Source organism: Thioalkalivibrio sp. ALgr3, from assembly GCF_000377325.1.
GTDB lineage: Bacteria > Pseudomonadota > Gammaproteobacteria > Ectothiorhodospirales > Ectothiorhodospiraceae > Thioalkalivibrio.
The window spans coordinates 1-41520 of the sequence record NZ_KB897992.1 but is presented as its reverse complement, the minus strand read 5'-3'; the positions used below and the strand labels follow the sequence as shown (position 1 = coordinate 41520).

37 protein-coding genes are annotated in these 41520 nt (G+C 63.5%); 25 read left to right on the top strand and 12 right to left on the bottom strand.

Annotation, left to right across the window (positions count from 1 at the left end; all coding sequences use genetic code 11):
• Positions 1-464: 464 nt before the first annotated feature.
• On the top strand, positions 465-1826 hold the full coding sequence (locus tag C998_RS0112060) for a phosphomannomutase/phosphoglucomutase (protein ID WP_018871128.1): 1362 nt from the start codon (positions 465-467) through the stop codon (positions 1824-1826).
• 284 nt (positions 1827-2110) lie between these two features.
• Here C998_RS0112060 and C998_RS0112055 read toward each other — a convergent pair whose 3' ends face one another.
• On the bottom strand, positions 2111-2554 hold the full coding sequence (locus C998_RS0112055; RefSeq protein WP_018871127.1) for a transposase: 444 nt from the start codon (positions 2552-2554) through the stop codon (positions 2111-2113).
• Between the two features lie 330 nt (positions 2555-2884).
• Between C998_RS0112055 and C998_RS0112050 the strand changes: the two genes are divergently transcribed.
• The 6 genes from C998_RS0112050 to C998_RS14925 all read left to right on the top strand — a co-directional run bounded on the left by C998_RS0112050 (position 2885) and on the right by C998_RS14925 (position 8839).
• Entirely contained in the window at positions 2885-3148 is a 264-nt protein-coding gene (locus C998_RS0112050) for an AbrB/MazE/SpoVT family DNA-binding domain-containing protein (RefSeq protein ID WP_026279611.1), read from the top strand.
• Entirely contained in the window at positions 3145-3525 is a 381-nt protein-coding gene (locus C998_RS0112045; RefSeq protein WP_018871125.1) for a PIN domain-containing protein, read from the top strand. Before C998_RS0112050 ends, C998_RS0112045 begins: the two co-directional genes overlap by 4 nt.
• Positions 3526-3906: 381 nt before the next feature.
• Positions 3907-5499, top strand: a complete 1593-nt coding sequence (locus C998_RS0112040) for a mannose-1-phosphate guanylyltransferase/mannose-6-phosphate isomerase (RefSeq protein ID WP_026279610.1) — start codon at positions 3907-3909, stop codon at positions 5497-5499.
• Between the two features lie 84 nt (positions 5500-5583).
• The gene (locus C998_RS0112035) at positions 5584-7212 is read left to right on the top strand and encodes an aldolase catalytic domain-containing protein (RefSeq protein ID WP_018871123.1); all 1629 of its coding nucleotides are present in this window, start codon (positions 5584-5586) and stop codon (positions 7210-7212) included.
• Between the two features lie 155 nt (positions 7213-7367).
• A complete protein-coding gene (locus C998_RS0112030; protein WP_038082057.1) occupies positions 7368-8102 on the top strand; it encodes a 3-deoxy-manno-octulosonate cytidylyltransferase in 735 nt (244 codons plus the stop codon).
• 188 nt (positions 8103-8290) lie between these two features.
• Positions 8291-8839: a hypothetical protein gene (locus C998_RS14925; protein ID WP_156001323.1), complete on the top strand. Its 549-nt coding sequence runs from the start codon at positions 8291-8293 to the stop codon at positions 8837-8839.
• A gap of 21 nt (positions 8840-8860) precedes the next feature.
• Here the strand turns inward: C998_RS14925 and C998_RS14920 are convergent, their stop codons facing one another.
• The 3 genes from C998_RS14920 to C998_RS0112015 are packed head-to-tail and all read right to left on the bottom strand — an operon-like array spanning position 8861 to position 11976.
• Positions 8861-9616, bottom strand: coding sequence for an AAA family ATPase (locus C998_RS14920; protein WP_156001320.1), 756 nt, complete (start codon positions 9614-9616; stop codon positions 8861-8863).
• Between the two features lie 3 nt (positions 9617-9619).
• Positions 9620-10732: a glycosyltransferase gene (locus tag C998_RS0112020; protein WP_018871120.1), complete on the bottom strand. Its 1113-nt coding sequence runs from the start codon at positions 10730-10732 to the stop codon at positions 9620-9622.
• Complete coding sequence (locus C998_RS0112015; RefSeq protein ID WP_018871119.1) at positions 10729-11976, bottom strand: glycosyltransferase; 1248 nt, start codon at positions 11974-11976, stop codon at positions 10729-10731. Before C998_RS0112015 ends, C998_RS0112020 begins: the two co-directional genes overlap by 4 nt.
• 128 nt (positions 11977-12104) lie before the next feature.
• On the opposite strand from C998_RS0112015, the gene C998_RS0112010 reads away from it, so the two are divergent.
• Positions 12105-13442: a flippase gene (locus tag C998_RS0112010; protein ID WP_081617449.1), complete on the top strand. Its 1338-nt coding sequence runs from the start codon at positions 12105-12107 to the stop codon at positions 13440-13442.
• On the opposite strand, the gene C998_RS0112005 is transcribed toward C998_RS0112010, so the two are convergent.
• The 5 genes from C998_RS0112005 to C998_RS0111985 all read right to left on the bottom strand — a co-directional run bounded on the left by C998_RS0112005 (position 13439) and on the right by C998_RS0111985 (position 19441).
• On the bottom strand, positions 13439-14308 hold the full coding sequence (locus C998_RS0112005; protein WP_018871117.1) for a glycosyltransferase family 2 protein: 870 nt from the start codon (positions 14306-14308) through the stop codon (positions 13439-13441). The genes C998_RS0112010 and C998_RS0112005 overlap by 4 nt on opposite strands.
• Positions 14309-14313: 5 nt before the next feature.
• Positions 14314-16332 (bottom strand): hypothetical protein, encoded by a 2019-nt coding sequence (locus C998_RS0112000; RefSeq protein WP_018871116.1) that lies wholly within the window; start codon positions 16330-16332, stop codon positions 14314-14316.
• 7 nt (positions 16333-16339) lie between these two features.
• Positions 16340-18304, bottom strand: a complete 1965-nt coding sequence (locus C998_RS0111995; RefSeq protein ID WP_018871115.1) for a lipopolysaccharide assembly protein LapB — start codon at positions 18302-18304, stop codon at positions 16340-16342.
• Positions 18305-18433: 129 nt separating this feature from the next.
• Entirely contained in the window at positions 18434-18889 is a 456-nt protein-coding gene (locus C998_RS0111990) for a pilin (protein WP_018871114.1), read from the bottom strand.
• 111 nt (positions 18890-19000) lie between these two features.
• A complete protein-coding gene (locus tag C998_RS0111985; protein WP_018871113.1) occupies positions 19001-19441 on the bottom strand; it encodes a pilin in 441 nt (146 codons plus the stop codon).
• Between the two features lie 581 nt (positions 19442-20022).
• Between C998_RS0111985 and C998_RS0111980 the strand changes: the two genes are divergently transcribed.
• The 15 genes from C998_RS0111980 (at position 20023) to C998_RS15240 (ending at position 37483) form a co-directional block, all read left to right on the top strand.
• Positions 20023-20679, top strand: a complete 657-nt coding sequence (locus C998_RS0111980) for a TIGR02281 family clan AA aspartic protease (protein ID WP_018871112.1) — start codon at positions 20023-20025, stop codon at positions 20677-20679.
• A gap of 430 nt (positions 20680-21109) precedes the next feature.
• Positions 21110-21445, top strand: coding sequence for a MarR family EPS-associated transcriptional regulator (locus C998_RS0111975; protein ID WP_018871111.1), 336 nt, complete (start codon positions 21110-21112; stop codon positions 21443-21445).
• Positions 21446-21743: 298 nt separating this feature from the next.
• Complete coding sequence (locus tag C998_RS0111970; protein WP_018871110.1) at positions 21744-22910, top strand: nucleotide sugar dehydrogenase; 1167 nt, start codon at positions 21744-21746, stop codon at positions 22908-22910.
• 345 nt (positions 22911-23255) lie between these two features.
• Positions 23256-23501: a DUF6364 family protein gene (locus tag C998_RS0111965; protein ID WP_018871109.1), complete on the top strand. Its 246-nt coding sequence runs from the start codon at positions 23256-23258 to the stop codon at positions 23499-23501.
• Entirely contained in the window at positions 23498-23899 is a 402-nt protein-coding gene (locus C998_RS0111960; RefSeq protein WP_018871108.1) for a PIN domain-containing protein, read from the top strand. Before C998_RS0111965 ends, C998_RS0111960 begins: the two co-directional genes overlap by 4 nt.
• Before the next feature lie 419 nt (positions 23900-24318).
• Positions 24319-25989: a phosphotransferase gene (locus C998_RS0111955; RefSeq protein ID WP_018871107.1), complete on the top strand. Its 1671-nt coding sequence runs from the start codon at positions 24319-24321 to the stop codon at positions 25987-25989.
• Between the two features lie 466 nt (positions 25990-26455).
• Positions 26456-28129: an aldolase catalytic domain-containing protein gene (locus tag C998_RS0111950; RefSeq protein ID WP_026279607.1), complete on the top strand. Its 1674-nt coding sequence runs from the start codon at positions 26456-26458 to the stop codon at positions 28127-28129.
• Positions 28130-28231: 102 nt separating this feature from the next.
• Complete coding sequence (locus C998_RS14915; protein WP_156001317.1) at positions 28232-29317, top strand: hypothetical protein; 1086 nt, start codon at positions 28232-28234, stop codon at positions 29315-29317.
• Positions 29318-29319: 2 nt separating this feature from the next.
• Entirely contained in the window at positions 29320-30051 is a 732-nt protein-coding gene (locus C998_RS0111945; RefSeq protein ID WP_081617448.1) for a 3-deoxy-manno-octulosonate cytidylyltransferase, read from the top strand.
• 1 nt (position 30052) lies between these two features.
• On the top strand, positions 30053-30712 hold the full coding sequence (locus C998_RS0111940; RefSeq protein WP_026279606.1) for an HAD family hydrolase: 660 nt from the start codon (positions 30053-30055) through the stop codon (positions 30710-30712).
• A 164-nt stretch (positions 30713-30876) separates the two neighbouring features.
• Positions 30877-32331, top strand: coding sequence for a hypothetical protein (locus C998_RS0111935; RefSeq protein WP_018871103.1), 1455 nt, complete (start codon positions 30877-30879; stop codon positions 32329-32331).
• A 1082-nt stretch (positions 32332-33413) separates the two neighbouring features.
• Complete coding sequence (locus C998_RS15250) at positions 33414-34790, top strand: hypothetical protein (protein WP_051076742.1); 1377 nt, start codon at positions 33414-33416, stop codon at positions 34788-34790.
• Entirely contained in the window at positions 34780-35730 is a 951-nt protein-coding gene (locus C998_RS15245; RefSeq protein WP_018871101.1) for a glycosyltransferase, read from the top strand. Before C998_RS15250 ends, C998_RS15245 begins: the two co-directional genes overlap by 11 nt.
• A complete protein-coding gene (locus C998_RS0111920) occupies positions 35717-36835 on the top strand; it encodes a hypothetical protein (RefSeq protein ID WP_018871100.1) in 1119 nt (372 codons plus the stop codon). Before C998_RS15245 ends, C998_RS0111920 begins: the two co-directional genes overlap by 14 nt.
• 45 nt (positions 36836-36880) lie before the next feature.
• Positions 36881-37483, top strand: coding sequence for a glycosyltransferase (locus C998_RS15240; protein ID WP_231364997.1), 603 nt, complete (start codon positions 36881-36883; stop codon positions 37481-37483).
• A gap of 213 nt (positions 37484-37696) precedes the next feature.
• On the opposite strand, the gene C998_RS0111910 is transcribed toward C998_RS15240, so the two are convergent.
• Both C998_RS0111910 and C998_RS0111905 read right to left on the bottom strand, forming a co-directional pair.
• Positions 37697-38131 (bottom strand): type II toxin-antitoxin system VapC family toxin, encoded by a 435-nt coding sequence (locus tag C998_RS0111910; RefSeq protein ID WP_018871098.1) that lies wholly within the window; start codon positions 38129-38131, stop codon positions 37697-37699.
• Complete coding sequence (locus C998_RS0111905; protein ID WP_018871097.1) at positions 38131-38367, bottom strand: type II toxin-antitoxin system Phd/YefM family antitoxin; 237 nt, start codon at positions 38365-38367, stop codon at positions 38131-38133. The genes C998_RS0111910 and C998_RS0111905 overlap by 1 nt, the downstream gene beginning before the upstream one ends.
• 384 nt (positions 38368-38751) lie before the next feature.
• Here C998_RS0111905 and C998_RS0111900 point away from each other — a divergent pair, with 384 nt between their 5' ends.
• Both C998_RS0111900 and C998_RS0111895 read left to right on the top strand, forming a co-directional pair.
• Positions 38752-40161 (top strand): ATP-binding protein, encoded by a 1410-nt coding sequence (locus C998_RS0111900; RefSeq protein WP_018871096.1) that lies wholly within the window; start codon positions 38752-38754, stop codon positions 40159-40161.
• Positions 40162-40222: 61 nt separating this feature from the next.
• Positions 40223-41032: a glycosyltransferase gene (locus C998_RS0111895; protein ID WP_018871095.1), complete on the top strand. Its 810-nt coding sequence runs from the start codon at positions 40223-40225 to the stop codon at positions 41030-41032.
• A 228-nt stretch (positions 41033-41260) separates the two neighbouring features.
• Here the strand turns inward: C998_RS0111895 and C998_RS0111890 are convergent.
• A partial coding sequence (locus C998_RS0111890) for an integrase core domain-containing protein (protein WP_018871094.1) occupies positions 41261-41520 on the bottom strand: 260 nt, incomplete at its 5' end.

The window sequence follows — 41520 nt, the reverse complement described above, 5'->3', positions numbered from 1 at the left end:
CCCGATCCGCTGAGCCGTTACCGATGTTGCCATCGTTCACCTCCCGAGCTAGCGTAAAACCGTCTGTCGGGGCCTCACCGAACGCTGGCTTGCCATCGATCGTCGGTCCCGAGCCGATCGATTCCTTATCGGCGCTTCAGGTGAGGGGTGGGACGAAGTCTCCTACTGTCTGTGCCGCAGGCCAGATGCCGGCCTCGTCCCTCCACCCCGACAGACCCTTTCTAGGCCTGCCGGGGGTAAACATACAAGGCCGGCCCTCCGGCCGATTCCACGTCCGGCCGATCTCCTGCGCCCGATCGGCCAGAGGCTGGCCTCCTACGGTTGCACCCGCGCCTGATCGGCCAGGGGCTGGCCTCCTACCGGGGCTGTCCGACCTGCGCGGCCCTTCCACCTTTCGGCCCCGGGCGGTAGCCTTCCTGACACGGCTCGCTGCGGGGATCGGCCTCGGGCCCGAAAGGAGGGACATGAACCTGGACTGTTTCAAGGCGTACGACATCCGCGGGCGGGTCCCGTACGAGCTCAACGAGCGGGTGGCGTACACCATCGCGCGGGCCGTTGCGGAGGAGCTGGGGCCGCAGATGGCCATCGTGGGGCGGGACGTGCGCCTCACCAGCCCGGCGCTGGCGGCGGCGGTCATCGACGGGCTCTCCGCCGGCGGCTGCAACGTGGCCGATATCGGCCTGTGCGGCACCGAGGAGGTGTACTTCGCCACTGCCTACTACCGCGCCGGGGCGGGGATCATGGTCACCGCCAGCCACAACCCCATGGACTACAACGGGCTCAAGATCGTGCGCGAGGGCGCGCGGCCGGTGAGCGCGGACACCGGGCTGGAGGCGATCCGCTGGCGGGCGGAGCAGGGCGGGTTTACCCCCCGGGTGCGCGGGCGCACCGGGCGGCTGTACCACCGCGAGGCGTACATCCGCCACCTGCTGAGCCTGGTTGAACCCGAGGTGATGCCGCCGCTGAACCTGCTGGTGAACCCCGGCAACGGCGGGGCCGGCCCGGTGCTGGACGAACTGGATGCCCACCTGCCGGTGGAGATGATCCGCGAGAATGCGGAGCCGGACGGCAACTTCCCCAACGGCATCCCCAACCCCATGCTGGAGGAAAACCGCCGTTACACCAGCGACGCGGTGCTCTCCTTCGGCGGCGACCTCGGCCTGGCCTGGGACGGCGACTTCGACCGTTGCTTCTTCTTCGACTCGCATGGCGAGTTCGTCGAGGGCTACTACATGGTTGGCCTGCTGGCCGAGGCCAGCCTGCGCGCGCAGCCGGGAGGCGGGCAGGGGAACCGGGTTGTGCACGACCCGCGCCTCACCTGGAACACCATCGAGATGGTCGAGGCCGCCGGCGGCGTACCGGTGCAGAGCAAGGCCGGCCACGCGTTCATGAAGGAGACCATGCGCCGCGAGAACGCCGTGTACGGCGGCGAGATGAGCGCCCACCACTACTTCCGCGACTTCTACTACTGCGACTCCGGCATGCTGCCCTGGCTGCGGGTGGTCGAGCTGATGGGGCGGCGCGAGCAGTCCCTGCGCGAGATGGTGCGCGAACGCATGGAGCGCTTCCCCTGCAGCGGCGAGATCAACTTCCGTGTGGACAACATGATGGACGTCATCCACCGCGTGATGGTCGCCACCGACGCACAGTCCGGCCACATCGACCGCACGGACGGCATCAGCGTCGAATTCCCCGAATGGCGCTACAACCTGCGCGGCTCCAACACCGAACCCCTGCTGCGCCTCAACGTCGAGACCCGCGGCGACCGCCACCTCCTGCGCCGCCAGGTCGAACACATCTCTGCCATCATCGAAGCCGGGGAATAACCCCGATGCCCGATCGGCCAGAGGGCTGGCCTCCCACGGGTGCCCCGGCCGGGTCGGCGGGCCCCGGCGGATCGGCGGGCACGGCCCGTAGGAGGCCGGCCCTCCGGCCGATTTTGCGTTCGGGCGACCCCCCCGCGCCGGATCGGTCAACGCCCCGATCGGCCATGGGGCTGGCCTCCTACGGGTGCCCCGGCCGGGTCGGCGGGCCCCGGCGGATCGGCGGGCACGGCCCGTAGGAGGCCGGCCCTCCGGCCGATTTCGGGCTCGCCTCCTGCAGGGCGCGGTTACAGCCATATCGCGTCCCAGTGCGGATAATCGCCCAGATTGCGGACCAGCCCGGCACGCAGCGGATTGGCTGCGATATAACGGGCGATCGGCAACAGCTCCTCCTCTCGCCGCAATGCTCGGTCATGGAACCCCGGCTGCCACACCGCATGCCCCAGACGCCTGGACGTTACGGCCTTGATGGCTCGAACCACGGTGGATAATGATTCCACCTCGCCCAGCGACATCAACCAGTGCAGATGGTCGGGCATCACCACGAAAGCGAGGGTCTCCGCGTGGTTCTCCCTGTCCGCGTAACGCAGCGTACCGATCAGGGCGCGGGCGGCCCACAGATCCCGAAAAACCGGCTTGCGGTCACGCGTGACCGTGGTCACCAGATAGATACGGCCGGGTTCGGAATATCGGCCCCGGCGAAGGGCCTCGGCATGAGGGCGGCCATCCATGGCGCGTTTCTCCAGCTTGTGTTCCCTGAGCCAGAAAGCCTATCGCGCTCCCCGCCGTCCGCCAACCTCCGGGGCTGGTCGGCCGGAGGGCCGGCCTCCTGCCCGTCCGGGGTGGGGTTTGTGGGAGGCCAGCCCCCTGGCCGATCGGGCGCAGGTGGTTGCCCGGACGTGAAATCGGCCGGAGGGCCGGCCTCCTACACGGCCGGGTGCAACCGTAGGAGGCCAGCCCCCTGGCCGATCGGGCGCGGGATGTCGGGGCCTGCGGTTGGCCGTGGTTCGTTGCGCCTTGCTGTGCCATATTGGAGCTGTATGTGGCAGAGGATGAGAGCTGTGGCACAAAACGAAAACGAGGTGCAGGTTGGCGCACAAGGCAGGGTGGTGATCCCGGCGGCACTGCGCAATACCCTGAAACTGCGCCCGGGCGACCGCCTGGTCGCGCGTCTGGTCGGGGAGAGCCTGGTGCTGGAACGGCGTGAGATCGTCGAGCAACGGCTCCGTGATCGATTCAGGCACATCCCGCGGGACGTCAGCCTTGCGGACGAACTCATTGACGATCGGCGGCGCGAAGCCGGGCATGAACATGGTGAACCATGACCACCGTGCTGGATGCTTCCGCCCTGCTGGCCTTTTTGCATGACGAGCCGGGCGGAGACAGGGTGGCGCGTGCCCTCGACGGCGGCTGCGTGTCCACCGTGAACTGGTCGGAGGTTGTCCAGAAATCCCTGCAGAGCGGGGTGGACGTCCGGGGCATGCAGCAGGAGTTCATGGATGTCGGGCTGGTGTTCGAGCCATTCACGGCGCAACAGGCCGAGCTGGCCGCACAGCTGTGGGAATCCTCCCGCCGACATGGCCTGTCAATGGCCGACCGTGCGTGCCTCGCGCTGGCCAGAGACAAGGCCCTCCCGGTCCTGACCGCCGATCGGGCATGGAGCCAGCTGGACCTGGACATCGAGGTTCGCTCGCTGCGGTAACCCCGCCAGCCGCTCGTATCCGGGGCCTGGCCGACGGGGCAAGACTGGCACCGGGCAGATCGACCGGAGGGCCGGCCTCCCACAGGGCGGGATGGGGTCGTAGGAGGCCAGCCCCCTGGCCGATCCGGCCCTGGAGACAGCCCGGACGCACAATCGGCCGGAGGGCCGGCCTCCTACAGGGAAGGGAGGGGGTAGGAGGCCAGCCCCCTGGCCGATCCGGCCCTGGAGACAGCCCGGACGTACAATCGGCCGGAGGGCCGGCCGCCCACAGGGCGGGATGGGGTCGTAGGAGGCCAGCCCCCTGGCCGATTTGGCCCCGATTCGGCCCCGATACGGCCCCGATACGGCGGTCGGAGGCCCGCACTGGGGTATGATGCCGACATGGACGATACCGTGATCCAGCCCGTGATCCTCGCCGGCGGTTCCGGGACCCGCCTGTGGCCGCTCTCGCGCGAGGCGCATCCCAAGCAGTTCCTGGCCCTGCCGCAGGCCGATGGCCCGACGCTCCTGCAGCAGACCCTCGGCCGCGTAACCAGCGCCTTCGCCGGCTCGACCACCCCCCGCGGGAGGCCGGCCCTCCGGCTGACCAGCTCCGGCGCCCGATTGGCCGGAGGGCCGGCCTCCTACCGGGCAGGGTTTGGTTGTAGGAGGCCAGCCCCCTGGCCGATGCCCCCGGAACCTGCTGCGGAGCCAGATCCGGGGCCAGCCCCACACCCCGCGCCAGGCTTCGCCCCCGCCCGGATCATCGTCGGCGCCGAACACCGCTTCCTCGCCGCCGAACAGCTCCGCAGCGCCGGATACACCGACCTGCCGCCGCTGGTGCTGGAACCCGAGGGCCGCAATACTGCCCCCGCCATCGCCCTGGCCGCGGCCTGTGAAGAAGCCGCCGGCCGCGACCCGCTGCTGCTGGTCCTGCCCGCCGACCACCACATCGCCCGCACCCGCGACTTCCACGCGGCCGTGGCCCGCGCGACCCCGCTGGCCGAAGAAGGCTACCTCGTCACCTTCGGCGTCACCCCCGAGCGCCCCGAGACCGGCTACGGCTACATCCGCCGCGGCGAGTCACTGGGTGATGCGGGCGCCCGCGTGGCCCGCTTTACCGAAAAACCCGACGCCGCCACCGCCCGGCAATACCTGGAAGAGGGCGACTACCTGTGGAACGCCGGCATCTTCCTGTTCCGCGCCTCGCGCGTACTGGCCGAACTCGAACGCCACGCCCCCGACATCCCGCGCGCCGCGCGCGCCGCCATCGCCGATGCCCGGCACGACCTCGACTTCCTCCGCCCCGACCCCGACGCCTTCCGCCAGGCCCCCGCGCGCTCCATCGACTACGCCGTGATGGAAGCCACCGAGGCCGCCGCCGTCACCCCGCTGGACGCCGGCTGGACCGACATCGGCTCCTGGGAAGCGCTGGCCGCCCTGCAGGCCCCGGACGCACAGGGCAACCACACCCGCGGCGATACCGTCCTGGAAGACTGCACCCGCAGCCTGGTGGAAGGCCACGACACCCTGGTCGCCGCCCTCGGCCTGCAGGAGACCGCCGTGATCGCCACTCCGGACGCCGTATTCGCCGCACCCCGCAACCGGCTCCCCGAACTGCGCGCCCTGGTCGAACGCCTGCGCGAACAGTCCCGCCCCGAGGTGCACCAGTACCCCACCGTGCACCGCCCCTGGGGCCACTACCGCAGCATGGAGACCGGCGAACGCTACCAGGTCAAACACCTGCACGTGCGCCCCGGCGCGCGGCTCTCCCTGCAGCGCCACCGCCACCGCGCCGAACACTGGATCGTGGTCGCCGGCACCGCCCGCGTCACGCGCGGGGAAACCGTATATGATGTGCGGGAAGACCAGTCGACCTACATCCCCCTGCACGAGATCCATTGCCTGGAGAACCCGGGCGAGGAACCGCTGGAGGTGATCGAGGTGCAGACCGGGGATTATCTTGGAGAAGACGACATCGAGCGAATCGGGTGAGTGAATGTTGAGGCGAATGATTGGCGTCGGAAATGGGGTATTGCCAAGGTTGCGCCGCTCAGAACATAGGTCGAGGACTGTCCCATGGTGAGGGAATCCGAATGCTTTCTGCTGGATTGCACCTTCCGCGACGGTGGTTACTACACCGACTGGGACTTCCCCGCCGGGTTGATTCAGGACTACCTGCGCGCAATGGCCGCGGCCGGTGTGGACATCGTCGAACTGGGCATGCGTTCGCTAAAAAACGAAGGGTTCAAGGGGGCCTGTGCCTTCACCCCCGACGACTTCCTCAGGAGTCTGGAGATCCCCGACACTCTGGCCCTGGGTGTCATGGTGAATGCCGCCGAACTGCTGCAGGACGGTCAAGTGAGCACGGCCGCCCTGGAAGCCCTGTTTCCCGAACCCGCGCAGACCTCCCCCGTCGACCTGGTTCGCATCGCGTGCCATGTGCATGAGCTGGTGCCTGCGCTCCCGGCGGCTACCTGGTTGAACGAGCGCGGCTACCGCGTCGGCTTCAACCTGATGCAGGTGGCGGATCGCAGCGAACAGGAAATCGCCGGTCTGGCCGCCGAGGCCACGCAGTGGCCGGTGGAGGTCCTGTATTTCGCGGACAGCCTGGGCAGCCTCGACCCGGAGCGCACCGCCGCCATTGTCCGGACCCTGCGCGAGAACTGGTTCGGCGCCATTGGCATGCACGCCCACGACAACATGGGGCTGGCACAAACCAACGCGCTGCGGGCCGTCGACGAGGGTGCGACCTGGGTGGATGCGACCGTGACCGGCATGGGCCGCGGGCCCGGCAACCCGCGCACCGAGCACATGGCGATCGAGATAGCCGAACGACGGGGCGAAGCGCCCAACCTGGCCCCGCTTCTGGAGCTGGTGCGGCGGAACTTCGAACCCATGAGGCAGCAGTACGGCTGGGGCACCAACCCGTATTACTACCTGGCTGGCAAGCACGGCATCCATCCGACGTACGTCCAGCACATGCTTTCGGATGCCCGGTTCGACCCGGAGGATTTGCTCGCCGTGATCGATTACCTGAAGGGCGTTGAGGCACATCAGTTTTCGCCCTGTACGCTGGAGTTTGCCCGTCACTTTTACCCCAGCGAACCTTCCGGATCTTGGGATCCAGCTGAGGAGCTTTACGCTCGTGAGGTGCTGATCCTGGGTGCGGGTCCGAGTGCGCATGCCCACCAAGATGGCCTTTCAGCATTCATTCGCTCACGAAAACCCGTGGTGATCGCCCTAAACACCCAGCAGCCCGTAGACGAATCCCTGATTGACTACCGCGCTGCCTGCCACCCGATCCGCCTATTGGCCGATGTCGAGGACCACTGCCGTCTCAGATCGCCCCTGATTACGCCCAAGACCATGCTGCCACGCCCCGTGCAGCTTGCGCTGGGCCCAAAGGAAACCCGAGACTATGGCTTGCAGATCGTGGCGGACCAGTTTGCCCCGCAGAGCAAATATGCTGTGATCCCGAGTTCCCTCGTGATCGCTTATGTGCTAGCCGTGGCTGTTCGTGCTGGACCTTCTAATATCTATTTGGCGGGATTTGATGGGTATGGTCCAGGTGATCCTAGGACGCTTGAAGTAGACCATATTCTTGCTGTGTATCAGGGGCTTTCTGGTTCGCCTCCGCTCATCTCTCTAACCCGGACGCAGTACTCGTTGGCCGCGCGTTCTCTGTTTTGTCCCTTCCACGAGTAGATGATAATTTTCTATTTCCGACCGAAAAAACTATCGGAGCCGTACTAGCTGTGCGCCATGGTCTGTATGAGATAATAAAAAGATCGAAGCGATTGTCGGTCGATTCAGCGGAAAATCCACCAAGCTGATCGGCCTGTTATTAGGTGTAATAAATCATGGAACCACTTATCGTTATTCCTGCGCGTTATTCATCAACGCGATTCCCGGGTAAGCCATTAGCAGAAATCGCCGGAAAAACATTGCTCCGACGGGTCTGGGAGCAGTGTGCCCCTGTCTTGGGGGCCGAGCGTGTCGTAGTAGCCACAGATGATGAGAGAATCCTTGAGCACTGTGTGGAATATGGCATGCGCTACGTCCTCACGCCAAGTGCCTGCGCCACCGGGACTGACCGTTTGGCGGTGGCGGCGAATAAGCTAGAATCCGATTTGTATATTAACGTCCAGGGCGATGAACCTCTTGTAGACCCTAAAGATATTGAGAAAGTTATTTGTGCTGCGAAAGAGGCACCTGGGGAGGTTGTGAATGCATATTGTGTTATCGATAATGAAGACGATTATCTGCGCAGAACCATCCCTAAGGTTGTGATGCGCCCTGATGGCCGCCTGCTATATATGAGTAGAGCCCCTATACCGGGTGAAAAAGGAGGTATGTTTGTCAAAGCCTGGAAGCAGGTCTGTATATACGCTTTCCCGCCGATCGCCTTGCGGGACTTTTCGGCTCATGGGGAAAAGTCTGAGTTGGAGGCCATCGAGGATATCGAAATTTTACGGTTTGTCGAGTTGGGCTATGAGGTGAAGATGGTTCCGGTCGGGATGAGCTCCATTGCCGTAGACACCCCGGAAGACGTTCGTCGCGTCGAGCGGGTCTTGGCAGGGCGTCTCGTAAAATAACTGGGACTCGTTTTTGAAGGTGTGGTTTTTGTTGATTTTGCATCAGGGGTGTGGTGGTTGGTGTGAAAGTGCTTGTCTTGGGTTCGAAGCCGTCGGCCCCATTGCCATTAATATCGCCGGATCACATATATTGTGCAAATGGAGCAGTAATGCGGGCCCGGTATGAAGCATATTGCGATGCTTCTCGCGTGACTTCCATTATCGCGACGGGGCAGTTGGGAGATCACCGTATCCGGCAAATGGTGATCGACGCTAGACCTGATGAGATAATTGGTAGAAAAAGCAAGCCGCTCGCGAGCGACGTTTTTTCTAAGTATCTACCAGGTGTGCACATTTGGAATATTGATACTGAGAGCCAATTCAGGCTGCAGAAGAAGTACTTTGGGGTTGCGGCTTATATCGGTTTGGTCAATTCGCCGAAAATTTCAAAAAAGGTGTTCCGTATCGGCAGATGGTTGTTCGGGCGCGGTGAGATCTTTGGTTGTAGTACTGGCCTATGGTCTGTGGTGTATGCATTGGAGGAGAATCCAGAAGCGACGGTGTATGTGTCGGGCGTAGGTTTGCAAGGCGGGAGTCATTGGTATCGGGATGGGGTTTTCAATGACGATACGGCGATGAAGGACCGGATCTTGGCGCCTCGTTTGCCAGAGAGGGAGAAGAGGCGGGTTAAGACAACGGACCCCGTGTTCTCAGAACTTGTCGGGGTGGAGTTGGTGGAGGGTTTTGTTTTGGACTGAACGAGTCAGCTTATGCGTTGGCTATAGCAGAGTCTGAAGGTCACGTTCTATGTTCTCTACGAGTGTAGGCCCTTGTATTGTGGCACCTTCGGTGGATTTGGCTATGTGGTCTGCGAGTTCGATATAGCTGGCCATGTTGGAAGTGTGATCGTGCAGGGGCTGTTTGCGGTTTTGAATTCTTTGTGTGGCCGTGTCGGTGTCGACATGGCAGTGAATGATTCTTAATGGGTTGGATGGGGCCTGGTTACGAATGGCCAGGTATTGATCGAGGTAGTTCTTGGGGTCGGGATGATGCAGTGCCAGTGCAATGCTGGCCTGGGTAATCGATTCGTCGCAGAGTACGGGTCCTGCGGGGGAGTGATACTGGCGGGTCTGAATCAACGCAACATCAAGGCAGGCGCGATAAAGTAACTGGGTGCGCCGCGCGATCTGTGTAGCGTCGCCGCGAAGCGGCCCCAGTTCGCGATGGGTGTGTTCGATCACGGGGATAAGGTCTTCACTTCGGTCTGCGAGGGCACGCCAGGCGCTGGACGGGGTAAGTTGCTCGGCGAGGATATACCGCAGTGATGGAATGGTGCAGGCGGCCGTGTACCCTAACGCGGCCAGTCGGGATTTTCGGCGGATCTCGCGGGCGAGAATCTTCGCCTTGGCCGTGGACGCGGATTCGGGACGCGGACGCAGAGTGGATGCTCGGCTGAGTTGTCGGACCAGGGTGGTCTTTCCGGATCCCGGGGCACCGATCAGTTCGATGATTGGAGGAGAGGTGTCCATGGCCATATTTTATGGGCGCGAGGCGAGCGGGTGAACAAAGTCGATGAATGAATTGGCGCGATCGTGCCACGTGTCGCGTGCCGTTGAACCGGTCCACTCCGGGGGGGTGGCGAGCGCGTTTTCGATTGCGTTGGCGAGTTCGGCCGGGGAGTCGGGCGGGTATGTCGAGACGACGCCATGGGGAGTGTGTGTTGAAGCAAACGGCCCGGTACGGGCGGCGACAACAGGCAAGTGGCACGCCAGCATCTCGTGAAGCTTCTGGGGGTAACAATAGCTTCCGAATTGGCCGGGGACGTTGCAGATGACCCCGACGTCGAGAGCGTTCAGAACCAGTGGCACCTGCGCGACGGATATGTGTCCGAGGTCGTGAACCGGGAGATTGGTGGGTGGTTGCCAGGAGTCATCACGGGGGCCGGCGACCAGCAGGCCTGTGTCTCCACGTTTTGAGCCAAGGATGGCGGCGGCACGACTCAGGATGTCGATTCCGCGGTCGGAGGTGAGTGATCCCGCCGTTCCGAACAGACGCAGATCGGTGGACAGGTCCAGTTGTGCCCGGACCTGGTTCCGGTCGATGGGGCGAAATCGGTGGCCGTCCGCGGCGTTGGGCAAATGCAGGGTTCGGTGGGCACCGTGTTGCGATGCATATCGGCTGAGATCCTGTGAAGCGCATGTTACCGCATGGGCGTTACGGATTGCCGAGTGGAGCAGACGACGGAGCCCGGGAAGCCGGGTGAGACCGAAGGCTTCGTAGTTATCTTTCAGGTCAATGACTGAAGGGATGCCGTACCGGCGGGCCGCGCGTTCGCCGGCGACCGTAATCAGCGCATCCGACCCGGTCCAGATGAGATCCGGTTCAAAGGTCCGGATCGTCGCGCGGATCGCTCGAAGATAGCGGTCGAAGCGCAGCAAGGGACCGGAGCGGATTGGCAGGACTTCCCAGCTAACTGCCGGGTCGGAGGGCGAGCCATTGTTCCCCTGGTCGGGTCTGTAATCTGCGACCAGGCCGCGGACGTCGTGGCCCTGGTGTGCGAGCTCTTCGGGGATCGCGAAGCATCGGCCATGGAGATGGGTTAGCGCGTCCAGGCCCATGTGATGGCGTTTGGTGAGGACGAGGATCTTCATCCGAGGTCCCGGTAAAGGAGTTGGAAACGCCGGGCGGTCGCTTCGCGATCATAATTCTGCAGTGCGTGGCTCCTGCCCTGGCTCGCGAGGTTTCGTACCCGTTCGGGGTCATTCATCAGGGAGTGCAGAGCGCTGGCGATCTGCTCTGGATCGCCGGGGCGGACACGCAGGCCGCTCTGGTCGTCAGGTATCGGGTCGCGGACCGCGGGCAGGTCGGACGCGATAACCGCGCATCCGCAGCCCATGGCTTCCACGACGACCAGTCCGAAACCTTCCTGGTCGCCGTCCGCGGCTTCAACGAAAGGGAAGACGGCGATGGCCGCGCGTCGGTAATACTCGGGTAGCGCGTGGTGGGGTACCGCGCCATGAAACCTTACCTGGTCGTCTATTCCGAGTTCGCGGCTCTGCGCTTCGAGTTCCGCGCGGAGGGGGCCTTCGCCAACAATGTCGAGGGTCGGGCGTTCCAGTGGTTCAAAGCGTTGGAGGGCGTCGAGGAGATGAGTGAGGCCCTTTTTCTCGACAAGGCGGCCCACAAAGATGAGGCGTCGGGGATCGCGGTCCTGAGGAGGCGAGTCGCCGGGGGTGAACCGCTCGGTCAGGTTGGTACCCATGGGTATGACCGCCGGTGAGGACTCGGGGTGCAGACGCCGTGCTTCTTCGGCCATGGCCTGGCTGACCACGCTGGTGGCGTCTACGTGTTGAAGAACCCAGCGTTTGATACGGGTCATCAGGCCGCCCTTCAAGCCAAAAAGGTCGCCCCCGTGGGAGGTGCAAAGGATCGGGATGTTCGCGCGACCGGCGAGGCGGCGAGCGATCAGCGCGGCCAGTCCCTGAGGAATGAGCCAGTGGGCATGGATGATGTCGACTTTGGGCTTGCGGCGCAGTCGGAGGGCAAGACTGACGATCTGGGCAAGAAAGAAGAAGGGAAGCTGGAGCGCCCGAACGGGTTTCTGTTTGAGCCGTTGCGTCATGCCTCCTTGATAGGCGGCGGACTGCCAGCGAGGGACCCAGTAAACGAAACGGGAGACGGGTATCTCCTCCAGTGTCTCGCGTCTGGCGGCGCCGGGGGCATGCGGGGCCAGGATCTCGACGTCGACATTGGGGCGCAGTGAGCGGGCCAGGTCGAGGATGAAGCGCGGCTCGGAGTCACCGGCCCAGCGCGGTAGCGTGGAGGCCGTCATCAGGACCCTTAAGTGGGGTGAATCCTGTTGGGAAGCATCAACCGTCATGGGCTTGGGCGTCATCCCTGGCTGCGCCGTTTCCTTGCGGCCCGGGGTGTGGTGCCCGGTCCGCAGGTCGAGGTCGGTTACGCGAGTTAGCGTACCATGGCGGGCAATTGACGGGGGCGGTAACACTGCGGGGGCAGCACGGAGTGGGCGAGGCGAAGGATCAGCAAACGGAATCGCTGCGTGATAGCTGGCGGGGCAACGGTCTTGCCGGACGGCTCTTGCGCGGCGGTGCCGGCAGCCTGTTGGCACAGATGGCCGAGGTGCTGCTGGGCCTGGTGCTGCTGGTGCTTCTTGCGCGCGGTCTTGGAGCCGAAGGGCTGGGTGTGTATGCCTTTGTTCTGGCCTTGATGACGCTGCTTTCCGTGCCTACGCGCATGGGGTTGCCGCCGTTGATTGTGCGGGAGACAGCCAGGGGACAGGTGTCCGGCGCATGGGGGCCAGTCCGTGGGCTCTGGCGCTGGGCGCACGGCGTGGCTATGGGGCTATCGGTTCTAGTTGCCCTCGGGCTGGGGGCCGTTCTGGTGGTTGCCGGAGTTGAAGACGAGACGCTCCGTTCAACGTTGCTCTGGGGCGTGTTGCTGGTCCCGCTGCTGGCCCTGCTCGGTATCCGCGCTGCGGCGTTGCGTGGGCTGCGGCATGTGCTGGCGGGGATCCTTCCCGGGCAGGTGATTCGGCCGGGTCTGGCGGTCGTGTTCATCGGGCTTTTGCTGTGGGTGCCAGCTGTGACGCTTACGCCGGATCTGGCGATGGCGATGATGGTCTTGGCCGCTGTGCTGGCCTTTGCGCTGGGGGCGTTGTGGCTTTATCGCGTGCGGCCGAGGGAGATGACGCGGGCGGCGCCCGAGTATGACGCAAGGGCCTGGTTTGCGGCCGCCTGGCCCATGGCGCTGACCCAAGGGTTTCAACAGATCAATCGTTACGCGGACGTGATCCTGCTGGGGATCCTGGCGGCATCGGTGGAAGTGGGCGTGTATCGCACGGCGGCGCAGGGGGCTCTGCTGGTTGCCCTGGGGTTGAAGGCTTTGGATATGGTGGTCGCGCCTTACATCACGCGACTTTACAACAAGGGGGAGTTCCATAAGCTGCAAAAGATGGCGAGGCGAACCGCGCAGGCCGCGCTGGCGTTTGCGGTGCCGGCGGTGTTGGCGTTCGCGCTGATCGGCGAATGGTTACTGGTGACGGTCTTCGGACCGGAATTCGAGGCAGCATGGCTGCCGCTGCTGATCCTGGGGGTGGGGCAGGTTGCGAATGCCGCGTTTGGCACGAATGGAAAACTGCTGAACATGACTGGCCACCAGCATGACCTCACTCGAGTGGTGGCGGTGGCGGCGGGGCTGAACGTGGTGCTGAACCTGGCGCTGATCCCGCTATTTGGTGTGGCGGGCGCGGCGGTGGCCACCAGCGTGAGTCTGGTGGTGTGGAACGTGTGGCTGTGGTTCGTGGTGCGGCAGCGGCTTGGGATTAGCTGTTCGGCGTTTTAGTCGCCTTCGGAGTGTGCATCCTTGTACATCAGCTGGGTAATCTGCTCGGATACCAGGCCGATCAGGAAGATGGTGACGCCGGCGGTGAGCATGAAGATGGTGGCCAGTGAGAGCCGCCCCTGGGTAAGAAAGGTGAACGCGTAGTAGCCCACGCCCAGCAAGCCGTGCAGGAACGCCACGGGCACGAACAGCTTGAGTGGCGAATAGAGCGTGCCGATCTTGAAGATGATCAGCAGGAAGCGGATGCCGTCCTGGATGGGGCGGATATGGCTCTGGCCGATGCGTTTGGCGGCGTGGATGGGCACGTAGCAGACCGGGTACCCGGCGCGGAAGAACGCCATGGTGATGGTGGTCGGGTAGGAAAAGCCGTTGGGCAGCAGGTGCAGGAACTCGCGGAACAGCCGCGCGCGTACCGCGCGAAAGCCGGAGGTCAGGTCGTCGATGCGCTGCCCCGTCATGAAGCTGGCCAGGCGGTTGTAGAAGCGGTTGGCCAGGCCGCGGCCCACGTTGGCCTGCGAGCCGCGCTGGCGCGCCCCTACCGCCATGTCGTAGCCGTTGTCCAGGCGCTCCAGCAGGCGCGGGATATCCGCCGGGTCGTGCTGGCCGTCGGCGTCCATGAACACCAGGATCTCGCCATGCGCCGAACGCGCTCCGCGCTTGATTGCGGCGCCGTTGCCCATGCTGTAAGGCTGGGTGACCACCCGGGCGCCAGCCTCGCGGGCTACCTGTTCGGTTTGGTCGGTGGAGCCGTCGTTCACCACCAGCACCTCGGCCTGCGGGAACTGTTCCACCAGCGCCGAGATCACCGGGCCGATGGCGGCCGCTTCGTTTTTTGCCGGGAGGATGATGCTCAGCTGCGGATCCATGCGCTTTACTCCGGGGTGTCTCGATCGGGCGCCGGAGTCGGTATCGGGTGGCCCGGGTCGAGCAGGTCTTCGTGGATGGTCGAACGCAGGTGCTCGCGTTCGCGCTCATAATACCCGGTCCGTTGGGTGTAGCGTGCGCGCAGGCCGTCGATGAAGGTACCCCGCTCGCGCGTCTCCAGGGACGTGGTCTCCAGGAACGTGAGGGCATCTTCAAGATGGCCGGCGCTGGCGATGCGTGCGGTCACGGCCAGTACCCGGCCGGGCCGCGGTTCCTCGCCCAGGGATCGGCGGTAGGCGGCCACTGCGGGCTCGACTTCGCCCTTGCCGAGCAGTACGTGCCCGCGCCAAAGCTCCAGCGAGGAACCCAGCCCGGGGCGGTTGCGGGCCCGGTCATCGGCCTCCAGTCGGTCGATGATGGCCAGCATCTCCTCGGGTTCGTCCAGCCCGGGGCACTGTCCGCCATGCAGGTATTCCAGAAGCGAGTCGACGTGCGAGCGCTGCACCGAACGGACGGCGCTCATGGACCCCAGGACCTCCAGGGTCGCCTCCAGCGGTTCATGCGGATCGCGGCCGCGTTCGCAGGCCATGCCCACCGCACGGATCCGCCATGGGATCCCGTGCGGGTCGAGTTCGATGGCGCGCCGGATCAGCCGTTCTTCCTCCTCATAGTGGCCGGTTTCGCGCCAGAAATCGGCGAGGTAGTGCTGGGCACGCGCCGAATCGTCCCGGACCTCGGCCCAGGCGCGGGCCTGTTCGAAGGGCTGCCCCCACAGATCGGCCCGCAGCGTGGTCACCAGGGCCAGCGCGGCCACGACCAGCAGGGGCACCAGCGTGCGGGTGAGGGCATCCGGCCGTTTCCAGCGCAGCCAGGCCAGCGCCAGCGGCAGGCCGAGCAGAGCGGCGGCGAGGTGGTTGCGGTGCTCGAAGTAGAGCTCCAGCTGGATGAAGCTGGATTCCAGCAGATGCGCGGCCAGGAAGAACAGGATGGCCGCCGCCAGCGCGGGGAAGCGCAAGCGCCACACAATGGCCAGCGCGGCCAGGGCAATCCAGGCCGCCCAGGCCAGTGCCGTGGTCCAGGGGCTGAACAGCCCGGTAGAGACCGTAATGTGGTCCTGGAACACCCCGCCCGTGACCGGTCGGGGCAGGGCCAGGTGGCCCACGTAATCCCAAAGGATCCGCCCCTGAGTAAGCAGTCGCTCCAGTGCCGTAAAGCCGCGGGTGCCCGGGTCGTCGCTCAGCAGGGCCCCGGCGCGGGTGGCCAGATAGGCGAGCAGCAGTGCGATCGGAACCCCCAGCACGATCCGCCGCCACCAGATAAACCCGCGGGTCGGCTGCAGGCTATGCCGACGCGCATGGGCCGCCAGGATGGTCCCTTCCAGCACCAGCGCCAGCAGCGGCAGCAGGGCCCCGTTTTCCTTGGAGAGGACCGCCAGCAGGCCGAACCCGCCGATACCGCCGGCCATGCCGAGCACCGTGGCGGGCTGCACCTCCGGCGGGTGTGCCAGCCGCGTGCGCACGTACAGCCACAGCCCGGCCAGCACGAACAGCGTGGCGAGCTGCGCCATCCGCTGCACCACGTAAAGCGTGGTGGAGACCCATAGCGGGTGCAACAGCCACAGCGCCATGGCCAGCAGGGCGACCAGCACGGCGGTGCGGGCGTCCGCGTCCAGCGCCCGTGCCAGCCGGTTCAGCAGGCCGAACAGCACCACGCCGATCGCCAGGTGGATGAGGACGTTGGTGTGCTTGAACGGCTCCGGGTCCGCCGGCCAGTTGCGCGCATCGATCAGGAACGAGGCCATTGCCACCGGCCGGCCGGTGGGGCCGGCAAAGCCCGAGAGCACGTACAACCAGAACGCCTGCAGGTTGTCGATGGTGCCGTAAAAGCCCAGCACAGCCAGGTTGGTCAGGTCATCAAAAATGAAATCGCCCGACAGGCCCGGGCGGTAGACCAGCCAGGCGACTACCAGTAGCACGAGCATGGCCAGCCATGTTTGCAGCCGGCACACCAACATGGAGCTCTTCATCGCCTTTTCAGACTCCATTCGCTGGTTCCTCATGCGGCACGCTCATGGCCTGCCCTCGCAGGGATTGGATCAGCGGGTGGTAGCGCGCGTGACGGTCGGTTTCTGCTGCGCGGTCCAGGCTGGCAAGCGCATGCGTATTTCGGTGGAGGGCGAGCTGCACCTGTGCCAGCTGTATCCACGCAATATGGTCGTTGGGACGTGACCGGGCCATGGTCTTGTAGACATCTAGCGCGCCATCCAGATCGCGTTCGATATTGGCAAGGAAGTCGCCATAGACCTGGGCTACCTGACCTCGGGGCTGGAGTTTATATGCCAGCCGGAGTGTTTTGCCGAGCTCCTCGACGTCCAGCTGGATCAGGCTATCCCTGTGCCCGCGTACCAGTGACCGTAGTGCGCCCCGGTCCTGTGGTGTCAGGGGGCTGGTGCGGATGTGCTCCCGCATCCCTGACCACCATTGTGGCCGTACATGCAGCCCGTGCCGGTTGTGTTCAAAGATCAATGCTTGATAGGCCAGAAGTCCTCGCGGCTCTAGACTGGCCGCGCGCTCGAATTGCTGCATCGCAAGGGAGAAACGGGGATCTCCGGGAGTGCCCCCCGTAACAATCAGCATGTGACCGAGTTCGTAAGAAGCCCGGGGGGACTGGTCCTGACGCGTCGCTTCGAAGTACGCGAGTTGTATCGGATCACTCCATTCACTGGCGCGGAGGAAGGTCAGGAAGCTGTAGAGGACGATGAATCCGATCACGGCGGCCTTGCGAGCAAAGGCCAGCGAGTCGCCCTGGCGCCCGGACAGCAATACCCCGAACACCGCCATGATCAGGCCGGCCGACGCCATGTGGTTGCGGTGCTCGTACACCAGCTCCAGGCCGATGACGGTAGAAACCAGCAGGTGCGGGATGAAGAAGAACAGTACCCCGAAGGTGATGAGCGGGTAGCGGCGCCACAGCGCGAAGGCCCCCGCGACCAGTCCGAGCAGGCCAAGCGTCGCCGGCAGGGTGGTCCAGGGCTCGTTCCAGCCCCGCGCAAGCGGGAAGGCATCGTGATACAGCGTAAGCGCGCCGGGGTCGGGTGCCACGATGTTGCGCATGTAGAACCACATCGCGTGGGCCTGGGTCCACAGGCGTTCCCACAGGTCAAAAGGTCGGTGGGGGAATTCCGGATTGATCGGCAGCACGGTGGCCAGCCCGGCCACGCCGGGCAGTACAAGGACCAGGCCGAACAGCCAGTAAAGACCGCGCCGGATAGCGGTGCCGGCCGGGCCGAAGCCGAACAGCAGCCATTCGGCCAGCAGCGCGAACACCGGGAGCATCACCCCGCTTTCCTTGCTGAGGACGGCCAGGGCCGTTCCGAGGCCCACTCCTCCCAGCACCAGCGCCCATCCGCTGCGAAGCCGGCCGCGTTCGATATGCAGGCGCCCAAGGATGTAGGCAATGAGGCCGGCGAGCATGAAGAGTGTGGCCAGGGCCTCCATGCGCTGGACGACGTACAGCACGCCGGTGAGATTGATGGGGGCCAGGGCCCAGGCAGCGGCCACGGCGACGGCAAACAGCGGAAGAGGCACGACCAGGCCCAGGCCATGGCCGCGCCGGTCCGTAAGGCGCTGCTCGAGGCGGCGCGTAACCAGCAGCGCCAGGGCAAACACGAGCAGCGTGTTGATCAGGTGGATCACCACGTTGGTGATCTTCATCGGGAACGGGTCCAGACCGAAGAAATGACGTTCCAGGGCAAAACTGCCCATGGCGATGGGTCGGTTCAGACGGCCGGAATCGGAGGAAAACGCGGCGCGGGAGAACTCCTCGATCGTCAGGGCCTCCATCTCCAGAACATCGTTGTCCAGGATGTTGGGCATGTCGTCGAAGACATAACCGCCGGTAGTGCCGGGTGCGTAGACCAGCGCGACCAGTGTCAGCAGCGCAATCAGCAGAGTCGTGGTCAGGCGGGTCTCGTTGAAACTGCGAAGGCCTTGGGTCACTGTGACCTCGTCCTGGCTAGCGTCGCGGGTGGGGATTGGAGGAAAAAGAACACCCCGCCGGAGCGGGGTGTTCAGTTCCGGGGTCAGCCAATGGCTGGCTGTCCGCCGGACAGGTCGATCCTATCAGGATCAGTTGCGGCAATCGGCCGGCAGGTACTGGGAGGAGATCGAGGTGGAACTAGATTCACCGCAGACCCAGTCGACCGACCCGCCCCTGGTCACAGCAGAGAAGGCCAGCACGTTGCTACCACCTTCACTGATATTGTTGTGAGCGTTGCCGCCGAAGGTCACCAAAATCTTGCCAGGTTCCGATCCAGCGTCGACCGAATCAACGTAGCCACCCTCAATGCTGCCCGGCTCCGCCAGACCATAAGAGCTATGGGAGCCGGCGAAAGAACCGCGGGAGCTGTAGTACTCGCTGACGGCCGTGCGGGCGCCGGCGGCCAGAGACATGCCTTCCGAGACCTGGGCGCGGATGGTGTAGTCCTGGTAGGCCGGCAGGGCGATGGCCGCGAGGATACCGATGATCGCGACCACGATCATGAGTTCGATGAGGGTGAAACCCTTCTGGACTTGCTTGCGCATGGTGTTGCTCCTTGCTTTGGGGAGTTGGTCAGGGTCCTGCTAAACCCTGCCTGAAAGTATGCAATCGTAATGCCAGGTATTGCAATACGCCGGGCAGGGAAATTTCGGAGGTCAGTCTTCGCGGCAGCCCGACGGGAGGAGGCGAGTGGGCACATCGTCGCGTCCGCTGCACCGCCAGACGACGCCGGAGGTTGCGGTGGAGGCGGAGAACACCATGTAGCCGCCTGCCACGCGCGCGCTGGCGTCGTTGCCGATTAGCGCGCGGATGGTGCCGTCGTCATGGACCTCGATGGATTCGGTGTAACTTCCATTGTAGCTAGCAGGGCTCATAAGCCCTGCCGCGGCGTTGTCGGGCGGGAAGGCTCCCCGTTCGTTGTAGAACTCTTCCACGGCATTCCGCGCCGGACCCACGAGCGAAACGCTTTCGGCGAGCTGTGCCCGCACCTGGTAGTCCGCGTAGGCAAACAGCGCGAGGCTCGCGAGGATGCCGATGATCGCGACCACGATCATGAGTTCGATCAGGGTGAAGCCCTTCTGGATGAGTTGTCGCATGGTGCTGCTCCTTTGTTTTTTGTGCGGGCAATCACATTCCGTGCCAACTCATTCACCCCGAGTGTGACGGCGATTGTCAGTCTCGGGTGACGAAATTGGTCACCTCGAGTGACAACCTTGGTCAGTTTGCGGGTATTCCCGAGTGTGCCCATCGGGATTGTCGCCCCGGCTCGTAATCGCTCTTGTATGTCCCCGCTCCCCCGCCAATAATCCTTCCTCCCCCACGCAGGAGCGCAGCCCCTGCGCGTGCTGGTGTCCCCGGCGCAATCCACCGTCGACACGAGCAGCGCAGTCCCCTGCGCGTGGGGGTGCTGGACATGCCCGATCGGCCAGAGGGCTGGCCTCCTACGGGCCCGGCACCCTGTGGGAGGCCAGCCCTCTGGCCGATCGGAGTCTGGATGCGCCCCATCGCGCAGGGGCCTGCTTGCAGGCGAACAGCCGGAGCCCGGGGCGCACGCACGTCCGGTTCGCGGCCCCCGCCACACCGGTCTGTGGGAGCCTGCTCGCAGGCGAAACGCCAAGGTTGTATACAAAGAACAATGATTAAATTCCGGGAAACACGCTACGTCGCCCGCTTCGCCATGCTCGCCGCCGCCCTCGTGCTCCCCGGCGCTGCCGCCGCCGACGTCACCGTCCACGCGGTATTCGATGGGCAAGCGGTGATCTCCGTGGACGGCGAGCGGGCCGTGGTGGCCGAGGGCGAGAGCGGTCCCGGCGGGGTTCGGGTGCTGCAGGCGGGCGGCGGACGCGTACAGGTGGAGTTCGCGGGGGAGACCCGCTGGCTGGAGCGCGGGGCGGGGGAACCCGCTTCCACAGGGGCTGGCGATGCGGATTCGGCCGATGGTGAAGCCGCGGGCCGTGAGAGAGAGGCCGCCGACCCCGGGATCACCGTGTACCCCGATTCTCGCGGGGTGCACAGCCTGACCGTGGGCGTGAACGGCCGGGCCATCACCATGGAGGTGGACCGCGAGGCCGAGTCGGTGATGCTTCGCGAGCGCGATGCCGAACGCGCCGGGGTGGATGCCGACGCCGGCAATACCGTGCACCTGCGTACCGAGCGCGGCCGCGTGAACGCCCGCCGCGTCACGCTGGATGAAGTGCGGGTGGGCGGCATCCGCCGCAGTGGCGTGAGCGCGGTGATCGTGCCGGACGATCACATCCACCGGGCGCGCCTGGGGCGGACCTTCCTCGATCGGGTGGAGGTGGAGCCCAGCGGTGATGCGCTGATCCTGCGGTAGGGGGTGCCCCGGTTCGCCTGCGAGCAGGCTCCCACAGGCCGATGTGGGGGTGCGTGGGAGCGGCCTCGGCCGCGAACCGGACGTGCGTGCGCCTCGGGCTCAACCTGTTCGCCTGCGAGCAGGCTCCCACAGGCGGGTGGCGGGTGCGTAGGAGCGGCCTCGGCCGCGAACGGACGGGCGTTTGCCTCGGGCCCAACCTGTTCGCCTGCAAGTAGGCTCCCACAGGCCGGTGGGGAGGCTGTTCGCGTGCGGGCACACTCCCACGATGGGCGATGTGTCCTTGCCGGTCCACGGGGGGTATGATCCAATACGGCCCGTTCGTTCAGGGGGTGAACGGCGCCGGCCGTGCGCCGCCGTGCGGATGCATCCGCGTGTTCGCGGGTCGCCCCTCCCGGTGCCGACGTGCCGAAAGCCCCTCGAAGGCGGTGAATTGCAGCGAGACGAGATCCAGTACCGCATTCTGAAGATCCTTCAGGACCATCCCGAGCTGAGCCAGCGCGAACTGGCGGAACGGCTGGGGGTGTCGGTGGGCAGTGCGCATTATTCCCTGAGGGCGCTCATCGACAAGGGCTGGGTCAAGGCGGGCAACTTTGCCCGCAGTGAGAACAAGACCCGCTACCTGTACAAGCTTACCCCTCATGGCGTGGCGGAAAAGGCCCGGCTGGCCCGTGCGTTCCTCAAGCGCAAGCGCGAGGAGCATGCCGCCATTCAGGCGGAGATCGCGGCGCTGGAGGAAGAGCTGAGGCAGAGCCGGGAGGAGGGGTGATCGGCCGGAGGGCCGGCCTCCTACGGGGTGCCGGGTTGTCGTAGGAGCGCAGCCCCCTGCGCGATTGGGGTGTGCCCCGGGGGCGATCGGCCGGAGGGCCGGCCTCCTACGGTGTTGTAGGAGCGCAGCCCTCTGCGCGATGGGCGTGTCCCGGGCCCGATCGGCCGGAGGGCCGGCCTCCTACCGTGTTGTAGGAGCGCAGCCCTCTGCGCGATGGGGCGTGTCCCGGGCCCGATCGGCCAGGGGGCTGGCCTCCTACGGGGGCGGGAAATCAAAACAGACCAGGAAGGATGACGGAATGAAGATTGCGGTGGCCGGAACCGGTTATGTGGGCCTGTCGAATGCCGTGCTGCTGGCGCAGCACCACGAGGTGGTGGCGCTGGACGTGGTGCCGGAGAAGGTCGAGAAGATCAACCGGGGCGAATCGCCGATCATCGATGCCGAGATCGAGGAGTTCCTGGGCAACGGCTCCCTGAACCTGACCGCGACCCTGGATCCGCAGCAGGCGTACCAGGGCGCGGAGTTCATCATCATCGCCACGCCCACCGACTACGACCCGCAGACCAACTACTTCAACACCTGCTCGGTCGAATCCGTCATCCGCGATGTGCTGGCCATCAACCCGCATGCCACGATGGTCATCAAGTCCACCGTGCCCGTGGGCTACACCCGCGAGATCAAGGCGCAGATGGAGACCGACAACGTCGTGTTCTCGCCCGAGTTCCTACGCGAGGGGCAGGCCCTGCACGACAACCTGCACCCGTCGCGGATCATCGTCGGTGAACAGTCCGATCGCGCCGAAACCTTCGCCAACCTGCTGGCCGAAGGCGCCGTGGACGACGACATCCCCATGCTGTTCACCAACTCCACCGAGGCCGAGGCGATCAAGCTGTTCGCCAACACCTACCTGGCCATGCGCGTGGCGTATTTCAACGAGCTGGACACCTACGCCGAGACCCACGGCCTGGATACCCGGCAGATCATCGACGGCGTGTGCCTGGACCCGCGCATTGGCAGCCACTACAACAACCCGTCGTTCGGCTACGGCGGCTACTGCCTGCCGAAGGACACCAAGCAGCTGCTGGCCAACTACGACGAGGTGCCCAACAACATCGTCAAGGCGATCGTCGACGCCAACCGCACGCGCAAGGACTTCGTGGCCGATGCCGTGATCGCCCGCAACCCGAAGGTGGTCGGCATCTACCGCCTGGTGATGAAGAGCGGGTCCGACAACTTCCGCGCCTCCGCCATCCAGGGCGTGATGAAGCGCATCAAGGCCAAGGGCATCGAGGTGATCGTGTACGAGCCCGAGCTCCCGGACGACGAGTTCTACCGCTCCCGCGTCATCCGCGACCTCGAACAGTTCAAGCGCGAGGCCGACGTAATCGTCGCCAACCGCATCACCGACGACATCCGCGACCAGACCCACAAGATCTACACCCGCGACCTCTTCAACAGCGACTGATCGGTTCCCACGCCCGCCGCCCTTGCAGGAGGCCAGCCCCCTGGCCGATCGGGCCTGTTCAGACCCCCATCGGCCGGAGGGCCGGCCTCCTACGATGGGCCCGGACATCCTGTAGGAGCGCAGCCCTCTGCGCGACAGGAAGCCGAACAAAGCCCCATCGGCCAGGGGGGGCTGGCCTCCTACGGGGGCTGTGGCGCCAAACCACGTCTTTATCATCCCGGTCGCGGCGAAGCGACAAGCCGGGATCTTTGGCGAAAGAGCAAGCGTTCGGGTTCGTCCTGGCTGTGAATGAACCCGTGCCGTACAATTCCTTCAAATTTGCCATACATGCCGGGAGGTGATCGTATGGAACAGGAAACCACCAAGGTGACCGTGCGCCTGCCCAAACAGGATGTAGAGTTCGCGAAGGCCTATGCCAGGGCACACGGGATGAGCATGACCGAGGTGATTGACCGCCATCTGCGCCACCTCCGAGCGCTCGAGCAGCATACGCCAAGCGCCGAGCTGGAAGCCATTACCGGCCTGATCCCCCCTGATGTGGATGCCGAGAAGGCTTATCACGACCACCTGCGCGACAAGCATTCATCGTGATCATGCTCGATCTGAACGTCCTGCTGGATGTTCTGCAAAAGCGCGAGCCGCACTATCGTGTTTCGGCGGCAGTCCTGGAGCAAGTGCTACAGGGCGAAGAAGCAGGTGCCCTCAGCGCACATGCGGCGACCACGGTGCACTACCTGGTCGCACGGTATGCGGATCGCACGTCTGCGGATCGGGCATTGAGCTGGCTGCTCCAGCATTTGCACGTATCCGCGGTGGAACGCACAGAACTCGAACGAGCCCGGTCGCTCGGTTGGGCGGATTTCGAAGATGCCGTGGTGGCAGCCACTGCCGAGCGCACGGGCTGCGCCTGCATCATCACGCGCAACGTCAAGGATTTCGCCGGATCGCCTGTGCCCGCGCTGACGCCGCAGGAGTTTCTGCTCCGCTAACCAACGTTGTATGGGGTTTCTGCCTGCCAAAATCGGCCAGAGGGCTGGCCTCCTGCGGGAGGCGAGACGACAATGGATGATGCAATGGAATTGATTACCCCATACGGCGGTACGCTCCGCGATCGGGCCTGGCCGGTGCCACATCGCCGAGAGGGCTCGGCCACCGCAAACGCAGGAGGCCAGCCCCTGGCCGATCGGGCCTGGCCGGCGCCCCACCGCCGAGAGGGCTCGGCCACCGCAAATGTAGGAGGCCAGCCCCTGGCCGATCGGGCCTGGCCGGTGCCCCACCGCCGAGAGGGCTCGGCCACCGCAAATGTAGGAGGCCAGCCCCTGGCCGATCGGGCCTGGCCGGCGCCCCATCGCCGAGGGGGCTCGGCTCCTACGGGGCTCGAAGCCACGGTAGCCAAGGGTTCAACCCCTTGATCCGCGCCATCCTCGACAGCCTGAAATGGAGCAGCCGCCTGGGCGCCAAGTTCTTCTGGGCGGCGCCAGCGGCGACCAGCGGGGTGGTGTTCTTCACCCTGGTGTCGCAGCTCTCCATGCTGCTGGCCTTCTTCCTCCCGCTGAAGGTCATCATCCTGCTGGGTTCGGACGGCATACCCCGCTACTTCCCACCGGCGTTCGAGCAGTTCGACCGCGACGCACTGATCGTTTCGCTGAGCGCCGCCACGATCGCGTTCTACGGCCTGTATCTGCTGGCCGAACGCATCGTGGAGTTCGGCGGCGAGCGAGGGTCGAAAACCCTCCTCGCACGCAGCCGCAAGATGGTCCTGTTCGAGAACCAGGACGAACTGGCTGCCCGCGCCTACAAACGCCATGCCGAGGTGATCGCGGGCAGCGTGTTCCTGCTGCTGGCGCTGGGCATTCTGTTCTGGCTCTACCAAAGCGTGGCGCTTCTGGCCACGGGGTACGTTGTTGCGGTAGGCGCGGTACTGTTTGCTGCGCTTGCCATGCATGAAGGCCTGCGGACATGCATCCAGGACAACCTCAACGGCTGGATGGGCGTTCTCGCGGGCATCGGCTTCATGCTGGCGTTCGGTTACCTGGTGGTCGACTTCCTGTTCCTCGATCCGCCCGGCCTGATCCCGGCGATCATCGCGCTGCTGCTCGCCCGCCAGGGGTTCAACCGCCTGTCAAGCCTGGTGACCGGGCTCGTGAAACAGCACGACCAGAAGGCAAAGCTGGATGCATTGTTCTTCCATTCCAGCGTCTTCATGCCCGGCCAGGGCCAGGACACCAACAAAGAGACCATCTGGACGCTCCTGGCTCCGGAAGCCCGCCAGCAATGGGTACCCGAGCTCATCGCCGAGATGTACGGCGAGCCCGCCCCCGAGGACCTGGACATCCAGTGGTGGCAAACGGATGTAGCCAACGTGGGGGTGCTGCATTGCCGCACCCCGGGAAAGCCGAGCATCTTCGTCAAGCTGTTTGCCCCCAAACGCAGCGCCTACGCCCTGCACGAGGCGACCCTGCTGGCCGACCCGCCCAACGGCCTTCCCAGCCCGCAATGGATCGGCGCCACACAGGTGCGCGGCTTCCATTGCCACGTACTGCAGGCAGCAGAAGAACTCCCGGCCAGGCAGGGCGACACCGCCAAGGGCGTCGAAGAGATCCGCCACACCCTGCTGCAGGTCGCCCTGCCGCAATCCCTGTTGACCCGTTACCAGCGATCGCGGCCCATGCTTTGGCAGCGCCTGAACGACATCATGCTGGAACGCCTCCGGATCGCCGCCAACGATTCACAATCCCTCAATGCCCTCAGCCAGCTGCGCGCTCGCCTGCAGGACTGGCGCGACCAACTCGACGCACTGCCCCTGGCGATCACCACGCGGGACGTTCGGCCCGGCAATATCGTAATGACGCAAACAGGTGGGCCCATGCTCCTTCACTGGGGAAACTGGGCGATCGAACCGGCCGGGGCCGGGTGGCCGACAAAACCTGAACATTTGCAGGCGCTTGGGGAAGACTCCAACGGGCCTGTACTTGCGGCTTTGAGCCACGAGCTGGAGCTTTTGTTCGAGCGCCAGCGCTTCAGCTGCGCCCTCAAGCTGGTCCCTCGCATTGTGGGATCCCTCGGCGCCAGACACTGAGCGTTCGGGCACCAAGGGGGCGTGGGAATGAGCGGGAGTCCTTCAATGGTCGCGGCCTGGCCGTACTCGAGCAGCGCCGGGTACGGTATCTCCCGGCCCGCGTGCTCGGTCATCGGGCCCGTCTGCAGGCTTTGGGCATTGGCGCCGGAGCTGCTGGAGTGTCTGGAGGCGCAGTTCCTCCAGAATGTGGCCACAGAAGTGCTTCTGGTCGACAATGGCGTCATATGCTTATCCGCCGAAACGTCTGCCTGCCAGCATAGCGAAGGGAAGAGTGGAGAGGGGCGGCGAGTGAATGGATTCAATCGGTGGCTTGCAGTCCCGAGGTCGAGACACGCTGTATGCGTCAGCGCTACATGCAGGCTGCTGAAGCGGGTTAAGCCGATCCAGCAAGCGCTTGACCGCCTTGAGTCAGAATGGGCAGATGTTCCTGATTAGGCGTGACATCGCATTTTTGAGAGAAAGAGATATGTTTAGTGATCTGAAGGTTCTTGACTGCACATTGCGGGATGGTGGCTATTACAACGGGTGGTGTTTCTCCGATGTACTCGTTGAGCGCTACCTGTCCGTAATGGGAAAAGCAGGTGTCGACATTGTTGAGATCGGATTCCGATCCCACAAAGTGGACGACTTCTACGGGCCCTATGCGTTTAGTAGCGATCAATGGTTGTCATCCCTCCCGTTGCCCGAGGGCGTGACTCTCGGTGTCATGTGCAACGCGAAGGAGCTTCTTGAAACGGGAGACCCGGAGCACGTCGTGCATGAGTGGTTTGCACCCAAGAACGAGTCACCCGTCAGCTTGGTGCGGATCGCCGCGCATTTCAATGAGGTAGAAGGTTGCGCCCCGGCGATTCGCGAGTTATCGCGCCTCGGGTATCAAGTGGGCCTTAACCTGATGCAGGCCACCGGGCGCCCGCGGGAAGAGCTCGAAACGAAAGCAGCGTTTGCCGCCACGCTGCCGCTGGATGTTCTCTACTTTGCCGATTCTTTCGGGAACATGGAGCCCGTCGATATCGAGGGGATGATGGAGGCTCTACGCAGCCAGTGGGGTGGTGCGTTGGGCGTCCATACGCATGACAACATGGGCAATGCGCTGGCCAATACGATGCGTGCCTGCGAGTCGGGCTGTACCTGGCTGGATGCCACCGTCCTCGGGATGGGACGCGGCGCCGGGAACCTGAGAACCGAGACCCTCTTGCTCGAACTGGACCGGCGCGGCATTCGTGCCGGTCAGGAGATGGACGCCCTGTTGGATCTGGTGGTGGGAGAGTTTGGTGACCTGCAGAACGAACACGGGTGGGGCCCCAGTATCTTTTACCACCTGTCGGCCCTCTATAATGTGCACCCAACGTATGTGCAGGAGATGCTGACGAGCGACCGGTACAGTCATCACGATGTGATTGCGGCACTCAAGCGGCTGGGCAACCTGGACGCTCGCAGTTTTTGCCCGCGCCTCTTGAGCCACGCAAGTTCAGCGCATATTCCAGAGAACGAAGGTGCGTTGGACGTCACGGGGCATCTCGATGGGGGTACCGTTCTGATTCTTGGCTCGGGAGAGCAGGTAAGAAAGCATTGCGCCGCGCTGGAGCAGTTCATCTCCCGTGAACAGCCGTATGTGATCAGCACGAACTGGAATCCGTGGATTTCTGCGGATCTGGTGGACGCCTGGAGCACCTGCACACCTGAGCGCCTGCTGCTGGAGAAGCATCTCTATGCGGCGAACAGCGGAACGCTGATTGCTCCGCGTTCGGCTATTCCGGCTGAAGCGCGGGCGTCGCTTCAGCATTGGTCTCACCTGGATTTCGGGCTGAAGGTCGATCCGCACCAGTTCTCCATCACCAGCCGAACTGCCACCGTTCCCTCGGCGCTCACGTTGCTGTATGCGGCAGCGTATGCGAATGCAGCAGGGGCCACTACGATTCTTCTAGCGGGTGTGGACGGGCATGCGCCTGCTGACCCCAGGCACCAGGAATTGGAAGGTGCACTCCGCCTGTACTCAGAAATGCCGGCGCATCGTCCGCTTGTGGCGATTACACCAACTACCTTGCACTCCATCCGGCAATCTACGGTCTATGCGCCGATTCAGGTGCCCCCGCACGAGGATGCAGGGGCGCCGGCTATGGGGTCCGGCTCTTCAAACTAAAGGTTGTGAGGAATTCGCTCCTATGTGGGAGTAGCCAGCCTTTTGGTTATGGTTGGTTTACCGTCAAGTGGCCTCAAATATAACGGAATCAGTAATTTAAAGATGTTTACCATTGACACCCGAATTCGGGAGGGGAGTGTAGAGTTTCTTCTGCACCCCCTGAGTTCAGGCCCTGAGACGAACGAAGCGCCAGTATCCGGGGTGCTTCGTGGCCAGTTTCAATTCTTAACTGGTACACAGGAGTTTCAGCTGGAGTGGCGCCATAAAGAGAAGGCAGAGGAACCTGCGGGATGGGGCGCAATCCCGATCCCCGAATCTGATGAGCCCCTTTGCGAAGTGAACGTTCACGGCGTGGAAGACCAGAATTCGCTAGCTGTTCCTTTCGAATTGGGATGCCACAGGGTGGCAGGGCTATGGTTTGAGTCCGAAGAGCAAGTCGCGGCCTCGCTTTTCCGTCCAGGTGATCGGGTGCAGGATGACGAAACACTAGCCTTCCAGGTGGATCAACTTCTGCGGTACGCAGACTGGCGGCGCGAGACGGCTGCGCCGCTGGCTGTCATGCTCGCATATAAATCTGTCGAAGGGCATGCTCCGGATTCAAGTATGTCGTTAGCGCAAGAGGTGCTATCACAAGTCATTGGGAATATTGAATTGCTTCAGCCCGATAAGGAACATCGGAAAGACAGAGAGCAAATTCGTCTATCGGCAACGATGGCGTTAGTTCACGTATTGCTGATGCGCCGTGCCTATGCAGAGATCGAGCCCGTCATCGATCGGGCACTCAACGGCTTCCGTCCATCGTCCAAGGCGAATCCATTCCATCACGGGGAAAACCGTACCCGGCTTCTTCTGTTGAAGTCGGCGGTTCTTGCTCATCGTGGGGATCGCAGTGAATCAAAGGAGTATCGAGTGTACGCGCACTATGCGGCGCAGGAAGCCCTGATTCATATTAAGCCGAGCCCAACATTCTATGGGATCGCAAACAGGATAATGGAGACGGTGCGCTGTGCTCTTGGAGAGCTTCGGCCGAAGGATGTGGCCAGGTTTTACCTCCGGCTTCGCAGGCCAACAGAAAAGGCGGAAAAGCTTATAAAAAAGCGGTTGGTTGAGTATCTTGAGGCCTACGTGGGTCAAGAGACGTCCAGCGCAAATGGGCAACCCAGTAAAGTGTCAGGGGGAAAGGGTTAAGGATGGATATTGTCATCATAATTCCTGCGCGGTACGCGTCATCGCGTTTTCCGGGCAAGCCGCTCGCGAAGATCAATGGCACGACGCTTCTTGAACGGGTCTGGAAACGGTGCGTGCCGGTTCTGGGCGAGGAACGTGTGGTGGTAGCGACGGATGATCAGCGGATCGCGGATCACTGTGCTGACAAGGGCATACAGTGGGTGATGACGCCTGACAGCTGTGCGACCGGGACCGATCGGCTGGCGGCCGCCGCCGCATCGTGCCCTGCGGACCTGTACATCAACGTTCAGGGGGATGAGCCCCTGATCGAGCCTGCGGATATCCAGAAGGTGATTGATGCCGCCAGGGCGAGCCCGGGTGCGGTGGTCAATGCGTATTGCCCGATCACGGACGAGCGGGACTACCACAGCTTGACGGTGCCCAAGATCGTGGCACGGCAGGATGGGCGCCTGCTGTACATGAGCCGAACGGGCTTGCCCGGAAACAAGGACGGCGGGTTTCGGTGGGCGCACAAGCAGGTGTGCATCTACGCCTTCCCGCCCGAGGCGCTTCGCGACTTCGCGGCGCACGGGGGCAAGACCCCGCTGGAAGCCGAAGAGGACATCGAGATCCTCCGATTCCTGGAGCTTGGCTACGAAGTGGAGATGGTGCCGGTTTCGGGGAGTTCGATTGCCGTGGACGTGCCCGAGGATGTGGCCCGGGTTGAGGAAGCACTGGAGGCGCGGAGTGCCTAGCATGCAACGGCGGTTGAGCGACTACAGGACGTTCGTGTTCGACTGCGATGGCGTCCTTCTGGATTCGAATCGAGTGAAAACCGACGCCTTTTACGAGGCAGCGCTTCCCTACGGGGAGGATGCGGCGCGCGAGCTGGTGCGTTATCACCGGGAGCGTGGCGGTGTCTCCCGTCAGCGGAAGTTCGGCTATTTCCTCGAGCGGATCGTGGGCCAGCAACCGAGATCCGAAGAGGCTTATCACGAGTTGCTGGGGCGATACGCCAGGTGCGTTCGGGAGGGCCTGGCGGCCTGTGCGGTGGCGGAAGGTGTCGAGGAGCTGCTCGAACGGCTGCCGGGCGATGCCTGGCGCTACGTGGTCTCCGGGGGTGCAGAGGACGAAGTGCGCTGGGTGCTGGCGGAAAAAGGCTTGGCCCGGCACTTCCACGGGATCTATGGCAACCCGCAGGACAAGGCGGACCTGGTGGAGAAGGCGGCCGGTGAACATGGCTGGGCCGAGCCATCGCTTTTTGTGGGGGATGCACGCTACGACCATGAGGTGGCGATAGGTCACGGCATGGACTTCCTGTTTGTGTCCGGATATTCCGAGTTTGTGCAGTGGCCAAGGTACGTCGATGGCCACGATGTGACATGCGTTACGTATTTGTCGGAGGTGATCCCGTGAGCGATGTGGATCATCCCAGTGTGCCACGCAATAGAGCGGGACTTCGCGTAGACAACCTTATCGCCTTCGGTTTCCCTTTTTCTCCTATAAAAACGTCGCCTTTCACGCGTTTGGACAATGGTCCCGGCGTTGTGCGTTCGCTTCTGGATGAACTCAACGCCCGGATGACGCTCGTGTCCCGTTCTGCCAGGTATTACGTCCCCGATGAACGGGTCCATCCGCTGCAATGGGATTTAACGGTTGCCCAAGAAACGGGTTCAGCTTCCAGCCGCGCGGCGCTGGGCGCAGACGCGTACAACGCCATCGCACCGTACGAGTCTCTGCTCTTGGAGATGATGGGACGACGACTGTCTCAGGTGCAAAAGGACGTCGAATCGCCCGGTTTCCAGGTGTTCGACCGCAGGCGGATGGAGTTGCGGAACCGGGTCGCCCATTGGGCCCGTCTGATGGAGGAACGGGCGTTGACGGGATATATCAATTCGAATTGCCCGCACCTTGTCGATGACCTGATTGTGTACCTGCTGGCGAAAGGGAAAGGGATGCCGGCCGTGTTTCCCTACCGCCTTCCGATCGTTCCGGGGGTCAGCGCCCGGCTTTACCTGCCCGCAGGTTTGTTCGATCACGACGCGGTGCACGGCGCGGACGGCCGGCTTGTGCGGCCGGAGGATATCCCCGAGAGCGAGGCGTCAGCCCCCTTGCCAGCGGATCTGGAAGACATTCACCGGGAGGTGGTCCAGGGTGGCAAGACACTGGGCGAGCTCTCCGCCCTCCGCCTGAACGAGCGTGGCATTGCCCGGCCAGGACAGTGGGCGCCGCCATTTATCGACTCCAGGGTTCGAGGGCCTTTGGGGTGGCTGGCGGCCCGCGTCGGCCCGCAGCGGCGCAAGGCGTGGGTGATGCGGAACCTGCTGGCGACCGAACGGACGAACCAGCGACGGCTGGGGGAACTGACCCGCGGTGCGAGGTTGCCCGAGAATTTCATCTACTTCCCGTTGCACATGCAGCCCGAGGCCAGCACGAACCCACTCGGCGGCTTCTTCTCGGACCAGTTGCGTGCGGTGCGGTTGCTGGCGGAGGCCCTGCCGGCCGGGTGGCGGTTGGCGGTGAAGGAACATCCACACCAGCAGCTCGCCCTGCGCCCGGAGGGCTGGTATGACGCTCTTGTCAGTACGCCGGGGGTCACGTTGGTGCCCATGGACTGGGACTCGTTCGCGCTGCAGCGCGAGAGCCGAGCCGTGGCAACGGTCACCGGGGCGGCGGCCTGGGAGGCGTGGCTCACGGGCAAGCCGGCCATTGTGTTCGGCCACATTCTGTACCAGTCGGCCCCGGCCATCTTTGCGGTGCGGACCCGCCTGGAGGCGCACGAGGCGCTGAGGGCGATTCGGCAGGGGCGTGCACCGTCGCCGGCCGAGATCCGGAGCCATCTGGGACGGCTGGCCCACCTGAGTTTTCCCGGGCACCTGGATGCCTACATCAATCCGTGCCTGTCACCGGAGCAGCTGGATCCGGAGGAAAATGACCGGGAGATCGGCCGACGGCTTGCCCGAGCGCTGGAGTATCAGGCTGGAGAATCTTCGGCAGTTACAGTCGATGTGGAGCACAAGAAGAAAACAGGATGAGGTGGGTAAATGTTTGCGCTCGGATGTTTCCGCTCTGATGCACACCCATGGAAAGACATGGTTCTGAGAGAAGGTGGAACATGGGGCCACTAGCTCTGAGTCTTTGGCGGGGAATAGGGCACCTGTCTTGTCTGCGCGCTAATAGCTCTTGAATACAATTCGAATTTAGCTATGCAAAAATTACAAAAAATCCACGAGGGGTCATATGGGGTTATGTGACGGGCATCCCGTAGATGCTTATTTTTCCGACCGGTCTTCGACGAAAATCGTCGAGTTTATTGGTCCACCAGGTATTGGAAAGAGTACGTTGATTGAAAGCATCGCTCGGCGATTGTTGATGCGACGTTTCGAGGATGTCCGCTCTGGCTGGCCTTTTCCGCCTTCTGAGGGAGTGGAATGGGATATTTTGAAGAAGTTGTTGTCTTTTAGCGCTAGGTCCGATGGGGGTGGGTTTTGCTTTTCGAGAACGCAGATTTGTCATTATATAGATGACTTGGCGCTGCGCCAGAGTGGGGGGCTTGTCCTGGCAGATGAGGCCGGTCTTTTTCGGAAGGTCCGTTCGGGTGTTAGAGAGATTCTTCGGAGCGAGGACAGTGGTGGGATCCGCATATTGAAATTATTGCTAGAGGAGCGCATCATTGTTAATTGTTGTGCATCCCCTGATCTTGTGGTTAGTCGGATCAACAAGAGGAAGGCCGAAGGTGGGAGAGTTTTTAAGGGGCATAGAGGATTGGGGGTCCTCGAGCTCCACGAGCTAGTTTCCCATCAGTTGAGTAAGAATTCCAGGTATGTAAAAATGTTGCAAGAGATTTCCCCGGGTTGTGTGTTCGAGCTACGAGCTAACAATGAGAATTGGGGTGGGGTGAGCGAATTGATTACTATGATTAATTAATCCTCTTAATCGTAAATATTTTTATTTTCGAAAAGCAGGTTGAACGCACGCGGGTTGGTGATAATAGAAAAGGCTCACCCATTGTTCCTATGACGCAACTTGGAGCATTGGGCCGGCATAGGTGTGCTGCGAGCCTCGTGATGTGCGGGGCGCAGGGTAAAGGGGTAAGGTTTCAGTGGAGAGATGGTAGATGCTGGTCGAAGACAGTGGAACGCAGCGGTCTTTATCCGGGGGGGCTCTAGCGGTAGCGATTGTGAATTCTCCCATGCATGTGTGGCAGATCCGGGAGGCTTGTGCCCACTGGGGTGTGCCGCTGCAGGACGTCTGGGTGGTCGTGTTCAAGCAGACCAGTGTGAACGGAGAGACGCTGGAACGCACGCTGGACGAGATTGGCGACTGGGGCCGCGTGTTCTGGTTGGCGACGCCGCCGACGTTGCGAACCGGGCTCCCGGGCCTTGCATCGGTGCTTCGGCGCGAGCGGCATCGCGCGGACTGGCAACGCCATCTGGCCGGCGCTCGGGGTCCAAGGTTCGTCATGGCGGCATTGAACCGGTTGCCGGTCAATCGTCAGGTCGCTGCGTGGCTGGGGGGCGAGGAACTGATCTGGCTCGACGATGGCACCATGACGCCGACGCTGGTGAGCATGGATGCGGCGCGTGTGGCCGGCATGCCGGCGAAGCGGAAGGCGGGCAGGAATCAAGGCAGGAAGGGCGGCACAAGGCGGCGCTCCATTTGGCACCGGTTTCGCCGGTTGATCAGTGGTATCCCCGGGGTGGTCTGGCTATGGCGTCGCATTGGCCCGCGCGGGGCTGGCCTGATTCGGGGCGCGGATGTGTGGCTTCAACGCCACAGGGGACTGCCGCCCTGGACGGCGCCGACGATGGAGCTCGATCCCCTCGCACTAAAACGGGCGTATCCGAGACCCCAGACCTACTTTACCGTTGCGGAGACCTGGCCTTTGCCGCCGGGCCGCTGGGAGCCCAATCGGTTGGGCTGGTTGCGGGATCGGCTTGAAGAGTCATCCCCGGATGCCGGCGAGCTACACTTCCTGGGGGCACCGCTGGTCGAGCGAGACGGTGTGCCGTTTGCGGACTACATCGATTGGCTGCGGCGTGTGCAGCAGGATTCGAGTGACGGCCGGGAGATGGTGTACGTGCCGCACCCTTGGGAGAGCGAGGAATTCCTGGGCAGGGTCGCGAAAGAGCTCGACATCGAAATCCGCAGCCTGGGGCTCCCGTACGAGATCGCGTTGGCCACCATGCAACGGCGGCCGGCTGTCGTGGCCAGCTGGTTCTGTTCGGCACTGGAGCATCTTGAGGTGGTGGGCCTGCCGGACCTTCAGTTGGTGGCCTATCGCATTCCCGCTTTCAAAAGTACGTTGTCGAAAAAGCGCAAGGCGAACCAGGCGGCCATTTTCGGGGCAGCCGACGCGTTCTATCGCCGGCACGAGAGCGGCAGCGGGATTGATGTTCGGCACGTTCCCGTGTTGCACCAAGAGCTTGTCGCCGAGACCGGGCAGGAAGAGCTGCCCCCGCCGAGCATGGCCGTGAGCGCCGATGCCCGTTGATGCCAACGGCGAGCGGCCGTTGCTATCGGTAATCGTTCCCGCCTTTCAGGCCGAACGATGGCTGCCGGAATGCCTGGAGTCGCTACATAGCTGTGGCGTCCAGGGCCCAGAGGTCATCGTGGTCGATGATGGCAGCACTGATGGGACGGCGACAGTAGCTCGAGCGTGGCAGCGGTCCCATGGCCGTGTCCAGCTGATCCAGACTGGCCACCAGGGCCCGGGGTGCGCGCGGAACGCGGGCGTGGACCAGGCCCGGGGCCATTTTCTCGCGTTTGTGGATGCGGACGATGTGATTCCCCGCGGTGCTTTCGGGCGCTTGCTGGCGGTGGCCGAACGGGACAGGGCCGACGTGGTGCTGGGGCGGATGCTGCGGTGCGGCGGGGATCAGCCCGTGCGTCGGGTATTTCCCGGTTTCGGGTCGCTTCCGTCGGGTCCCGTGGACTGGAGAGAGCAACCGGCCCTGCTGGCGGATACCGTTGTGACGGCCAAGGTGTACCGACGCACATTCTGGATGGATGCCGGGTTGCGGTTTCCCGAGTGGGATTGCTACGAGGACATGCCGGTCGTGTTACAGGCCCACCTGCGCTCGCGCCGGACGAGCCATTTTCGTGGATGCGTATATCGATGGCGGCGCACGCCGGGTTCGATTACGACTGGCGTGAAAGATGGATATAAAGTAGATGGCTGGTGGCGCTCCCTGATGAAGTGTCACGCAGATGCCGCGCAGCTTCTGGAGCGACCGGAGCTCCGGATTGTAGAGAAGGAACTGGCGCGCCGGAGCCGACGTTGGCTGCATAGACTGTTCCGGGAACAGCCCGATCAAGTCGATGCATTGAACGGTGCGAAAAAGTTGGCAATGACATTCGCCTCGACGCGAGCGAGAGATTCCCTGCTTGATGCGGTTCGTGAGCATGAAGGGATGGCCAATGGGGCGGACTGAATCAAACGCTCGCCCGAGCGTCGAGCTTTATCTCGCCTCCACGCCGCTGCAGGTCTTGAACGCAGTAGAAGCGCGGCATGCGCTCGGCGACGCAAACGCCAGGGCGGTTCTTATCCTGTTTCAGCGGCGTTGGGAACACCACGCCGCTGCAGCGACTCTTCCCGATCCAATGATTGCAGCGTTTGACGAAGTCCTCCCGTTGCATCTCGAATTGCCGGCGTCTGACGGGAAGCCCTGGACGGCCGTTACGGCAATGGCACGCAACCGGCGAGCGGTCCTGGATACCCTGGCACGATTTTCCAATATCTTCATCGCCAGGGTGGTGGTCACGAACCAGTGGAATCGTGACATGCGTTATCTGGCAGCGAAGGCGGGTGCGGAGATCGTTTTCGCCGATGATGGAACCAGCACCGCGTCGTACCTGAAAGCGTGTGCCGAATGGGGGGCAGCGGCGGATTGGCGGCTTGGTTTCGCGAATCGGGGCAGGCTTGTGAATCTGGCGGCGGCTTCGCTGTATCGGCTGGTTTACGGCGGTTTCATGCCGAAGAGTCGGCCGGACCTGATGTTTACGCACTACCGGGCGTTGGCGGAAGAGGCTGGCTTCCCCGTGGTGGATAACCAGTACCGCTGGCTGCGTTCGACGTTCGGGGCGGGGCAGACAGACACTGATACCACGGCGCATTTTCTGGGTGCACCGCTGGTCGAGCGTGGGGAGGTTTCGGAAGGGGAGTATTTTGCTTGGTTGCGCGAGGCCGTAGACCTTGCCCCGGAATTGAAGTGGACATATGTACCTCACCCCGCTGAAAGCGATCGTTGGCTCGAACGGCTTGGTCGCGAAACTGGGGTTTCCTGGAAACGCATGCAGGCGCCATATGAGTTGAGCCTGTTGATGGAGGACAGTCCGCCAGCCGTCATTGCCAGCTGGTTCAGTAGCGCGCTGGAGAACCTGGAAATGTTTGGCGTGTGTAGTGAATTGTGGGCTTTCCGTATCCCCGACGGCAGCTTGGCGAGCGACACACTGGCGCGCTCGGCACGGGATTTCTATAACCGGCAAGGCCAAGCAAAAGGAAAGATACGGGTCCATGAGCTTCGGGATTGGGCGTAGGGTCATGGCTGGCCCGGTTCAATGACGCCCACAGTTTCTGTGGTGATGCCGCTGCACAATGCGGCGGATCGGGTGGTTGAAGGCGTGCGTTCGGTTCAGGGGCAGTCGCTGGCGGACTGTGAGCTGCTGGTGGTGGACGATGCTTCCACGGATGACTCGGTGGCGCGGGTGGAGGCGCTGGCGGCGCGTGCCACGCGGTATCGGAATCGGCTGGAGGGCCGCTCCGGTACGTTGTGGGAGGGGCGCTATAAGTCCAGTCCGGTGCAGACGGAGACTTATCTGCTCGCCTGCACGCGCTACATCGAGCTGAACCCGGTGCGGGCGCGCATGGTGCCAGCGGCCGGTGACTATGCCTGGTCCAGCTACCGCCAGCGCATGGGCGAGGAGGACTGCTGGAAGAAGATTCGGCTCCCTCTACGCCGCGAAGTCGCTCGGAACTGGACCGTGAACTCCAAGGGGAGCGCGAAGGCTGGAATGATTGATGCTGGCGTTTCTCGACGGAACTGCGCGCCCATCACGGACTGCGCACGCCCGATGCCATCCAGGCGGCGAGCCTGCTCACGGTCGATCCGAAAAGGGGCCTTCGTGACGGGGGATGGCGACTTCGAGAAGATCCCTGGCCTTCGTGTTGAGCGCATTGCACCCTGATGTAACTGAACGGGAAAATAAATCTGTCCCCAATTTGCCGATGAGGGGTTGCGGCGCGCGGTTGTGCCGTTGGTTGGGTAGGTTTGGGCGTTCTGGCTTTGGCGGGGGCTTCGCGGACGAGCCCGCTCCCACAGGGGGTAGCAGTCGGTGTAGGGGGTAGCCCTCGGGCCGATGGGGGCTGTCCAACATCCAATCGGCCAGGGGGCTGGCCTCCTACAGGGGGCCGAGATCGGAGAATGTAGGGACGCCGAAAAATTCTGCTGATGCCAGGAGTGCCTGATCGAGGGTTAGTAATGGGGCCTCGCTGGCCTCGGCGCACGCTAGATGCAGGGCGTCCAGCGTCCTCAGGCTTGTACGGTGTGTGAGCAGCCAGTGCATGGCTCGGTCAAAGACGCTTGGGTCCAGCGAAACGAGGCGAAAACGCCCCTCGCGAACGTCTTCGTGAAAGGCCGACTCGATCCGGTTGGCCTGGGCCTCGTCCAATTCACCCATGCGGACCCACCGGGCCAGTGCCGAAGCAAACTCGACACGCACCAGCTCACTGATGACGGGCGGCTGGCGCTGTGCAAGATAGAGTTGTTCGATGGTGTCACTGGCGGGTTCGCTGCGGTAAAACGGCAGGACTGCACTGGTGTCTGCGTAGAACATCAGTAGCGTTCGGTATCCCGCAGGGTGCGAACTGTATCGGCGGACGCCTCGCGCATCGCCGGCACGCTCTGCCGCAAGTCTGCACGGGAACGAAACCCCGGGGGCTCCTCCGCGGGCCGTACCACGCGCGCGACGGGCCGACCCCGACGCAGGATGCAGACCTCCTCGCCTCGCTCCACCTCTTTCAGGATGCTGGAGAGCTGTTCGCGCGCGTCGCGGACGTTGACCTCTTTCATGTCGCTCCAAATTTCAATGTGTACACATAAAATGTACACAAAATCCGGTTCAATGCAAGCGACGAGTCGCCAGCTTGCCGCGAAGTGCCTGCGTATGTCGGGTTATGGTGAGGGGGCTTCGCGGCCAAGGCCGCTCCCACAGGGTGTAGCATTCGGTGCAGGAGGCCAGCCCCCTGGCCGATTGGATGTTGAACAGGCCCCATCGGCCAGAGGGCTGGCCTCCTGCTGGTGGACCAGGCGGTGCGGTGGGGTGGGGCGTAAGTGATTGTGTTGATGAGGCGAAAGGATCGGCGTAGGTTAAGGTAATAACTTTTACCTTAAGGTGTCTGAGTGGCGGGATCCGGGGAGTGGGCGTTTTACGGTCGGCAGACGGAGCTGGGGCAGTTGCAGGAGATTCTGTCCCGGAGGCGCTGGTTTTTTCTGCAGATTTCGGGGCGGCGCCGGATTGGCAAGACGACCTTGATTCAGCAGGCGCTGCAGGCGGCGGGTGTTTCGAAGACGCTGTACATCCAGATTCCGGATTCGGACCCGGCGGGGGTGGTGGCGGCTTGCAACGGATACCTGGAAACGTTCGGGCTGGAGGAGCGTGTCCATAGCCTGGGCGAGCTGGCCCGTTTGATCGCGACGCTGGCGGAGTCGGGGTATGTGGTGGCGCTGGACGAGTTCCAGTACTTCCATCGCAAGCCGCTGTTCGATTTCTGCTCGTTCCTGCAGGCGGAGGTGGACCGGCTGAGCGCTCGGGCGGGGCAGGTGCCCGGCGGATTGATTGTGCTGGGGTCGCTGCATGCGGAGATGACGGCGCTTCTGGATGACCGGCAGGCGCCGCTGTTCAACCGGGCCACGGACACGCTCGAGCTGGGGCATCTGGATATCGGCTCGGTGCTGGAGATTCTGCGCGCACATGCGGACGAGGACCCCGAACGACTGCTCTTCCTCTGGAACCTGTTCGAGGGGGTACCGAAGTTCTACCGCGATGCCTACGAGCAGGGTGTGCTGGATGCGGACCGCGAGACGGTACTGCGCAAGCTGTTCTTCTCCAGCTCGTCGCCGCTGCGCAATGAAGCGGACAACTGGTTCCTGCGTGAACTGCGCGGGCGCTACGACATGGTGCTGCAGTTTCTGGCATCGCATCCCGGCTGCAACAACGCGGCGATCGAGGCCCATCTGGCGGAGGTCTCCGGCCCGGGAGAGGCACGACAGGTGGGTGGGCATCTGAAGATCCTCAGCGAGCGGTACCGGATGATCGAGCGGCGCCTGCCGATCTTTGCGCGACCGAAGGCTCGCAGCGGGCGCTACTACATTCGCGACAATTTTCTGCGTGCTTGGCTGTCGGCGCTGCAAAAGCCGGTTTCGGCCTCGGCCTTTCGGCCGATGGACATGCTCGTGTCGCAGGCCGATGAGCGTTTGCGCGAGGTTGAAGGTTATGCCCTGGAGGATCTGGTGGCGCAGCTTTATGAGGAGCGCAGTCGCCTGGGTCTGGGCGACTTTGCGTTGTCCGAACGGATTCGGGGGTACTGGGATCGCTCGGACGTGGAGATTGATTGGGTGGCGGTGTCGGAGGACCAGAGCGCTATTCGGTTCGGCTCCTGCAAACGCCAGGGCGAGAAGCTGGCCAGGTCCATTCCGACTCTGGTGGCTGCGGCGGGGCGGTTTTTGAGCGCCCATAAGGCTTACCAGGGCTGGAATGTCGAGTACGTTGCGATTGCGCCCCGGATCACCGAAGCGGAAGCCGCGGAGATCCGGCGCCAGGGGGCGTCTCCGCAGAGCCTTGGGGAGCTCTGTGATGGGTTGTGATCCGTCCACAGGTGGGAGTATGTCTCCGGCGGATTTGTCCACAGCGCTGGTTTCTGTGGTGATGCCGCTGCACAACGCGGCAGATCGGGTGGTTGAAGGCGTGCGCTCGGTGCAGGGGCAGTCGCTGGCGGATTGGGAGCTGCTGGTGGTGGATGATGCCTCCACGGATGACTCGGTGGCGCGGGTGGAGGCGCTGGCGGCGGAGGATGCGCGCATTCGGGTGTTGCGGCTGGAGTGCAATGGCGGGCCGGCGGTGGCGCGGAATGCGGGGATTCGCGAGGCGCGCGGGCGGTATATCGCGTTTCTGGACAGCGACGACGCCTGGGCCCCGGATAAGCTGGCGCGGCAGGTGGCGTTGATGGAACGGGGCGTGGTGTTCAGCTTTACGGCGATGGAGCGGTTCGACGAGCAGGGCCGGCGGTTGTCTGCGGCGGGGGTGCCGGAGCGGGTGTCTTATGCGGAAATGCTGAAGACGAACTACATCGGCTGTTCCACGGCCATGTACGATACGCAGTTCTTCGGCAAGGTGGAGATGCCGCTGATTGATCGGCGCCAGGATTATGGCCTGTGGCTGCGGTTGTTGAAGCGGGTGGAGTTTGCGTGCGGGCTGAATGAGCCGCTGGTGCGGTATACGGTGCGGTCGGGCTCGGTGTCTTCGAACAAGCTGACGACGGCGGGGTACACCTGGCGGGTGTATCGGGAGCTGGAGGGGTTCTCGTGGGTGCGGTCGGCGTACTTGCTGGGGCATCAGACGGGGCGTGCCCTGGTGCGGAACCGGTTTCCGCGTGTTGCGCGGCGGTTGGGGTGGTTGCATTCGGTAGATGGGGGCGTGGATCGAGATTGCCACGGGCCCTTCGGGCCCTCGCAATGACGGGTGCTGAGGGATGACGGGGCGAGTGCTTCGCGGGCGAGCCCGCTCCCACAGGGGTAGCAGTCCATGCAGGAGGCCAGCCTTCTGGCCGATTGGATGTTGGACAGGCCCCATCGGCCAGAGGGCTGGCCTCCTGCGGAGGTCTGGATGCGGCGTGTGCTGGTGAGGGGGCTTCGGGTTTGTGAGGCGGGCCGTGATGGCGCGGCTGGTGGTTAATAGGTGTGGTGGTCAAGTAATTTCGGACACCGCGTTGGGTGGATTGACTGCCGTTGATTGCTCGTAGCCGCTGGGAGGCAGATAGCCCAGGGTCGAGTGGATGCGGACGGAGTTATAGAACCGAACGATGTAGTCGGCAATATCCCGTCGCGCTTCGCTATGGTTCGCGTAACGCTGCTGCCAGACGCGTTCCGTCTTGAGGCTCAGGAAGAAGCGCTCGACCACTGCGTTGTCCCAGCAGTTGCCGCGGCGACTCATGCTCGCCTGGATCT

Bases quoted from the DNA above. Each gene is read 5' to 3' on its own strand.
- C998_RS0112015 (WP_018871119.1), bottom strand. From the start codon at position 11,976: ATGACGCCCAAGCCCATGACGGTTGATGCTTCCCAACAGGATTCACCC.
- C998_RS0111935 (WP_018871103.1), top strand. From the start codon at position 30,877: ATGACGCTCGTGTCCCGTTCTGCCAGGTATTACGTCCCCGATGAACGG.
- C998_RS15245 (WP_018871101.1), top strand. From the start codon at position 34,780: ATGCCCGTTGATGCCAACGGCGAGCGGCCGTTGCTATCGGTAATCGTT.
- C998_RS0112045 (WP_018871125.1), top strand. From the start codon at position 3,145: ATGACCACCGTGCTGGATGCTTCCGCCCTGCTGGCCTTTTTGCATGAC.
- C998_RS0111970 (WP_018871110.1), top strand. From the start codon at position 21,744: ATGAAGATTGCGGTGGCCGGAACCGGTTATGTGGGCCTGTCGAATGCC.
- C998_RS0111980 (WP_018871112.1), top strand. From the start codon at position 20,023: ATGCTCGCCGCCGCCCTCGTGCTCCCCGGCGCTGCCGCCGCCGACGTC.
- C998_RS0111945 (WP_081617448.1), top strand. From the start codon at position 29,320: ATGGATATTGTCATCATAATTCCTGCGCGGTACGCGTCATCGCGTTTT.
- C998_RS0112060 (WP_018871128.1), top strand. From the start codon at position 465: ATGAACCTGGACTGTTTCAAGGCGTACGACATCCGCGGGCGGGTCCCG.
- C998_RS0112055 (WP_018871127.1), bottom strand. From the start codon at position 2,554: ATGGATGGCCGCCCTCATGCCGAGGCCCTTCGCCGGGGCCGATATTCC.
- C998_RS0111990 (WP_018871114.1), bottom strand. From the start codon at position 18,889: ATGCGCAAGCAAGTCCAGAAGGGTTTCACCCTCATCGAACTCATGATC.
- C998_RS0111895 (WP_018871095.1), top strand. From the start codon at position 40,223: ATGCCGCTGCACAACGCGGCAGATCGGGTGGTTGAAGGCGTGCGCTCG.
- C998_RS0111965 (WP_018871109.1), top strand. From the start codon at position 23,256: ATGGAACAGGAAACCACCAAGGTGACCGTGCGCCTGCCCAAACAGGAT.
- C998_RS0111905 (WP_018871097.1), bottom strand. From the start codon at position 38,367: ATGAAAGAGGTCAACGTCCGCGACGCGCGCGAACAGCTCTCCAGCATC.
- C998_RS14920 (WP_156001320.1), bottom strand. From the start codon at position 9,616: ATGGCCATGGACACCTCTCCTCCAATCATCGAACTGATCGGTGCCCCG.
- C998_RS0111950 (WP_026279607.1), top strand. From the start codon at position 26,456: ATGTTTAGTGATCTGAAGGTTCTTGACTGCACATTGCGGGATGGTGGC.
- C998_RS0112000 (WP_018871116.1), bottom strand. From the start codon at position 16,332: ATGAAGAGCTCCATGTTGGTGTGCCGGCTGCAAACATGGCTGGCCATG.
- C998_RS0112005 (WP_018871117.1), bottom strand. From the start codon at position 14,308: ATGGATCCGCAGCTGAGCATCATCCTCCCGGCAAAAAACGAAGCGGCC.
- C998_RS0111940 (WP_026279606.1), top strand. From the start codon at position 30,053: ATGCAACGGCGGTTGAGCGACTACAGGACGTTCGTGTTCGACTGCGAT.
- C998_RS0112035 (WP_018871123.1), top strand. From the start codon at position 5,584: ATGGTGAGGGAATCCGAATGCTTTCTGCTGGATTGCACCTTCCGCGAC.
- C998_RS0111910 (WP_018871098.1), bottom strand. From the start codon at position 38,131: ATGTTCTACGCAGACACCAGTGCAGTCCTGCCGTTTTACCGCAGCGAA.
- C998_RS15240 (WP_231364997.1), top strand. From the start codon at position 36,881: ATGCCGCTGCACAATGCGGCGGATCGGGTGGTTGAAGGCGTGCGTTCG.
- C998_RS0111920 (WP_018871100.1), top strand. From the start codon at position 35,717: ATGGGGCGGACTGAATCAAACGCTCGCCCGAGCGTCGAGCTTTATCTC.
- C998_RS15250 (WP_051076742.1), top strand. From the start codon at position 33,414: ATGCTGGTCGAAGACAGTGGAACGCAGCGGTCTTTATCCGGGGGGGCT.
- C998_RS0112020 (WP_018871120.1), bottom strand. From the start codon at position 10,732: ATGAAGATCCTCGTCCTCACCAAACGCCATCACATGGGCCTGGACGCG.
- C998_RS14915 (WP_156001317.1), top strand. From the start codon at position 28,232: ATGTTTACCATTGACACCCGAATTCGGGAGGGGAGTGTAGAGTTTCTT.
- C998_RS0111985 (WP_018871113.1), bottom strand. From the start codon at position 19,441: ATGCGACAACTCATCCAGAAGGGCTTCACCCTGATCGAACTCATGATC.
- C998_RS0112030 (WP_038082057.1), top strand. From the start codon at position 7,368: ATGGAACCACTTATCGTTATTCCTGCGCGTTATTCATCAACGCGATTC.
- C998_RS0112040 (WP_026279610.1), top strand. From the start codon at position 3,907: ATGGACGATACCGTGATCCAGCCCGTGATCCTCGCCGGCGGTTCCGGG.